Here is a 57,671-nt window from a genome sequence, read left to right as displayed (position 1 = left end):
CAAGATGAGCATACCTTAATTTTATCCTACGTCCATTGACACAAGGGGGTGTATGCTTCGTGCTAATATCTTGAAGCAAGCGAGTTAATCGGGGCGTAGAAAAAGATTGGACAGCTGAAGTATACGCTTCATTTATATCCTTAAATAAACCACCTACCCCACTGCCATGTAAAGCCGATATAAATCTAATTTTTGCAAAATTTGCGAAGTGCAATCTTCTAGATAATTCGCTTTTCACATGTTCTTTATGCTCTTCATCCAAACCATCCCACTTATTCACCGCAATAACTAATGCTTTACCCGATTCAATAATAAAACCGAGCAAATTCATGTCTTGATCAGTAATCCCTTCCTTAGCATCCAGAACTTGCAGACACACATTGGATTTTTGGATGGCCTGTAATGTCTTAATCACAGAGAATTTTTCTATTTTTTCATCAATACGAGATTTTCTCCGTACGCCTGCCGTATCAATCAGGACATAGTTTTGCTCATCTCTAACAAAAGGAATGGAAATACTATCTCTGGTTGTACCTGGCATATCATAAACAACAACCCGCTCTTCACCCAGAATCCGATTTATCAAAGTTGATTTGCCAACATTTGGGCGACCAGCAAAAGCGATTTTAATTGCCTTATCTTCCCCACTCTCATCAATATGAGTTGCAAATGGTGATAAAACTTCTTCAAGTAGGGTTCCAATGCCACTACCATGCGAAGATGAAATTGAATGAACATCCGCAATACCTAAAGAATGGAAATCGGCACAAACAACATCATCATCTAGGCCTTCTGTTTTATTTACAACAAGATGAACTTTTTTATTTAATTTACGTAAATTATTGGCAATTTTTTCATCAATTCCAGTCAATCCAGCTCTTCCATCCACCAAGAAAAGAACGATATCAGCTTCATTTAGCGCGATTTCTGATTGTTTGGACATTAAATTATCAACAGCAATATCGTCAACACCGATACCACCGGTGTCAACAACGATATAGTGTTTATCATCATAAATGGCTTGACCGTACTGTCTGTCACGAGTTAAGCCAGGAAAATCAGCAACTAGGGCATCTTGTGTCTTAGTCAGCCTATTAAATAATGTAGACTTACCAACATTAGGACGTCCAACAAGTGCTATCACAGGGATCATTTATTAACTCACAGATAATTGATTTAACATTCCATTGTCTGTTAATACATATAATTTTTTTCCGATTACGCTTGGGGAAATACTCACACCACTTGAAACTTTTGAGCGGGCTATAATTTCACCCGTTTGGGTATCAATAAAGTGTAAATAACCCGTTTTGTCACCTACTACTAAATCATTTTTGATCAAAGCAGGCTCAGTTAGTACTCTTGCCTTTAATCCAGTTTGTTTCCAATTAACTTGTCCACTACGTTTATCAATAGACCAAACGACATCATGGCTGTCTGTGATAAATAAGGTGTTACCACTTAGAATCATATTCTTGTATACAGAACCGGGTTTTCTCCAAATAAACTGCCCATCAGATAAAGATAATGCACCAATATAACCCTGATAACTGGCAAGATAAACCACATTATTTTCCACAATGGGATCGGCATCAATATCAACTAATCGCTCTACATCGCTGGGTCCTGAAGCGTAAGCAATACTTCGTTGCCACATGACACGCCCTGTTTTCAAATCTAAAGCATCAAGTTTCCCATCAGAAAAACCTATCAATACTAAATTTCCCATAGCAACAGGCGATGAACTTGCCTTGAGGATTAAACTAGGAGAACCATGTTCTGCCATCCATATTTGTTTTCCATCAGCTGCATTAAAGGCATACACTCTACCGTCGATGGTCTTAACAATTACCTTTCCGCCTAAAATAACTGGTGGTGATAGAATTTCACCCGTAACCTTTGATTGCCATAATTTGTTACCATTATTCTCATTTAATACTACTAATGAAGAATTATTAGTACCTACTGCAACATATCCACTGGCTACTGCTGGTCCACTAACCAAACCATGCTTAAGCGCAGTAGACCATTTCATATTACCATTATTCTTGCTAATAGCTTGAACTAATCCACTCGCATCAGCGGTATAAATAATCCCATTTTTAATTACTGGCTTAAGTCTTAAATATTCTTTATTTTTTGATGACTTGCCAGCAGCTACTGTCCAGTTTTGGTCTACTTTAACTTTGTCTTTAATTTGCTTAAGTTCTTTAGGTTTGGGCGTGTTGTCTTTCCCTAACATGTAATCATCAAGTTTTGAACACCCTTGAATTATGGTACAAAGAATTAAAATAAATAATTTCATTTTCATGAAAATTGGACCTCAATTTTTACAAAACAGCTCAATAAAAGCATTCACTAAGTTTTAGCTCAATAGAGAAAATCTCAAAACAGGTGTATTAAGCCTATTAAGCTAATAACAAAGAGGTTATGCAGACTCTATTTTTTTATCTCCAGAAATAACTGAATGAGATTTGCTCGCTATCGCATTAGTTTTCATTTCTAAAAATAAATTCCCCATTCCATTACTTTTTACTTCATCCAAGGCTTGCTTATAAGAGTTCATGGCCTCTTTATATTGGCCGGTGGCTCCATAAATATCACCTTTTAATTCATTAATGACCGGTAAATAAGTATTATCTTCAACATTGCTTAATTCCTTAAGAGCATTTGTGTACGACTTTTCTGCTGCGAAGATACGTGCAATACGAATTTTAGCTATTTGCTTCAGAGTTGACATTTTACTGTTTGCAGCAACGGCCTGTAATTCTTCAGTAGCTTTATCCAATTTATTTTTTGATACATAAATTTTTGCAAGTGTCATATGTGCAGCATCGGCATAAACGGTACGACCGTGCTCGTGAATTAACTGATTAGCATAGGCTCTTACTGCTTTAATATTTTGATTAGAGAGAGCGACCATCATTTGCTCATAGGCAACTGAAGCCTGTTGAGTAAGTTTTTCCTGATGCCAATGCAAATATCGATATCCTGCAATACCAAAGAGCACAAGTGATAATACTATAGTGACAAGATTACCGTATTGTTTCCACCATTTTTTTATCGATTCTAATTGTTCCTCTTCAGTCATATACACTGACATATTATTCTCCTGCACTCACTCTAAATAATCTTTTAAAACATGATTAAGCATATTTTGATCTACTGTAATTTGCTCAGTCTCATTCCGCAAATCTTTAATACTAATTTGCTTGGTTGCTAACTCATCTTCACCTAAAATTAAAGCTAATCGAGCCCCGCTTTTATCTGCTTTTTTGAATTGACTTTTAAAACTACCACCGGCCGTATTTACTGATACTTCAATTTCTGGATATTTAGTACGTATTGATTCAGAAATTACCAGAGCTTTTACCACAGCATCTTCATTGGTAGCAATAATATACAATGCATTCTTTTTATTATCCTGCTTGAGAACACTCAGAGTTTCCATAAGAAGATATATTCTTTCAATACCTAATGCAAAACCTACTGCTGGTGTTGGATTACCACCTAATTGCTCTACCAGTATATCGTATCGACCTCCAGCACAAACTGTAGCTTGACTTCCTAATTTATCGGTTACCCACTCAAATACTGTATGCCCATAATAATCAAGACCTCTGACCAAAACCGGGTTTACTGTATAGGGTACCTTTAATTGGTCTAAACCATCACAAAAAGACTGAAAATGTTCTCGACTTTGTTCATCCAGAACATCAATTAGTTTAGGTGCATTAGACAATAACTCCTGCATTTCAGGGTTTTTACTATCTAAAATACGCAGTGGATTGCGAGTTAACCTGCGTTTACTGTCCTCATCTAACTGTTGTTCATGATCTGTCAAATATTCAACAAGCACTTTTCTATAGCGCTGACGCTCTGTTAACTCACCTAAGGTATTTATTTGCAACTGTACAGAATCTGCAAAGCCTAACTGTTCCCAGAATTTACGACATATGGAAATTAATTCCAATTCAACCATGGCACCAGGCATCCCAAATGCCTCTACACCTAATTGATTGAACTGCCTATATCGTCCTTTCTGTGGCCGTTCATGTCGGAACATGGGACCCATATACCATAATTTTTGCTGTTGATTATGTAGGAGCCCATTTTGCAGACAAGCACGTACACAACCCGCAGTCCCTTCGGGTCTCAAAGTAATGCTATCCCCATTTAAATCATTAAAAGTATACATTTCCTTTTCGACTATATCAGTGACTTCACCTATAGTGCGTTTAAATAACTGAGTGCTTTCAATAAGTGGAAAGCGTATTTCCTGATAGCCATAACTGGATAATACTTTTACAAAAATTTGTTCGATGGAACGCCAAAATGCCGTTGTTTCAGGCAAAATATCATTCATTCCTCGTATTGCTTGGATTCTCTCAGCCACCTATTTTCTCCATAGGAGACATTTCCGGTTTAGGATTTAATAGAGATTGCATTTTTGATATGTCAGTCAGTTTTAATTCGTGGGTCTCTGTTGCTGGTGTTTGGTTTAGAGATAAATCAACAGGAGTACTTTGGGCAGGAAATACCTGTTGAGTATCTCTATTTTTTTGCCACCAAATTCCTACCGCAACCATCACACCTAAAGCAAACAAAATGGTGAACCAACGAATAATATGTTCTGCTTTATGAGACTCACGTTTACTTTGTTGCCATAACAGAGCGCGATCAGATTTTTTCTCAACGACAAACTGCTCATTAAATATCGCCAGATAAGGTTCCGGAGAAGTACCTAATAATTTAGCATAGGCACGCAAATACCCTTTAACAAAAACGGGTTCTGGCAACAAATGAAATTCATTAGTTTCAATTAACTCAATAATACGAGCTCTTAAATGCAATTTATTGGCAACATACTCAATCGTATATCCTTTTTGTTCCCGGATACTTGCAAGTTGTTCGCCTGGATTTTTATGCTCAACTATACTTTCATCCAGTGTGGTTGTTGTATTCATTATTTACTCCACTATTGTCGATATTGGAATTCAAATTATTTATACTTTGCTGATATTCTGCTGCGAGAGTATATTGCCCAACTTTCTCAGAAATCTCCTTGGCCAAAGATAATAGTACTCTGTCATTTAAAATTAAATCAGGGTGCTTTTGTAATAGCGCAAATGCATCTGAGTCTTTTCCGCTTTTAATTTCAAGTTTCAGTAATTCATAAAAAGATGCTTTCCTTGAAGGGTCTTGATTTAATGCTTTTGCAAAATACAGTTTGGCCTTGTCTTCATTAGGAACTGAAAGAGCACAAAGTCCCGCATTTTCATAAGCTCCAGAAGTATGCACATATTTTAAATCATTAGCAGCTTTTAAAAAGTAATTTTCAGCTTTTGTATAATTGCCTTGTCGACATAAAAAGGCTCCATAGTTATTTAGCTGAGCGCCTCCATTTCCCGAAAATGAGATGGCTTTCAAATAGTATTTTTCTGCCTGGTCTAGTTCTTTAGTTTGCTCAAAATAATAAGCCATTGCAGAGTTAACATCGGCTGAAGTAGGTTCTTGCTCTAATGCAGTAAGCATCTTTTTTTTCGCTCTAGGCCTATCCCCTTGTTTTAAATACTCGAGGCCTAGCTGTGCATTATAGGATGCAGCTTTACTGAGATCAGGCTTTTTAAAATTTTGTTTTTCATTTTCTTCATCATGCACACATGCCTGTAAAAACAGCACGGTCATAATAAACAAAAGACAAAACCTTTTTAACACAATATTTCACGCTAAGGTTAGAAATGATTGCGCATTATAACCGCTTATAAATAAATTAAAAATGATTTGTCACAAATAATGATTTTATTGTAGTTTTCAGTGACATAATTAGAGTCGAAGAGTGGTGCCAAACCTGTAAATAAGAGCTATATCTTAACCAGTTTCTCCCCTACGCCAGCTACTCTTCTTGTTCTGCAGTGGATTGCTCTTGATCTTTTTTGGATATAAAGTGTAATTTCTGCCATCTTTGAGAGCGACTTGTTCTATCCTTGACTTCACCAGCTAATTGGCCACATGCTGCATCAATATCATCTCCTCGTGTTTTACGGGTAATCGTATTAATACCATGGGCTATTAATTTATCTCTAAATGCATCAATTGCTTCTTGAGGCGAACGCTCATATTGAGTCATCGGAAAAGGATTAAAGGGAATTAAATTGACTTTTGATGGAATATTGCGCAGTAACTTGATCAACTGATTCGCATGTTCAGGTTGATCATTTACCCCCTTGAGCATGACATACTCAAAAGTTACCTTCCTTCGAGGTTCATTTTTAAAGTAGTTTTTACACAAAGCCATCAGCTGTGCTAAAGGATATTTCTTATTTATAGGAACAAGGACATTTCGCAGTTCATCAGTAGGTGCATGTAAGGAAACAGCTAAGGCCACTGGGCTAACTTCTCTTAAACGTTCCAGATCGGGAAGAACACCCGAGGTACTCAAAGTAACACGACGTTTTGATAATCCATAAGCAAAATCATCCATCATAAGATCCATTGCGGACACGACATTATCAAAATTAAGCAAGGGTTCTCCCATGCCCATCATCACCACATTAGTAACTCTTTTATCGTGTGTTCCATGTTGTTGTGATAACTCTCGTGCAGCCAACCATACTTGCCCAATAATTTCTCCAGTGGATAAATTACGATTAAAACCCTGTTTTGCAGTAGAACAAAAGGAACAATTTAAAGCGCATCCTACTTGGGAGGAAACACATAAAGTGCCTCGATTGGTTTCGGGAATGAATACGGTCTCGATGCAGTTACCGCAGTCCAGCTTTAAAAGCCATTTATGAGTACCATCATTGGATTTTTGGCAAGCGACTATTTCTGGTAATTTAATGCAAGAACGTTGTGCCAATTTTTCTCTCAACGTCTTACTAAGATTGGTCATTTTTGTGAAATCAGTAAAACCTGCCTGATGAATCCACTGGATTAACTGTTGCGCTCTATAAGGTTGCTCGCCCCAGCTATTGAGTAATTCACGCATTTGTTGGTAGTTGTAATCGAGCAGATTTACTTTCTGTACAGTCATTTTTACTCCAAATTTAATGACCTAAAAAACGTATTCGGGAGCCTCTGTATAGCATAGTGAAACCTGGGAATACTAATCTTTCAAGAACCCGGGTTTCGCTGCGCGCTTTACCCAGGCTACATGAGGTCATTAAATATCAAAACCTATCTTATCGTACACAAATTTCATGCGGTTCAAAAAAGAACGCAATTTCACGTGCAGCATTTTCCAGACTATCTGAACCATGAACGGCATTGGCATCGATACTGTCAGCGAAATCAGCACGTATAGTTCCCGGAGCAGCTTCCTTGGGGTTTGTTGCACCCATGATGTCTCGGTTTTTCATTACTGCATTTTCGCCGTGTAATGCCTGAACCATTACTGGACCAGAAATCATAAATTCAACTAAATCCTTAAAGAAAGGACGCGCACGATGAATATCATAAAAACTTTCTGCTTGCTCACGAGAAAGTTGCATCATTTTTGCAGCAACTATGTTTAGACCAGCGTTTTCAAAACGGGTATAGATTTGTCCAATAACAGATTTAGCCACTGCATCAGGTTTAATAATTGACAATGTTGTTTCTTTTGTCATCACGCACTCCATAGGGGGTTAGTTAAAGTGCAATATTATACACGAAATCTAAGCTAGATGGCTAATATAAATTCCTTTTAAAGTCATAGTCATCATTCATCAAGCAAAACTAGATACATACTTTTCATTAACCTTACCCTATTGCACCAATTGTTTTATCAAAATATAAAGGTTCTCTATTAATAGCATCTTGTTCTGGGTCAATTTTATATTCAGGTAATGATTTCATTAAATCAATCACCCGTAGAATCGTTTCATAAAAAAGAGTTCGGTACGAATTAGCAGCTTGTCCTATCTCTTCAGTTTGCGCAAGAAAATCACTGATTTGTTCATCAAAATCCATATCAATGAGCACAACTTCGGACAATATCATTGCCATTTTTCTCTCTAAATCCTCAGTAAGCGGAGTCTTGAGAACTTCATTTATTTTCTCTATAAAAAAATATTGGTTGTTTTGAACATCTAATATATTGCAATAGATTAGCGCATGATTTATTGCCTGCCGTATTTTACTTTTTTTCTCTGAAATACCCATACTTTTAAGTAGGCCTCTCAATGAAGCGATTGCCTTTTCTATTTCAGTATTAAATATTTGAGTTACTCTTATCAACGCTGATTGACTGTTAGCAATCAACCAATCATGTTGTCCCTGCACATTATGAAACTCATCTCCAAGATTAACTAGTTGCTGACGTTCATTTTCTAGTTCCTCACGAGTTGAAGCTCCCTGTGCCTCTTCACCTTTAGAGTTCTCTCCAGATAATAAATAATCAATAAATAATTTTTGTGTATAAACATGATAATCATTCGCTTGTTGTAGGATGATTCCATTCAGTACACTTTTTAGTGGAACACGTAACAACCGATGATAAAAACTATATGGACTTTTAATTGCTTCTACTAATTCACTTTGTGCTAAATTGACTTTGTATGTACCCAATATACGCTCGGCTGTGATTACTCCGTATGTTGAAAACCAGTGACTTAATTCATTATCAGATTCTTCCCCGTTCATTTTTCATCCAATTTAAATTTCAAAATATTAAGCGTATTTACAATTCCCTAGATTAATCTAATTTTTGATTTACACCTCATCAAACCGTAGGATACATGTGCATCGAGCGCAGGTAATCAAAGCTTCAAAGGCCAAAATAGTAGAATTGTAAAAAGGTCCTATGATATAAGACAGTTTATTCGATAAGTATAGTGTATTTCGCAGATGTTAAAACGATTAGATACTGATTTACAATTGTTAAATGACTTTCTTCAAGTAAAAACTCCGCAAATATGGTTAGATTATGCTGCAGACCATATACCTTTGTTATTAATTGACCATGCTCATTGTGAACGGAAGGCAGCTGCCACTGCAATTAATTTTATGAGCAAATACCCAGAGAAAAAAGAACTGGTGGAAATGATGTCTCCATTGGCTCGTGAAGAACTACTCCATTTTGAAAAGGTCATTAATTTAATGTCGAACAAAGGGATTCAATTTTGCCCCCTACAACCATCAGGATATGCAACTCAGATGCATAAGCAGGTTTCAAGCAGAAATGTACTTCAACGTTTATGTGATCAGTTGATTATTGGTGCCATTATCGAAGCCCGTTCTTGTGAACGTTTCCACGCCATTATCCCCTTTCTCGAAGATCAGGATTTGGTGAAGTTTTATGGTACTTTAATTAAATCAGAAGCGCGTCATTTTGAGGATTATCTTCGACTGGCGAAATTATATGGTGGAGACATAGAGCAACGTTTGAAGTTTTTTTTATCTATAGAAAATGATTTTATTTTGGCTTCTGATACGGTATTTCGCTTTCATAGCGGAATACCGCAAATTCAATAATTATGGAGGAGTAGGAGTAGGAGTAGAATGTACTTCTTTTTGCTCTTCATATTTCAAATTAGCATTATCTTTTAAAAATTTAGCTAAACTTGTTTGGGGATTCGCATTCAATCTTTTGAACGTATCTTCATCTAATCTAGCGCCACTGGCATAATGTTCGTATTCATCCGGCTTACCCTGAACCGGAGTATAATCATTTTCTGCTAGCCAAAGAGCTATCATTGACTTAAACGCTGTATTCGCTTCATTTGTTTTGTCAAGAGATATCTTATCAGACCGGGTTAAATCAGCTATCTCAACTTTTCCATCTTTAAAGGTAACTTTATGTTCTAAAGTAGGTAACTGAAGATCACCATCCCCTTTTATTTTATGCACGAGTTTACCTTTGAGAGGAATATAAAGTGACTCTTTCATTTTAAGTGCCTCACCAATAAGTGGTGTATTCTTAGCTAAGTCCCATGCTTCTCCTGCAACTTGATTTGCTGAGATATTGTGTGCTTTATTCATTTTTCCAAATAAATTCAACAAGGACATCATATTGGATCGCCAATCATTATAAGCATTTTGTTCAGAATTAATGACTGAATCAGCGAGTTCATTTAACTCTTCATCATAAGTTGTTTCTTTACCGGTTCTCTCGTTTGTTTTTCTATGTTTATTTCTCAGCTCATCCATCGATTTAGCATATCTCATCTGCTCTTCTTTACGTTTCTCAGCAATATAAGCATCCAAATCTTCCTTATTTTTTTGCTCTCGAAGTTCAGCCATCCCTTTTGAGGAAAGTTCATTGAATTCCTTTAATTTTTCATCCATTTCGTCTTTACTTTTAGCCGCCATAACTGATACTCCAGGAAAATCACAAATGGGCAAAATAGAGCCCTTTTGTATGATCATAACACAATAATTGGGGTTTGTCATCCCAATCACTCAACACGTAACGTACTAGTTTTTGCGAATTTTTTTGATAAGATGAGATGCCTGGTTTATGAGTATGACCATGTATTAATTGTTTCACTTGATAGTAAGACATATGAGCAACCACTACTTCAGCCACTACATCCATTTCCTCTAAAGATTTGTTCTGATTCATTTCACTATGATAGCGTACTTGATTTACTAATTTCTTCCGATAATTCAATGGGAAACTTAAAAATAAGGTAGAAAAGATTTTGTTTCGTGTTATAAAACGAAAACGCTGGTGAGCCTTATCTTTAGTACAATATCGATCACCGTGCACCAAAAGTACTTTGTCTTGGCCTAATTGGATCACGGTAGGCTCAGGTAAAATTGTCCACCCCGCCATTTTGGCAAAGTTTTTTCCTAATAGAAAGTCACGATTGCCATGCATATAGAACACATTAATTTCTTGTTTTTTTAGGGCATATAACTGACTAGCAATCGCTCTGCTCCAATCATCGGCAGTATCATCCCCTGCCCATGCATGAAAAAAATCACCTAGGATATAAATATTTTTGACTGAATCACAAGCCCATTCGAGAAATTGATTAAAACGCTCCTGAATGGCCAGATTTTCAGGATGTAAATGAAGATCCGAAATAAAAACAGCTTCTATCATAAGGGCTCTATATGTATATGCTCATCCAATAAATAAATCTGACAAGGTCCACTGTAAGGTTCGATTGCATCACTTAAACGATAAAAACCAGCAATCGATACTAATTCTGCTTCCAGGGAGTGACAGAAAATCCGGGCCTCTTTATCACCTGAAATTCCAGCTAAAGCTCTTCCTCTTAGAGCTCCATATACATGAATACATCCATCAGCTAATAATTCAGCCCCATGACTTACTGAAGAAGTCACTACAAGATCAGCTCCTTTTGCGACAACTTGCTGCCCAGAACGAACAGGAGTAGTAATTAATTTTGATTTTGTTAATTCATGATGATTATTTTCAATGGGTCGCTCAATAATAGGTTTATCTTGGGTTGAAGAAGCATGTAATACAGCTAATCCATGGCATTGGGCTAGGGTGTTATGTAATATACTCCCTCCTTGAATGGCAACAGGGATCATGCCATGGGAACGAGCAAGCTCCAGTAAAGCCTGTAAATCAAATTCTAATTGTTGTACTGAGGATAAATCAAACACAACAGGTGTATGCTCAAATAATTTAGGAGCTTTGGCGATAGTATCCTCAAGCTGATGCGAAAAAGCCTCAGGATTCGTATTGAGTACTTGTAATACAGTAAATGTATAAAGGCGACCTTTTAATTTAAATGCTTGAGTTTGTGTTGTATTTTCACTCATGAGTATGATATCCATAATGAATATTTTTGTTTATACTAACATGTGAAAACCAATAACAGAAGGATATTAAGGTGGATAAACGGTGGTTTGAACAATATCAGAAAGGAGTTCCCCATGAAATTGACTCAAGTCAATATTCTTCCCTAGTAGATTTGTTTAAAGAATCCTGCACACGTTATGCTAAAAAAACTTCATATAGCAATATGGGAAGTAGTATAACTTTTGGTGAACTGGATGAGTTAAGTCGAGATTTTGCTGCCTATCTTCAACAGCTTAAGCTGGATAAAGGAACTCGAATAGCAATCATGCTTCCTAATGTTCTTCAATACCCAATTGCTCTGTTTGGCATCCTACGCGCAGGTTACGTTGTTGTGAATACAAATCCACTTTACACCACTGACGAGCTTATTCATCAAATGAATGACTCTGGAGCTGAAGTGATCGTTGTACTAGCCAACTTTGCAAAAACTGTAGAAAAGGCATTAAATTCAATTCCTACATTAAAACATGTGATTGTAACTGAAATAGCTGATCTTTTCCCTACCCCAAAACGACTTATTGTTAACTCTATAATTAAATATATAAAAAAAATGGTACCGGCTTATAGTATCCCTCATGCAGTTGCCTTTAACTATGCATTACTTGAAGGAAAACAAGCACCTTTACACCATGTAGAGTTAAATCATGATGATATTGCATTTTTGCAATATACGGGAGGTACGACAGGGGTTGCAAAAGGTGCCATTTTAACTCATGGGAATATGATCTCTAATGTCTTGCAAGCCGATGCATGGATTAAGCCGGTCATAGGTGCAGATGGCAATGATATTATTGTTACAGCGATACCTCTCTATCATGTCTTTTCTCTCACCGCTAATTGTTTGACCTTTTTAAAACAAGGTGCAAAAAATGTACTAATTACGAACCCTCGTGATATGGGACATTTTATTAAAGAAATCAAAAAAGTGGGTTTTACAGCAATTACAGGCGTAAATACCCTATTTAATGGCTTATTAAACCATCCTAAATTTAAGGAGGTTGATTTTAGTAAACTAAAAATCTCACTTGCAGGAGGTATGGCTTTACAAAAAAGTGTGGCCCTAAAATGGCGTGAAGTCACCAAAACACCGGTATTGGAAGCTTATGGATTAACTGAAACCAGTCCTGCTGCCATCATGAATCCAATGAATCTGACCGAATATAGCGGAAGTATTGGCGTACCCATTCCTTCTACTGATGTCATCATTCTTGATGATCAAGAGCATGAAGTACCAATAGGGACCAGTGGAGAAATATGCATTAAAGGACCGCAAGTAACCCCAGGATACTGGAAGCGACCTGATGAGACTGCTCTAGTGTTTACTAAAAATGGCTATTTAAAAACAGGCGACATTGGTAAAATGGATGAAGAAGGATTCATCTATTTAGTTGATCGAAAAAAAGATATGTTACTCGTATCAGGGTTCAATGTTTATCCTAATGAGGTGGAGCAAGTAATAGCAATGCATCCTGGTGTGTTAGAAGTAGGTGTAGTTGGTGTTTCTGATATAGAATCTGGCGAACGAGTTAAAGCATGTGTGGTAAAAAAAGATCCTGAGTTAACCGAAGAACAAGTTATTGCTTATTGCCGAGAACATCTAACTGCTTACAAAGTTCCCAAGATAGTCGAATTCTACGATGAACTCCCCAAAACAAATGTAGGAAAAATTCTTCGTCGAGCACTAAAAGAAAAGAATGCTTCCTCTCCCAGTCATCCCGAGAAAAAACCAGCTGTTGCTATATAAAGAACTGAACGAAGCTTCGTCTTATGACGATATTGCCCTCCCCGCGGCTTGTCCACGGGGTTCAGTGTTATAGTATTTTCTCAAGCTAGTACTTCTATTTTACTAATTGTCTCATTATGAGAGCTGTTGCACCCCACACCCAGTCTTTGTTCGCAGTAAATTCACAAGTAACATAACGACGACCGCCACGTTCAATCCTAAAGTCTCTATAATTTTTAACATCTTGTACTAATGTCATGGGTATCGATATTAAACGAACAACTTCATGAACATTTAATTGGTAGGGTTGAACCGATTCGATGCTCGCAAACCAAGGATGAATAATACTTCCTAATAGAGTTTTTTGGATATTTAACTCCTTGATTAGGGTTATGCGGTCTTGGGTAATACCTAACTCTTCATACAATTCTCTAAGCGCAGTAACGTAATAATTCTCATCTCCTTCTTCCCATGTACCACCTGGAAAACAAATTTCTCCTGGGTGGGTGCGCAATTGATCACTACGTTGCGTCAAAATTAATGAATCGGATAATTGTTCATATAAGACAACTACTGCCGAGTGCACTAGTTTTTTCCCTTCAAAATCATTTAAGTCCATTAATAACCGCTGCTATTTTAATATAGCATTCACGATATTCATCTTCACAGTTTGAGTCAATAACTATTCCACCACCCGCAGCTAAATGCAAAATATTATCTTTAGCCGTCAATGTCCGAATAGCGATATTCGTGTCAAATCGCCCATGCCGTGAAAAATAGCCTATAGACCCGCAATAAATTCCTCGGGAAAAAGACTCCTGTTCATCAATAATTCGCATGGATTCAATTTTGGGTGCCCCGGTAATGGAACCACCCGGAAAACAAGTCAAAAATGCTTCAAATGGCAAAATAGACGACAAACATCGAGCTTCGATTGTACTCACTAAATGATGAACTGAATTATAGCTTTGTACTTCGCATAAAGAAGTAACGTGTACCGATCCAGGTTGTGCAATTTTACCGAGATCATTTCTCAATAGATCAACTATCATTACATTCTCGGCGCGATTTTTTTCACAAGATGTTAATTTATTTTTTAACCACCCATCTTCAACTTCATTTTCGGAGCGTGCGATAGTTCCTTTAATAGGCGATGTAACTAATTTACCTGCGTCATAAAAAAGAAACCGCTCCGGGGAAAAACTTAAAATATCAGCATCAGCAGTTCTCAAAAATGCAGCAAAAGGTACGGGGTTTTTCTTACAGATTTTTTTATAAAAAGCCCAATTATTTCCCTCATAGGCAGCATGAAAGGGTTGAGTAAGATTGACCTGATAACATCTCCCCTCTTTTAAAAATTGATAAATAGAGGAGAACGCATCGACGTAATCTTTTTTGCTCATCAAAGGAGTAAAATCACTTTTAATCTGTGCATCACAAGGGTGTTTGGTAGCCGCATTCCAAAGTTCTAAGATCTCCTCAACTATCCTAGGAGTTGTTTGAAGTGTATTTGCTGCGAATAATGTTATGCTTTTTTGATGGTGGTCGACAATGATTGCCCAATCATATAACCCAAAATTCAATAAGGGCATGTTGTCTAATGTAGGTTGCCTACTAGAATCTATCCCTAATAACTTTGCGCCAAGATCATAAGAAACATAGCCCAGAGCACCACCTTGGAAAGGAAGATTTGCTACAGACGGTATCGGCGATAAGATTCGAGTAATTTTCTTTAGTAAATTTGGTAAATCATGAGGGTTTTGTTCGATTTGAATAAAATCATAAGGATAAGCACTGATAATATCATAACGCCCATGAAAGCGATCGGTACTTTCAAGAAGAACAAAACCAGGTAAATGATGTAATTTTTGATAATACTCATGCAGTGAATCATGATAATCCAATGAATGTAATGAAAATTGATTCAAAATATTCCTCTAAGGTAAATATTATAATAGGTTCTTTTGATGTAGCCTGAATAAAGTAATATGAAGCCTAGGATTTCTTAACGACATCCCGAGTGCAACGATGTAGATTCCTGCATTACAATCGGGATGACTAGGGTTCCGCTTCGCTTCACTTAGGCTATAAGTTTCTTACTTTATTCTCTGGTTTTTGAATTAATTTGTGAGTATGCTATGCAAACGCTTTATTGACAAGGAGCCTCATATGTCAACAGTTGCTCAATTTAATATTACATATACTCAGTTTTTAAATGAACATGGAAAATTGGTTGGTCAATTACCCCCTTTTGCCGATGATCATTCTGCGCTCAAAGAACTTTATAAAATCATGGTCCTTACGCGGACATTTGATAAAAAAGCAATTGCTTTACAACGAACAGGTAAGATGGGAACTTATGCTCCAATTAATGGACAAGAAGCAATTTCAGCAGCTATTGGCCATGCAATGCGTCCTGAAGATGTATTTGTACCTTATTATCGAGATTACGCTGCCCAACTTCAACGCGGTGTAAAAATGTCTGAAATTTTAGCCTTCTGGGGTGGCGATGAGCGTGGTAGTCAGTTTTCATCGAACTCAGAAGACTTACCTATATGTGTGCCCATTGCCTCTCAGTGTTTACATGCAGCAGGCGTAGCATTCGCATTTCAATACAGAAACCAGCCACGGGTTGCCGTGGTATGCCTTGGCGAAGGTGGTACCTCAGAAGGTGATTTCTACGAAGCGATGAATGTTGCAGGTACTTGGAAATTACCTGTTGTTTTTGTAGTGAATAACAACCAATGGGCAATCTCGGTTCCTAGGGATCAACAGACGGGTACACAAACTATAGCTCAGAAAGCCATAGCAGCTGGTTTTACCGGCATACAGATTGATGGAAATGACATTTTAGCAACACGACAGATTATTGGCGATGCGATTGAAAAAGCACGCCGTGGTGAAGGACCGACTTTAATTGAAGCCTTATCTTACCGGTTATCGGATCACACCACTGCTGATGATGCAACTCGGTACCAGCCCTGTCAGGAAGTTGAGAAGGCAAAACCCAAAGAACCTATCTCACGATTTAAAGAGTTTCTTACAGAACAAAAGATCTGGAATGCACAAGATGAAGAAAATCTAGTAATCCATTGTTCTAAAGAGGTTGAAAAAGCCGTTAATGAATATTTAAGTATGGAGCCACAACCGATTAGTAGCATTTTTGATTATCATTATGCTGAACTACCTGATTATTTAGTGGAGCAACGTGCAATAGCTATGGAGGAAGCAACTCATGCCTGATATTACATTGATCGAGGCAGTAACTCAGGCTTTGGCTTACGAGTTAGCTCATGATGAAAATGTTGTGGTTTTTGGAGAAGATGTCGGTAAAAATGGCGGGGTTTTCCGTGCCACAGTAGGATTACAAGAACGATTCGGTGAAAAAAGAGTTTTTGATACTCCGCTAGCAGAATCAATGATTGCTGGATTAGCGATTGGTATGTCAATTCAGGGTCTGAAACCAGTGGCTGAATTCCAATTTATGGGATTTATCTATCCAGCAATGAACCAAATTATTTCTCACGCTGCTCGTATGCGTAATCGAACTCGTGGACGTCTTCACTGCCCACTCGTTTTTCGCGCTCCTTTTGGTGGGGGCATCCGAGCTCCTGAACATCATTCAGAGAGCACCGAAGCATTATTTGCGCACATACCTGGTTTACAAGTAGTGATCCCTTCCTCTCCACGCCGAGCATATGGTTTGCTTTTAGCGGCTTTGCGTAATCCAGATCCAGTTATTTTTCTTGAGCCAAAACGAATTTATCGTTTGGTCAAACAACCTGTTGAAGATAATGGTGAAGCTCTTCCTCTAGGAAAATGTTTTACTTTGCAACAAGGTGAAGATGTCACTTTAGTAAGTTGGGGTGCTAGTATTCACGAAACACAACAAGCAGCAAAACAATTGAGCGACGAAGGAATTTCATGCGAAGTGATTGATGTAGCAACAATTAAACCACTAGATATCGAGACGATTCTAGCCTCAGTAGAAAAAACGGGACGTTGTGTGATCGTTCATGAGGGAGCAAAAACTTGTGGAGTGGGTGCCGAAATTTCAGCACAGATTATGGAAAATTCAATGACTGATTTAATGGCTCCAGTTCAACGGGTCACTGGATATGATACAGTAATGCCGTATTTTCAATTGGAAAAACAATACATACCCAGTATTGCACGTATTAAAAACAGCGTTATGAGCATAATGGAGTAATAATGAATATATTCAATCTACCTGATTTGGGTGAAGGTTTACCGGATGCTGAGATTCATGAATGGTTTGTCAAAGAAGGTGATAAAGTTGTAGCAGATCAACCTTTGGTTTCTATGGAAACTGCAAAAGCTGTAGTTGACGTCCCCTGTCCTCAGTCTGGAACTATTAGCAAATTGTACGGTAAACCTGGAGATGTAATTAAAACAGGTGAACCTTTGGTAGCTTTTGAATCGACAAGTTCCAAAACTGCAGATAAAGGAACAGTTGTCGGTAATTTAGAAGAAAGTAGCGAAGTGTTTGAAGATAACTTTACAATTGGTACCCAACACACTACAAGAAATCGTATTAAGACAACTCCTGCTGTTAAAATACTTGCTAAAAAACTTGGTGTTGATTTATCTTCAGTTAAAGGCTCCGGTGAATTTGGTGTCATTACTCGCGCTGATGTTCAAGCCCAAGCAGATAAGAATTCACAAGTTCCTGCAGGTTTTGAACCTCTCCGAGGGGTCAGACGCGCTATGCTGAATAGTATGGTTCAATCTCACACCGAAGTGGTTCCGGTAAGTATCTTTGATGAGGCCGATATTAGTGCTTGGAAACCTGGTACTGATATTACAGTTCGCCTAGTTCGCGCAATGACTTATGCAGCGAGCAAAGAACCAGCTTTAAACGCATGGTTTGATACTAAGCATAGTGCCCGCCAATGTTTTGAGCAGGTACATCTAGGCTTAGCTATGGATAATGAAGAGGGTTTGTTTGTACCTGTGATTCATGATGCAGCAAAACATTCCGATGCTGAGCTTCGTAATATGATTAATGATTTTAAAAAATCGGTAAGTACTCGAGAAATCACTGCAGATAAATTAAAAGGTGCAACAATAACTCTTTCTAATTTTGGAAAGTTTGCTGGTCGTTTTGCAAGTCCTATTATTGTTCCACCAATGGTGGCCATTTTAGCCGTAGGTAGGCTCTACCAAGGGGCTGTTGTAAACAAAGGTCTTATCGAGTCACATAATATACTTCCACTATCCTTAAGTTTCGACCATAGAGCAGTTACTGGAGGCGAAGCAACACGTTTCCTAGGTGCAGTGATGGAATCGTTACAAAAGGAATAAAATTGAAAATCCTCTCCCTGAAGGGAGAGGATTAATATTACTGTTCCATTTTTTCTTGCATTTTACTTTTAATTTTCTCAGCTATTTTCACTTTACATTGTTGCAATTGTTCTGGACTAAAATTGGTATTTGGTAATTGTTTTTGACCCATAGCTACAGGTAACACACAGTCTTTAACTAATTCTTTACCTGCATTTTCTCCTCCCTTATAGTAACCATTTTGCATACAGGAAATTGCAATGGCTTTACAAGGTCCTGTCCAACCGTATAAAGAAACACTCATCAATAAGCCAAGTATACTAATTTTTGCGAATAATTTATTCATTTTATAATTCCTTTTGTTAAGGATAAAATCCCATTTTTGACAAGCCTCTAAAATATAGCACAGTATTGTTATTTTGTTTTACGAATAATTTATATCTTAAATTCAGTACATTACGGATAAAACCACCTTATTTTGCCACGGAAATAAACACCTATGTCATTCGCTTCCCACTCGTTATTATAGGGGCACCGTGCACTCAGTTGGAATTATCCTTGAGCAATTTTATTAAGTAGTGCTGCAAGTCTACATCCTGCATATGTAACCTGTTTCTGCACTAATAATTGGGCATTTTCCTGATATTTATCGCTAGGAGTTTCATTATAATTCGTCTGATAAACATTTTTTATGGCCAACTTATGTGACATCTTTGCCCATTTAGCAGGTTTTAGTTCTGTACCAATCATCGAGCAGGGCATTTTTTGTTCCAGGTACTGTGCTGTATTTTTTATTTGGGTTTCATTAAATTGCCCAAGAAAAAATCCAGCTCCATTATCCCAGTACTGATGCAAATTACTGCCTACCGGATTTTTTCCTAACAAAAATAAATTGCCGCCTAAATCGCCCTTAGGATGTTGCTCACTGACTCGAGTTATCGCGTGCAGTGGTTGATGAATATCACCTGTTATATGAATTAACATCCGTAATGCTAGTTTTTTATCGGATGGATTTGTTTTTTTAGAGGTAAGTACAAAGGATGCTTGTTTAATTGCCTTAATTGCATTGGTACTTTCAACGGGAGGTAACCGAGTTCCATCACTTGAATAAGGGATATCGATATAATGCATTACATCATACCAATATACTTCCCTCCATCTAATTTCATCCATCCAGGTTGAAGCGCTAACAAAACTTGAATTGGGTGTATTATGAGTGCGCGAACGAAGATATTTATAGCACATGTCTTTCGCTTTCGGTGATAAATTATCGTAGGCAATTTGCGCCACTACCTTGTGGCCTGCCGCATTCCAAGCATAGCTATTTAAAGCCCCAAAACACAAAACAAGTACATAAATAATCCGTGACATAATTAGCCCAAATAGGGAGACCACGCAGGCTCTTGTACATCTCCTTCACGTGCGGGGAGTCTCATTCTTATTCTACCGTCCAGGGAAACGATACCCAATACACCTTTATCTTGATTATGGGTCGCATAAAGAATTAAACGACCATTAGGTGCAACAGATGGGGACTCATCACGGCCAGAAAAAGTTAGGCTGGCAATTGGTCCACCGCTTGCACTTTGTAATCCTATGTTAAATTGCTTGTCGTCACGATGCAACATCACAATATTTTTCATATCTGGGGTATAAGAAGCTCGAGCATTATAGTTGCCTTCAAAGGTTACTCGACTTACTTGGCCATTAGCTAAAGATAAACGATATATTTGTGGCGACCCCCCTCGACCTGAAGTAAACAATAAGCTTTTACCATCGGGAGCATAACGTGGCTCAGTATCAATAGCATCGCCAAAGGTCAATTGCTTCATATTTCCGGTATTGATATCTATACTATACACTTTTGGTGTTCCGCTTTTAGACAATACAACAGCCAATTCCCTTCCATCAGGAGACCACGCGGGTGCCCCGTTAATACCCGGGAAACTGGTAATCAAACGTCGTTGACCTGTCTCAACTGAAACCGTAAATATCTGTGCTCTTTTTTTCTCAAACGAAACATAAGAAATAGTTTTACCATCCGGAGCCCATGCGGGGGACATAATAGGTTCGGATGAAATCAATAAGCTCTGTGGATTATATCCATCCGCATCTGCAACTTCGAGTGAATAACGAGTACTTTTCAGTGTTCTTTGGACCGAAATATAAGCGATACGAGTAGAGAAAATACCCCTCTCTCCTGTTAACTTTTGATATACTTCATCGCTGATATGATGTGCTAAGGGTCTAATTTGATTCGCGCCAATCTGATACGTTTTTGTTAATAGAGTAGCTCCATTAGCCACGGCATCAGTTAAAGTGAAGCTTACTTCATAATGGTTTCCTACTTGATTAACCCGGCCCGTAACAACACTGTCAGCTCCGAGTTGTTTCAACGTGCTTACAGATGATTGTGCGTTTGCACCTTGGGGCCCGGAAACAATTCGAAATTGTCCTGATAAATTTAAATCATTTTCAATAACTTGTCCGATTTCTTGAGCCGTATTATTTGAACCAAAAGAATTGATTGCTATAGGTAAAGCTGAATTAATCCCTTGGGTTAACTCTAAATCAAGAGCAAAAATTTGCTGCGTAAAAAGTATTAAAAAAAGTGTAATAAGTCGGTTAATCACGAGTTTTACCCCCTCACTTGTTCTGGTCGAACGGTTAAACTTATATCGCGAAACAGGTTAAATGTTTCTGCATCTGCGGGCACAGGTAGTGGTGATGCTTTATAAATAGCCGTTTGTGCTGAACGATCAAGCAATGGATCACCGCTACTACGGGTTAAAGTAACTTCCAATACCATTCCATCGGGAGCAAGCCGTATCCTGAATTGACTCGATAAACTGCTGTCAACATTTTCAGGCAATATCCAGTTTCTACCAATGGCATTTACAATAAGTGCTTTATATTTATCAACTTCCCCAGCAATACGTGCCTGTGCCTCGGCATTTTTTGCTGCTTGTGCTTGTTTCGCTGCAGCTGCGGCTTCAGCTTGTTTTTTCCTTTCCATTTCTGCTTTTGCAAGATCTGCTTTTTCTTTTTGAGCTTGTTCTTCTTTTAATTTTTCAGCTTGCTCTTTTTCTGCCATTTTTTTCTTATTCAAATCAGCAAGCTTCTTAGCTTCAAATTTCTGTTGCTTTACCAACTCTTCCTTTTGCTTTTTTAAATCTTCAATGCGCTTTGCTTCCAATGCTTTTTGCTCTTCGAGTTTCTTTAAACGCTTTTTTTCTTCTTCTGCTTGTTTTTTACGTGCAATAGCTATCCTATTCGCTTCTTCTTTAAGTCGAGCAAGTTGTTGTTGCTCTTTTATCCTTTGCTGTTTTGCAACTTCAGCCTGACGTTTGAGTTCATTTTGTCGATTAATTTCGGCCTTTTTTTGTTGCTCCCGTTCCTGTTTCAAGCGATTTACTGTCTCCATAACTTGTTTGTTATCGACACTCACTGCTTTCACTATTTCGGGTTGTGGTGTAACAGCAATTGGTTGCTCTACTCCTGGCGTATTCTTGGTTTCCGCCGTTAAAACAGGTCGTTGGCTTGAACTATCGGTCAAAAGCATCACCACTAAAAAAAGATGCAAGCCAATTGCAGCAAAAAAAGGTTTACGATAACTTGGATTGCTTATCATGCTAGGCCCTCTGATTTTTCTTGCTCGGAATCAGTTAACAAACCTACCTGTTCTGCCCCTGCTTGCTTCAGTAAAGCCATTGCTTGAACCACCTTACCGTATGCGACGCCCTGGTCTCCTTTAACTAAAACATTAAGCTTCTGGCCTGACTGCTTTGCTAATTCCAACTCTGCAGCAACACGAACCACTAAAGCTTGAGACTCTATAGGCTCCGCGGGTGTGCTGCTGATATTAAGAAAATACGCCCCTTGTTGATTTACTGAAACAATAATAGGTTCTCTATCTGTGGGTGATAGGGTCTGGCTTGCTGCTTTAGGTAAGTCTACAGTTACTCCCTGACTCAGCATTGGTGCTGTGATCATAAAAATAACAAGTAAAACCAACATAACATCGATATAGGGTACGACATTAATTTCTGATATGGGACGCTCACGTTTGGTTTTTGGTCTGATCATTTCAAATTTTACCCTCTTACAGTATCACTGTTTTGTTGTTCTATAAGCGATATTAATTCTTCCTGAAATAAGTCAAATCGATTTAATAAATCATTAGCACGAGTAGTATATCGGTTATATGCAATAACTGCCGGTATTGCTGTGAACAAACCTAAAGCTGTTGCTACTAATGCTTCAGAAATACCTGGAGCGACCATAGCAATGGTGGCTTGTTGAGCATGACCCAATGCCTGAAAGGAGGTCATTATACCCCAAACAGTACCAAATAATCCTACATAAGGGGCTATAGAACCCACGGAAGCAAAAAATGGTAAATGTTTTTCCAGCTTTTCAGCTTCCTTAGCATGAGTTATTTGCATGACCCGCTGAATGGGTTCAATAATTACATTACCTAGTTTTCTAGCACGTACAAATTCTTTAAAGCCCGCATGAAAAATAGCAGCCATGCCATCTCGCTCTTCTGAATTACTATCGATATCGGCATAAAGTCTGCTTAAATCACCGCTATCCCAAAATCTCTGATTAAAGGAATCAGTGAGCTGTTTTTTGCGATTGAAAAACCAGGCGCGTTGAAATATTAATGTCCATGAAGTAATGGAAGCAGCAGCGAGTAACATCATGACTGATTTAACAACTAGACCTGCTTGCATAAAGTACATTAATACGTTTGCTTGATTACCCATTTATATTATCTCCAGTACCAAGATCTTATTTCTATGAATCATCATCGATTATATTTTTATTTACAAGCCGATAACGAAAACCATTCTTTATTCATTTTGGAAATCGCTTTGGCTTCAAATTGCTATCGACACATACCACTTGAATTTTAGCTTCACAAACAATTTTACCCTGCTGATTTTGCATACTCTGATCAAATAAAAAACTACAAGCTCCTAATTGTTGAACTTGAGTTTTAACTGTTAGCAAATCATCTAAACGAGCGGGTGCTTTATAACGAATATGTGCATCATATATCGCAAAAAGAATATCCTTCTTCATTAAATCAGAGAGAATTAAATTACTTTGCCTTAACATTTCTGTTCGGGCCCGCTCAAAATAACAAAGATAGTTCGCATGATAAACAATTCCCATATAATCTACGTCTTCAGCGTAAACTCGAAAGGAATGTTGATGCACAATTGTAGCATCCATTTGATCAATCCTGTTCCACTATGTTTAAACCAAAATGCTGGTAAGCTCTTGTTGTGGCTATTCTACCTCTTGGTGTGCGCATAAGGAATCCTTGTTGTATTAAAAATGGCTCCAAAACGTCTTCAATTGTGCCTTTTTCCTCACCGATTGCAGCTGCAATACTATCCACACCTACAGGACCTCCATTAAATTGTTCAATTACGGATAACAGTAATTTTCTATCCATGAGATCGAAACCATGTTTGTCTACATCCAACATTTTTAGAGCTTTTTGTGCAATATCAATGTTAATAATACCGCCACCTTTAACTTCCGCATAATCCCTGACACGTCGTAATAATCGATTTGCAATCCGTGGTGTGCCTCGTGAGCGTAATGCAATTTCTCTCGCTCCTTCGGGTTTAGTTTTTACATTTAGTAATTGTGCTGACCGGGTAACAATTTGTGTTAAAGAATCAACAGAATAATATTCCAGACGCTGTACAATACCAAATCGATCTCGGAGAGGAGAAGTAAGTAATCCTGCTCGCGTCGTTGCTCCGATCAAGGTAAAAGGTGGTAATTCCAGTTTTATAGAACGTGCGGCAGGCCCCTCACCAATCATGATATCTAGTTTATAGTCTTCCATTGCTGGATAGAGTATTTCTTCTATTACAGGACTAAGCCTATGAATTTCATCAATGAAGAGCACATCATTTGCTTGCAGGTTAGTCAGTATTGCCGCAATGTCACCGGCTCGTTCAATCACAGGCCCCGATGTTTGACGTAAATTCACACCCATTTCGTGGGCAATGATATTGGCTAAAGTGGTTTTACCAAGACCAGGAGGACCAAAGATTAACACATGATCCAAAGCATCCTTTCGCTTTCTAGCTGCATCAATAAAAATTTGCATCTGCGAACTTACAGCATCTTGCCCGATATACTCACGAAGACTTAAAGGTCTAATGGCACGATCAATGGCCTCTTCCGAGGCAGTACTTTGAGTACTGATTAAGCGGTCACTTTCCAGCATAAAGTTCTTTTAAGAATTTAATAGAATGTAGCATTTTATCATATGTTTTTTGAATAGCAGCTTATTTGTTGAATATATGCAGATAAAATCTAAAATTCGATTATCCTTGTCGAATCATATCGTATCCGAGTCCCGGATAACACTACCTTTATCCGGGCGGCTTTAGTTAATTAAATACATGATATAAGGTTTCTCTGTTTTGAAGATCATTCGATTCAGATACTTTGGGAGGCAACTCAGAAGTTTGTGGGGACTTAAAAAATGAAATTATATTTTTTTCTCGTTTTAATTCGTCTTCAACAGGACTGTATGATTTAAAATCATCAATACAATTAAAAAAGTTAACTGCACAATAGATTGCAGCCATGCAAGAAATGGATATTACCGCTAAAGCAAAAAAAGGATTAACTGCTACCAATGGCGGCGCCATAAGAACACAATAAGAAAAAAATGAACCTGCTAGCAAAGCCCAACAAAGTAATTCTAATGAGGTGAGAATATTTTCTAAAACAATGTTTGACTTTCTTAAGGAAGTTATTTCATCCAGTTCTTTTAACACGGAATCAGGCTTCAACTTTCCATTTTTTATTCCTTCAAGACCAGCGGCCAGAAGCTCATACATTTCAATATGTTCTTTTTCAGTTTCTTCATCAATCGCGTCAAGATATAATTTGTGATAATAACTCTTAATTGCTTTTAATTGTCTTTCAATTTCTTCATTGAGTGTTACTCCATTAAATAGGTCATCAATTTGTTTATCGCAATCATTTAAACGTTTTCCCAATGAACCAGTCATAATTCATCCCTTAAGTTAATGAAGAAAAATAAAATCGGCTTGATTAGTAAATAATCAGAACGCTTTATATCATAATTAAAACGACTATTAAAGATGATGCAACTAATTGAAAATACAATTAAAGCTGAGATCCGCTTCCTCGAAAAACTAGCCAAATTTTAGATCTAAATTTAGAGTTAATTGCATATTTGAACTGATTAGGTTTGTTTCCTGTAAGGAAGAAACAGCGGGTTTAAAAAATGATACCAAACTTCGCTCCCGTTCATCCTCTTCAAGTAATCGAGTATATGATTTGAAATCGTTAGCACATTCAAAAAAATTATTTATTGATTTTATGATTAGCCCAGTTAAAATGATGGTTAAACATAATCCACAGATAGGGTTGGATACATTGACCGAAGTGGCTCCCAGTAAAAAAACGGGGGTGGAAATAGCCCAAAAAGTCATTTCCAATGCCTTGGCAATATTATAAAAGGCAATACCTAGCTTTCTATTAAATGTGATCTCTTGAATTTTGTGGAATGCTTGTTCTGAAGAAAGTTCACCGTTTTTTACTTTAGAGAGATGATCAACAAATAACTCATAACTTTCTACAATTGCTTTAGAACGCATAGTTGCTTTATCGAATGAAGCTTTATAATACGCATCAACCTCTTTTAATTGTTGAAGAATCCTTGCTTCATGTTCATCCTCTACATAAAACCGTAAAAGTTTATCTCGACAGTTCGCCAAACGTGTTTCCAGAGGATTAGGCATGAAGTTACTCTTTATAGTATTTAGAAAATAACTGATTATGAAACGATTCAAAAAGTGGGTTATATCATATTTGTGGAACGAAAAAAATGTTTATAAAACAAATTGATCCATTGATTCCATGATCAATTTTCGAGCTCTAAAAATACGAGATCGTACGGTTCCGATAGGACAATCCATTCTCTTCGCAATGTCTTCATAAGATTTGCCATCAAGGATATACATCCCATAACAAAGCCGTAGCTCTTCGGATAAAGTAGAAAGAATCAATTCCAATCGCTCCCCGAACTCAATATTCATTAACAAATATTCGGGAGAGAGCTCTACCCCTGGATAACAACTATCAGCATATTCTGCTTCAAGATCCAAGCGTAGATTGGTAGTTCTATAGTGATTTTTAATTGTATTTTGAGTAATTCGGTACAGCCACGTAGAAAACTGGCTTTTTTCTTTAAAATAATGTAAGTAGCGATAAACTTTAATTAATACTTCTTGTGCCAGATCACTAACATTTGCTCGATCTTGAATATGTAACTGAATAATTTGTTGTATTTTATTGTTATACCGCGATAACAACAGATTATAAGCTTCCATGTCTCCCTGTCTCGCCAAATTAATCAAGTCCTCATCACTATAAGAAGTTTCTTTACTCATCACTTCCTCATAATTCCATTATTTAAATGATTGGCCTTTATTTATACCATATGTACAATTATATACTATTTTGACTTATTTTGAGATGTAGGAAACGTAATTGATGATTTGTAATTTGATCAAGAAATAGAACGATCCGTTGTTTGTCTCTTGAATTTACAAATTCAATAAGCTGAAAAAATGGATTATGGATTAGGACTACGGCTTGAGTATATGATTGTTTATTACCCTGACGCATTTCCAAAATCCACTTATTTCCAATAAATTGAATTTTTTTAATAGATGAACACGGATTTTGATTTAGCAAATCAATGTTTATCAGAATTAAAATAAAACCAACCAAAATCAGTTTAATCAATACATATAGGGATGAAAAGAAAATTAAAAGAACTGTAATGAAATAAATTACTAAAACTAACCGTAAATAAATCTTTGACTTTCCTGGTTCAATTGTTATTTCGGATAAGGGTGACAATTTCGTTTAACTCTTTATCTTGTGGATCGTTATGCCCCATCAACCAAGCAAATAACTCAGGATCGGTACAACTTAATAATGAACTAAAAGCAGCAAGTTCTTGTATCGATAAATGATCCACTTGTTGCTCAAGAAACCGTTGTAAAATAAGGTCTAACTCCAGCATTCCTCGGCGGCAGTGCCATGCGAGTTTTGCTTTTTCCTTCACATCCAACATGGTTAATCTCTTTGTGATCTTATAACGGACAAATGATACACTACTGTCTATATAAACGGAAATCCTTAAGTTTCTCTTTAAAACCATATTATGGGGAGTTTAAAAATCAGATAAACTCTACAAAATTTACTCCAACAGTTACTTGAACAATAACTGTTTTTATTTAGGTTAGAACGATGAGCACGACTTTTACCCATTTAATTAATAATAGAATCTTAAACACCTTTAAACCCTTAGAAGATGAGTTAGAGCTATCACCTGAAAAAAATTATTTATTTGATTTATCTTATTTATGTGCCATTGATGTTGAAGGGAGTAAAGCCATTGATTTTCTTCAAGGCCAATTAACCAGCGATATAGGCTCCGTATCCGATATACAAATGATTCAAAGCGCCCAGTGTAATCTTAAAGGGCGAATTCTCGCCTTAATGGATATTATTAACTGGCACGGCATTAAGTTAATACTTCCTAAAGATTTACAAGAAGCGACGCTTCATTCATTGAATAAATATGCTCTTTTATCTCGTGTTAATCTTAAATCAAACACCCAATTTAAGATTTTTGGATTTTATTTACAAAATCAAGAAGATATTATCCCTGATACAAAATTTTTTCCTAACGCACTTTATGCACAATCTTACACTGCACACTCATGCTTTTATCACCTAGGAAATGGATTTTATATTTTTTTAGTACTTAATGAGAATGCATTGGAGATTCAAGATCGTTTTTTAAAAAAAGACCAGTATCTTGGCTCATTAACCTGGCATACTTTAAGGCTATCTCAGCAGCAAGTAGAGATTTATCCCGAATCTCGAGGTTTGTTTTTACCACATAGGCTCGATTTACAAAAAACCCCGTACATTAATTTCAATAAAGGCTGTTATAAAGGCCAAGAAATTATTGCGCGTATGCATTATAAAGCGACCTTAAAACATCAAATGAGCGTCCATGAAATTAAAACGCATCATAGTCTCTATGCTGGTCAAAAACTCTTGGAACAACCTCAGGGAACAGAAATGGGGGAGTTGGTTGATTTTTCTATACTGGGGTCTGGGCATTATATAATTGCAGTCAGTATATTGAAAGAATCCGGTCAAATTGTATTTCTTGATGGGCATAATCAACCTATAGAGTTGACCGAGGTCTCTATCAAATTATCCAACCCATTAATTTATAAATGAACTCTGAAGATATGCTGTTATTAAACCCATGATACGCCAGATCAATCTGAGCTCGTTTCAGGAAACCCAGGCTGCTGCTGGCAATCAATAAAATCTAATAATGTTGCCCGAGCTGGCTACTGCCAGCTCTTAAGCTAGGCCTCCTGCTCAGCTAACTCGTAGGATTGAAAAGTACTTTGAGTCAGATCGAGTAGCTCTCTAATTGCAACGAAGAACATCGTATAGTTTAGAACTGAGCTTGCTTTCAGATCCGCTAAAATAAAGCGCCAACGTTGAATTAGTGTCCGATGCGACTCTCCCCATGAAGCAAGACGAGCCTGCAGATCTGGGTTACCACCATCATAGTTAATCAGTCCCGCAGTGAGTTGACGTTGTTGCCAATCCAAATCATCTCTTAATGCTTCTCGAGACAATGACTCCCAGTGATTTTCACTTGGATGCATAATAATTTGCTTTCTTATCCAAGCAAGATCCAAGAATTCACCGACTCCCAAATAAATTTCAGCAACCTGGGCTACTTTCATATCTCTCTTATCAGCGATATCTATGATGTCTGTTGCAGCAAATAAACCGCGAGTGACGGTTAAATCATGCGCGAGAGTTGGTGGAATACCTTCCTCAATAAGCGCTTGATAATCTTCATTGTATTTGACTCTTCGCTCTTCACTTAAGATTGCTGGTATGGACCTCTTCAATTCGACAATCCCATGTGCATAGAGTTTTACAACTTCAGAAATATCCAAAGACCTACGCTGACTACGCAAGAACCAACGTGTAATGCGACGGGCCAATCTAGCATAAAGCATCATCATTTCTATTTGTTTTTGAGCACTGATCTGCGTACCCAACTCCTCTATTTGTTTCCAAACAGATTCAAGATTAAGCACAGAGCGAGTAATGACATAAGCTCTTACGATTGCTGAAACAGGAGCACCCGTTTCATCTTGTAATCTGTACATGTAAGTAAAGCCCATCTCATTTACGATAATATTGCTTAACTTAGTAGCTATAATCTCTCTTCTTAAGGGATGCGATTGCATTTGTTTGCTAAATCGCTCTTGTAAAGGCTTGGGAAAGGAACTAATTAAAAATTGCGTCATATATGCTTCTTCAGGAACACCGGAGGCCAGAATTTGTTCCTTAAGAATCATTTTACTGTAACACATTAATACGGCAATACATGGACGCATCAGCCCTTTGCCCATCAATTTGCGTTCCATAATAATCTTATCGTCGGGCAAGTATTCCAGATTACGATCGATTTTTCCGGTTCGTTCCAGTTCACTGATGTAACGACTTTGGAGATCCAATGCCTGAAGAGGTTGTGAAGCAGATAAACTAATGGCACGGGTTTGCAAAAAGTTGTCACGAAGTACTAGTTTACTTACTTCATCAGTCATTTCCATTAACAACTCATTACGTTGTTTTGGAGTTAAATCACCGACTGCAACAATACTATTGAGCAAAATCTTAATATTAACTTCTTTGTCAGAACAATTAACACCACCAGAATTATCAATGAAGTCGGTATAAACCATACCCCCATTGAGTGAGTATTCAACGCGTGCCAATTGGGTTAATCCTAAGTTGCCGCCCTCACCCACAACTTTACAACGTAATTGTTTGGCATTAATCCGGGTTGTATCGTTGGTTCGATCCCCAACATTTGAATTTGACTCCGTACTCGCTTTAACATAAGTACCAATTCCAGCACTCCAAAGTAAATCAACCTTGGCTCTTAAAATTGCTTTAATTAACTCATTTGGTTCAATTTCAGTTTGTTTAATTCCGAAAACAGCTTGCATTTCCTTACTAACAGGTATGGATTTGGCATTACGATTGAATACCCCGCCTCCCTTGGAAATAAGCTTTTTATCATAGTCTGTCCAATTTGAACGTGGTAAATGGAATAGGCGTTCACGCTCTTTGAAACTGGCCTCTGCGTCAGGATCCGGATCAACAAAAATGTGAATATGATTGAATGCACCTACTAACTTAATATGTTTGGATAACAACATACCGTTACCAAAAACATCTCCAGCCATATCGCCAATACCAACCACAGTAAAATCGTTATTTTCAATATCTATATTCAATTCATAGAAATGCCGTTTCACTGACTCCCATGCACCTTTAGCCGTAATTCCCATTTTCTTATGGTCGTAACCTATTGAGCCACCTGATGCAAAAGCATCACCCAACCAAAAGCCGTACTCTAAAGAAATAGCATTAGCTAGGTCAGAGAAAGTTGCTGTACCTTTATCTGCAGCAACCACCAGGTAAGGATCATCTTCATCATAGCAGACGACATTCGCAGGTTTAACTACCTTTCCTTCAACGTAATTATCTGTAATATCGAGAAGACCACGAATAAATAATTGATAGCAACCGATTCCTTCGGCCATTATTTCTTCACGAGTGCCGTTTACAGGTAAAAACTTAGGAACGAACCCACCTTTGGCACCACTAGGCACAATTACTGAGTTTTTCACTTGCTGCGCTTTCATCAAGCCAAGTATTTCCGTACGAAAATCTTCTCTTCGATCAGACCAACGTAAGCCTCCGCGAGCAACTTTGCCCCCTCGCAAATGTACCCCTTCAAAACGTGGAGAATAAACAAAGATTTCAAACATAGGATGTGGTTTTGGAACACCAGGAATGATCTTACTGTTTAGTTTTAGCGAAATATAAGGTTTATGGTGTCCATCTTGATTTAATTGATAAAAATTAGTACGTAATGTAGCACTAATCGCATGAATATACTGTCTGATTATTTTATCTTCATCAAGATTCGATACCGTATCCAGATCATTTAATATTTCAATGGACAAATCAGCAAAACGGTCTTCTCTATTTGGATCATCGGCAGGATTGCAACGAATTTCAAATAATTTTACTAACTTTTTAGCGATGGCGACATTATTATTTAATGCCATTTCCATATAGTCTTGACTAAAAGTAATACCAATTTGTTTGAAATATTTGGCATAGGTACGTAGTACTGCTACTTCGCGCCAATTTAGCCCTGCCGCTAAAACTAACTGATTAAAACCGTCATTATCCGCTTGACCAAACCACACTTTGGCAAAAGCATTCTGGAACAATTCCTTTATCTCATCCAGATCAAACTCAATCGGTTTATTATATTGCATGGCAAAATCATTAATCCAAGCTACTTTTCCATCCTCAAACTTCAATGGGTAAGGACGCTCACTTATTGCGCGTAAACCTAGTTTTTCTAATATGGGTAAAACATCAGATAAAGGGATCGTAGTATCATGTTGATACACTTTTAATCTAAAACTATTTTCTGTCTCATCCAATGGTTTGTAAAAATTAATGCCCAAGGGTTGTTCAGGTGTAAGTAATTCAATATGTTTAATATCATAAACTGCGGTTCTAGCAGGAAACGTATCCGTATAAGCAAGAGGAAATGCGGTTTTATAACGCCCAAAAAGGCTATTTGCTTGTTCCTCTCCATATGCCTCATATAAATGGGTTTGTAAATCGTCAGTCCATGAACGCCCTGCTTCAATTAATTTTCTTTCAATATCTTTTAAATCATATTCAAGGGGTATATCCGGATTAATTTTAATAATAAAATGTACCCGTGCTAAAACAGACTCGGTAAATTGAGTTGAATAGGTAGTCTCAACAGAATTAAAACTTTCATCAAGAATTTTTTTCATTGCCATTCTTAATTCGGTATTAATCCTATCTTTAGGAACATAGACCAGACAAGAAACAAAACGACGATAAACGTCCACTCGCGCGAATAATCGAATACGTTTTCTGTCTTGCATGTAAAAGATACCCATTGCAATTTCTAGAAGTTCTTCTTCTGTTCCCTGAATCAAATCATCCCGGGGTAACGTTTCTAGAATATTCAATAATATTTTACCCGCATGACTGCGTGGGTTTAATTTGGAATTTTCCATAATGAGCGCAACCTTACGTCTCAAGAATGGAATTTGTTTGGGGTTAGTATGATAGGCAGCAGAAGTATAAAGACCAATAATTCTTCTTTCTCCAATCACATTTCCTTGGGCGTTAAATCGTTTTATTCCTATATAATCAGTATAAGCATCACGGTGAACACTGGCTAACGTATTTGTTTTCGAAGTAACTAATATGCGTGGGGATAAGGTAAATTCGCGTGCTTCAGGTGTCATTGCGGAAATACTACGTGTCATCGATTTAGAAACATTTTCACGCAAAAGGCCTAATCCTGTATTAGGTACTGCTTGTAAAATGGTTTCTTTACCTTTTTGTGCTAACTCGTAATCTCTCATTCCTAAAAAAGTAAAATGATGATCTTCTATCCAGTGTAAAAATGCTTTTGTTTCTTCCACCTCATCTAAATCGAGTACAGAAGATACTTTATCGATCTCGGAAATTGCTTCTCGAACTGCAGCACGCATTTTTTCCCAATCTTCAAAAACAACTCGGTTGTCTTCAAGAGCGCGTTCGCATCCCTTGTGCAACTCTTCAAGCATCTTGGGGTCAGTTTGGCGATCTATTTCGAGAAATATTGGCGCTTCATGGATTATGCCTTTCTCGTCTAATATTTGAGTACGAGGTAAGATTTCACAAACTCGATTCTTTTTATCTCTTTTAACCCGAATACCACCCATATGAATGGTTAAATGAGAGGACAATCCCATTCTATGAATTACCAAACGAATAGAGTCAACTAAAAATGGCATGTCATCACAAATAACTTCAATTACAGTATGGGTAGTTTGCCATCCATGACGTTCATAATCAGGATTATAGATTCTAATTTTCGTTTCATGTGGGGCACGTTCACTAATTAAAGACCAAAAATTTACTACAGCGCCATAAAGATCATCAATTGTCCATGAACTCAGGTCTTCCATTGCTACAGTACCATACAACTGCTTAGCAAATTCGGCGCAAAACTCGGTTTGATCACCTACCATAGAGTTTCTAATTTTATCTACAATGGCTTCAATTAATACATCTTTACCCTCTTCAAATTTATAAGACATTGTTGTTTTACCTCGTCGATTTTGCCTCAGCCCTACAGCGAGAATTATTGTTTAAATAAAAATAACCAGCCACTCACACGGAGCCAATAAATCAATCGGCTCAATGAGAGTGGCCAAAAAATCATACTGTAGCCAACACTTTTAAGTAATGGCTGCAAACTTAATGTTATGAATCACTAATGGCTATGGTTTTTGTGTTAACAAACTCTAATATACCTTCTCTTGATAACTCACGGCCAAAGCCTGATTCTTTTATTCCACCAAATGGTAATCTAGGATCAGAAGCCACAAAAGCATTAACGAAACAAGCGCCAGCTTCTATTTCATAAGTAGCTATGTGCTCTCCCCTTTCTAAATTGCGAGTAAACACTGCAGCACCTAAACCATATTGGCTTTGATTGGCGTATTCAATGGCTTCTTTTTCATTATTGACTGTTATAATAGCAATAACAGGTCCAAATAACTCCTCATCAAAAGCTGGCATGCCAGGTGTCACATTAGTCAACAAAGTTGGTGGATAATAAAAACCTTTTCCTTCCGGAATTATACCACCTAGCAATAATTTAGCACCTTGTTTTACTGATTTTTCTACTTGAATATGCAAGTTTTCGCGCAAGTCTGAACGCGCTAATGGCCCAAGCTTGGTTTCAGAATTGAGTGGATCCCCCATTTTAAATGTTGAAATGTGCTCAATTATTTTCTGTACCAACTCTTCTTCGACAGATTTTAAAACAATGATCCGCTTAGCAGCAATACAAACTTGACCTGAATTGCTAAGTCTTGAATTAACAATACAACGGGCAGCCAGATCTAGATCAGCATCTTCAAGAACAATATAAGGATCGCTTCCACCAAGCTCTAACACGGCTTTTTTTAAAAATTTTCCTGCGTGACTTGCAACCGCACTTCCCGCACGCCCACTTCCTGTTAGCGTAACAGCAATAACTGCAGGATGTTCTATAATTTTAGCGGCTCCATCATTATCGACAATTAAATGTTGAAAAACATATTCAGGAAATCCAGCTTCCAGAAAGAGCTCCTCTATTTTATTCCCAGTTCCTGACGAGATAGGAGCATGCTTCAATACTGCAACATTACCAGCCATAAGTGTTGGTACAGCAAAGCGAAACACCTGCCAAAATGGGAAGTTCCAAGGCATAATGGCAAAAACCACCCCAAGTGGTAAATGACATACTTTTGATTTTTTCATATCCGTTTGGACCACTTTCTCAGCAAGGTATTCTTCAGCATGTTCAGCATAATGCTCACATAACCAAGCGCACTTATTAATTTCAGCGATTCCAGCGGTTATTGGTTTACCCATTTCAACTGACATTAAATGTGCCAACTCTTCTGTTTTAGATTTTAACAATTGCGCGAGCCGCAGCATTAAAGCTTTTCTTTTAGAAAACGATGTTTTTTTCCACTCCAGATACGCCTCATGTGCTTTGTTAAGTTTTTCGGTAACTTCCTGCTCACTTAAGCAGTTATAGCTTTGTAGTGTTTGTTCAGTTGCGGGATTTACTGTTTGAATTATCATGATGTCTCCATACAAATAAAGTATATTTCATTAAAGTTATCAACTCTCCTTGCGTACTACTTTTGATTATTGATACTATTTTTATATTTCTAGCTTTTCAAAAAAGCAACAGTAGTTTAAAGCAATATATTAATACAATTAATAAATATTTTAGAAATCCATAATTAAACCCGCTTTAAGCAATGGTTTTCTATTAACACTAGGATAATTAATGAACTTAAGCAAACAGCAATTCCATCCCTTACAGTACGTAGCGGCTTGGTCAGTGCATATCTTTACTGCAAGTGCAGCCTGTATTGGTGTCTTTTCATTAGTAAAGATGTATCAGCATGAATATATTTTTGCTTTATGGCTAATGCTTATCACGGTGGTTATCGATGCAGTTGATGGAAGTCTTGCTCGGTTAGTTAATATTAAAGAAATTTTACCTAAAATTGATGGTGCATTACTGGATAATATTGTTGATTATCTAAATTATGTTATTACTCCCTGCTTTTTCTTGCTCGTCAAGCCCGGGATGCTTCCATCTAGTTATTCGGTTTTCATAATCGCAGCGGTATCCATTACTTCGGCTTATCAATTTTGTCAATCTGATGCAAAAACTCCAGATCATTTTTTTAAAGGATTTCCTTGTTACTGGAATATTACTATTTTATACATGTTTATTTTTAATACCTCCGCCCTCACAAATGCAATTATATTGACTATACTTTCTATTCTTATTTTTGTACCTGTAAAATACGTATACCCTTCAAGACTGGACTATTTAACAGACTCCAAAATATTAAAAGTACTTATGCATGTGTGTTCTATTACTTATGCGATTAGTTCAATTTGTTTGCTCATTAGTTACCCTAATACTAATGTGATTTGCCTTACACTTTCCCTAGCTTATGTTGGAATGTATGTATTTTTAAGTTTTTACAGAACTTACTATCCTATGATTAAGGCAAAAATTGCGGCACAAAAAGAATAGATTCTTTTATACGGGATAGACTTTGTATTTTTTATGATTAAAATAACCCACAAAGTTTACTTACTGAGGTATTTTATGTCTGTGTTTCATCAAATTAACAAATCGATTATTTTATCTGCTGTTCTAATTAGCGCAGCACAAGCTCAAGTTGCAAGTCCATTCCCAAGAGGATGTGAAGTTACAGGTTTCGGTTATAGTCAAAATTATTTGATTTTAAATGAAACAGGAAACCAGTCTTATTATCTAATACAAAATCACTCTGATTCCAAAATTGAAATGGAGCGCGTAAATAGTGAAGAAGCATTTATGAGTCCTCCTTTACATGCTACATTAGATCCAATGAATTGGGGCGCCTTTGCTTCTGATGTCAGAAACCTAAATTTCAAATGTTATAAACGCGTTGAGGAACAAACTACACTTGTTGACTGTCGTAATGTATTAGAAGTATGTCAGTATCCAAGAGTTAAGTTCGCTCTAAGTAACATGGGAAATTATTGGATTTCATATAACAAATCCCAAGGTGCAATTATTCAAGAATCGGTGGCTAAAGGGATTTACTTAAAATGGTGATACGTGGCTAAAGAAATATTTCTTTTTTTGGGATGCATTGGCTCACTTATTATATTGAGTGGACTTTTGAAGTTTTTTGGAACAACTACCCCTCAACTTCATTCTCAACTTTATTATTTCATTGGCGGTGTTGCTTTACTTTTAACCGCCATTTATTTTAGATTGCTTTTTTTTATAGCTCTGCAATTAATACTTATTGCTGGGCACGCTGCAATTTTATTAGGTAGTGGGCCTTATACTCAGTTTTTCTTACCAATATTAATGTGCTGTCAGCTCCTCACGTTCTATTTAATGTTTGGTAAGGAAAATAGTGTATTTTTAATACTTGGAGTTTTTGGCATAGCGTTGCTGTCTATGGGATTTGCATACAATGATAAATGGATATTTTTTTCAGGAAGTACATTTATTGCTATCTATGCTTACTATAGCGGGTATAAGGGATTATATCCTTCTTATGTGTGGGCAGTTTTAAATACAATAATTGCCTTGCTTGCTCTTTATCGAATACTTTTAGTATAAATTAGAACGGCTTAGGATAGCCTGGGGTGCGCAATAGCTCCCCAGGATGCACAGGACTTACTTAGCAGGGACGATCTCAACATGCAATTTAGCAATAACATCGCTGTGAACATGTACTTCAACAACAAAATTACCAATTGAGTGTAAAGGCCCTTCTGGCATAACAATTTCACGTTTAACTATATCGATACCTTTTTCTACTAAAGCATCTTTAATTTCATTTACACCCACGGACCCGTACAATTTTCCTTCGTCGCTCGCCATAGCGTTAATAACGACTGTTGTATCATTCAACTTAGCAGCACGTTGTTCGGCAACTGCCAAAGATTGTTGGGCTTTTTTCTCGAGCTCAACACGACGCTGTTCGAATAACTCAATATTTTTTGGTGTAGCAAAAACTGCTTTATTTTGTGGAATTAAGAAATTACGGCCATAACCAGATTTTACATTTACTTTATCACCCAGGTTACCTAAATTTCTCACTTTTTCTAATAAGATAACTTCCATCTTAATAACCCCTTAAATTGACTCGCCAACCCTTGTAGGGAAATACGATCTAAAATTAACTAAACTATCTAATAAACCAATAATGACGTAAGTGCATAATACCAAAGTTGGCTTCACTAATATGAACAACATTAATAAAATGAATATCTTTACTTGTCTCTTTTGAGAAAATATAAAATAAACCAATCCAAATCCCGAAGCCAAGAAATAGCAAAGCACAATGGGAAGCACATTCATAGCCAAAGGAATCTCATAAAAAGTTGCCAAAGAAACTCCCAATAAAACTAAAAATGAAAGTCTACCACTACGAAATACCATTAACTCATTCCTGAAACCACCAGGCAAAAATAATTTTGCTTGCATTGCTCGCGCAAACATCAAGGAAATTGTTGCGGATACAACCACACTAAGTATCTGAATTCCGAAGAATAATTGCGCCAAAATTACTGAGTTTATGCCATTAAGTGTTGAGTCAACTAGTTCCTGATATTGTGACAAATTTATTGTAAACACCTTAAACTGTTCGACAATAAAACCAGGCGCTAAGAGTTGAATAAGTAAACATCCCAAAAATGCCAGGATAAAAAACACTCCCGCAGTCACCTGCCATTTTTCAGTATTTCGCAAACCCAAGGCTGCGAAATAACATGGAAGATAAGCGATAAGAGTATTAATTAGTGCTCCGGACAACGGTATTAACATCATCAATGGAACAGAATGGATAACAAGTGCAGGCAATAACACATCAAAACCAGATCGCGCACCTTTTCTTAAGGTCACTAAACATACTAAAGCGACGGAAAGCCAAGATGCAAAAGGTAATACCGAAAAAATAGCAGCAAATATAATTGCTTGCTTCTTACTTTCAAGCATTAGCTTACAATGTTTTTCTATAAAATTGCCCGCACGCATCATTATTATTTATCTGTGACTATCACAATATGGCAACAGTCCAAGGAATCTGGCTTGCATAATTGCTCTAGCTAATTGTCTTTGAAAACGGGTTTGAGTACCGGTTATCCGACTTGGTACAATTTTACCAGTTTCAGAAATATAATTTTTCAGTAAATTGATATCTTTATAATCAATTTCATTACCGCCTTCGGCGCTGAAACGACACATTTTTTTTCTACGAAAATAAGCTGACATAATTAAGACTCCCCTTAAGCAGATCTGGTTTCTTTTTCTTTCTTCATCAAAACAGATTCAGTAGTGATCGCTTGTTTTTGACGAGTAATTAAATTTCTAATAATTGCATCATTAAATTTGAATGCATTTTTAATTTCTTCCAGAGCTTCAAGGCTACACTCAATATTCATAAGAATGTAATGCGCTTTATGAACATCACAAATTGGATAAGCTAACTGGCGACGACCCAAGTCTTCTTTACGATGGATGACCCCATTGTGCTTGCTTATGATCCCTTCATAGCGCTCTACCATTGCTGGTACTTGTTCGCTTTGATCCGGGTGCACAAGAAACATAATTTCATAATGTCTCATGATTTCTCCTTATGGATGAAAGCCTCCTGTTATTTAAAACAACAGTAAGGCAAGGTTTAAAAAAAGCTGCTAATTATAACCATATTAAGCGCATCATACAATTCTTAATCAATTAAAAATTATTAAATTAGGATGTTATACAGATAAAACGCTCTGTTTAAGAATTTTTTATGAATTTTATATTAATTTTTAGTGACAACTCTCTATGAATTGGGTTACCGTGCATACAATGTAAATGTCATTGATTAATAATCAACTTATTTGAAAGTAGAGGTTTTTAATGGATATAATTTCTCTTCAATTTGAAGAACCTTTAATGATTCATATTGGTGATACAGCAATTAAAATATTAGCTTTTAAAACACAAGAACATGGAAATATTAAATTTGGTGTTGATGCCCCCAGATCAGTTAATGTTCATAGAGAAGAAATTTTTCAGGCCATTAAACAAAAACAACTTTTAGAAACAGTTGACTAATTTTAACATGAGTCAAGTTTCATCTCGTTTAATTATTTTTCTGTCTGGCCTAGTCCTGGTTTTATCTTCTATTGTTTTTTTAATAAATCATTTTTTCTATAAATATCCGGGTAATAATTTTTTCCCAGAGGGAATTCCCTTCCTCGCTCTCTTACTAATTCTTTTAAATCTTGGGCTTATTCTCTGTTTCCCCAAGGACAATAAAATTCGACAAGTGGGACGAGAACTAATCTATTTTTTTTCAGTAATGTGTTTTATTGCCATCGCAACAAATGCAGTACAATTAACTCCATTTCCAATTATTGATCCCTTTATTAATACACTCGAAGAACATATGAATATCCATATGGAAGCGATATTAGCCTGGACTCACAACCATCCTCAGTTTAAATACGTACTCGGTGTAATTTATGACAGTCTCACCTATCAAATGAGTATTTTACCTTTACTGATCATTGCCACTTGTCGCTTTCATTTAATAAGAGAGTATTATTTCTATTTGTTAAGTACGGTGTTAATCGGTTTTGGATTTTATTATTTTTTTCCTACCACTGCTCCCGCGAGTATTATAAACAGTCCCTATTTTTCACCTGAGCAAATTGATACTGGACTTAAGTTCCGACAAATTCATCATTATATTAATCCGACTACAAATGAAGGAGGACTAATTGCACTTCCATCTTTTCACGCAATTTGGGCAATATTATGTGTGAATCTTCTCAGAGAATGGCCAATTCCTTGTTTCCTTTTATTTATAACTAATTTATTTCTTATTGCATCTTGTGTTTTGTTAGGATGGCATTATTTAATCGACATAATAGGTGGCTTTATTGTCTTGCTTTTATGCTACTTCCTTTTGAAATACTATACCGTTTTCAACAAAAGCGCCCCCAAGCTCCGATGAAGAATTGTATTAATTAAATTACACTCAGTGGCTTACGTAAAAATTATCTCGTAATTTATATTTTGCGGACAATTCCTGTTGGATAATGAAGCTCATTTTGAAGTACTTTACTGCGGCTCAAATTAAAAATATTACGATCTTTTAATTGCTCTTCAACTATAGATTGGAGGGTCCTACCCTGATGTTCACTTAAAAGGGGATGGACTTGAATTACCCATTCCCCATTCTGTTTACCAATTTTAACGGGTTCGTTAATAACTCTCACTGGAGTTCCTACTGGAACCATTCGGAATAAATATTCAATATCCTCAGGAAACATCCGCAGACAACCTGCGCTGACCCGGGACCCAATTCCACTAAATTTATTAGTACCATGGATAAGGAACGTTGGCCATCCTAAGCGCAAAGCATGCTGACCTAAAGGATTATAAGGTCCGGAAGGGAATTCATCAGGAAGAAAATCCCCACTCTTCTCTGCCTCTTCACGCAGTCGTTCTGTTGGTCTCCACTTGGGATTAGCTACCTTTGCTATAATTTTTGTTTCTCCCAAGGGTGTACTCCAACCTTTGCGCCCAATACCCACTGGAAAAGTAATTACTACATTCTCATTTTCAGGAAAATAATATAATCTGTATTCTGCTAAATTAATTACGATTCCTTTTCTAGGAACATTAGGCAAAATATATTGTGCAGGAATAATAAGTCGAGAATTGGCGATTAAAAATTGTCTTGCATCAATTTGAGGGTTTGCTCGTACAAGCTCATAATATCCCAGATCAAAACGCCTTCCTACCTCATCAATGGTCTCATTTACCTCAGCTACCCCATATTGAATCTCTCCAACAACATTACCTGTTGTTGGTAAAACCAAAGTGGTCGCAGCACAGAACGATGTGCAAAATTGCAGAAACATCAAAAAAAATAAACTTTGCTTGTTTAAGATCATTTGCAATGAATATCCCTAGACGTATATTAGGAGCTTAATTCATAGATTCGATGAAAGCACTTCAATTATGAAAAGATCTAGTTCCCGCGGAAGCGGGAACCTTTCTAACGTGGTATAGTGCTACTGTAAGAATGAATTCCCGCCTTCGCGGGAATGCCAAAGTATTAGCTTAAAGATAGCGCTCTACCTAAACTACCATCCTGCTTATTAAAGTAGAATCAATAATTACAAACTTTCATCTACCTTAAAACGTTCACCATACTTAGATTCAAGGGTCTTAAATAAATTTTCCAAATTATTTGTTCCGAAATCTTTTGCATAGTTCATTGGACCACCCCGGAATGGAGCAAACCCAGTGGCAAAAATCATTCCTGCATCAAGCAGATCCGAGTCGGATACAACTCCCTCGCGCAAACAAGCTGCTGACTCATTTACCATTCTTAGAATTAATCGATCAGTAATATGAGGGTCAATAGGTGTGCTGGGTTGTTTTTTAACTGGCTTACCATTTTTGTATTGATAAAATCCTTGACCCGTTTTCCGACCGAGTTTACCTGCTTTAACCATATCACGAAGTTTTTGTGGCACAGTTCCACCAAAATGAGCTGTTAAATTTTCAGCAACCGCCAAACCAACATCTAATCCTACAGTATCTGCAAGTTCCACAGGCCCCATAAACATACCAAATGATAATGCAGCCTCATCAATTGTTTCTGCACTGTATCCTTCATCCAGTAATTGCACACATTCCATCAAATAAGGCATTAATACTCGATTAACTAAGAATCCAGGGCTGGATTTAACAGGCAAAGGAAGTTTACCAATTTGATTCACAAAAGCACAGGAATCAAGCTCAACGGTCTTGGAGGTTTTTACACTACTCACTACCTCAACTAAGTCCATTTTAGCAACTGGATTAAAGAAGTGAATGCCAACGAGTCGATTCGGATTACTCATGACACTGCTCATTTCATCTAACGGAATACTGGATGTATTCGTAGCAATGATGGCATCTTTTTTGGCTTGCTTTTCGACTTTTTGCATAATTTCTTGTTTTACAGCAAGATTTTCGAAAACAGCTTCAATAATTACATCGGCACGTGCAATACCATGGCCTTCAGGATCAGGGATTAAATTATCCATTGCCGCTTGTATAAGACGTGGCTTACGTAATTTCTTTTTGTATAAAGAATGAGCACGGCCAATTGCTGGGGCAATTTGCGCATACGATTGATCTTGCAAAGTTACCCGCAGACCACGCAAAGCACACCATGCAGCAATATCGCCTCCCATAACACCGGCCCCTATCACATGAACATGGGTTGCTTTAAAGTCACTACCTTTTGCAAAACCTTTTAAACGTTCACGCAAGGAAAAAGCACGGATTAAATTTTTTGAAGTAATTCCTGTAGATACCAGATGTTCCACGGAGTCTATTTCCTTCAAGTATGCTCTATCACCCATACCTCCTTCTTTTTCCCACAAATCAATAATGGCATAAGGCGCTGGGTAATGCTCTTTTCGTACCCGTTTCGCAACGTTACGACGCATTAAAGCAGCTAGAGGTTTCCTTATCCATGCACTGTTTGTTAATCCTTGTATGAATGAGGGTTTATGCTTTGGTGGCTTGTTCTTAATGAAATAAACTGCAGCTCGTTTTAACTGGCGTACGGGAACTACATCATCAACCATGCCTAGGCTTTTAGCTTTTACAGCATGTACAGCACTTCCAGTCAAAATGATTTGTGATAAGGCATTAAATCCACCAATTAATTGAGGTAATCGTACAGAACCTCCCCAACCAGGATGTATACCTAACATTACTTCAGGCAAACCGATACGAGTATCTTTTTCGTCACTAGCAATACGGTAGGTGCAAGCTAAAGCCAATTCATAGCCTCCTCCCATACAAAAGCCATCTATCATCGCGACGCTAGGAATGATTAGCGCTTGTAGTCGAGCAAATACCGCTTGTCCTTTTCTTAAAAAATCCACCGCTTGAGCTGGCGTTTCAAATTTTGAAAATGCATTTACATCAGCACCGGCGATAAATCCTTTTTCTTTAGCTGAATAAACAATCAAACCTATAGCCTTTTTATCTTGTGCTATTTCATGCAGAAGACTGTTGAGTTCGTCTAATACTTCTTCATTGATGCTATTTACAGACGTATCTTTTCTATCCAATCCCAACCACAGAATGTTATCACTATCTCGTTTCAAGTCCCAATGTTTGTAATTATTCATGTCCTTTCACCTCAGTCACTCGTTCAAGATACATAGCCCCGCCCTGTCCCCCACCAATACAGATAGAAGCCATACCTCGCGACTCATTTCTTTGTTCTAATGATTTTAAAACGTGTAATACAATACGTGCACCACTTGCACCTATGGGATGTCCTGCTGCAATTGCTCCGCCATCCCGATTAAGTTTTTCCAGCGAAGGGCCACCCAATGCTTTTTCCAAACCTAACTGAGTCCGGCAATAATCCTCATCATTCCAAGCTGCAACACAGCCTAAAACTTGCGCAGCAAATGCCTCATTAATTTCCCAACAATCAATGTCTTCAGATTTTAATTTCTGTCTTTGCAAAATAGGAGTTACCGCATGCACAGGACCAAGTCCCATTTGTGATGGATCTAGTGCTGACCATTGTGAGTCCACTATTCTACCAATAACTTGTAAACCATATTTTTTCACTGCATCGGCACTAGCGAGTAATAACAAACACGCACCATCCGTTATTTGCGAGCTATTTCCAGCCGTTACCATTCCGTATTTTTTATCAAAAAAGGGCTTCAATTTAGCTAATTTCTCAACTGTTGAATCTGCGCGTAGTCCATCATCTTGTGTATAAACCCGTCCCTTATAATCTATGATCGGTGAGACTTCAGTCATTCTCTTTTCGTTATAAGCTTTTGCCAGCTTTAAATGACTTTGGGTCGCAAACTCATCCATTTGCTCACGAGTTAGGTTGAAGCGATAAGCAACTTTTTCTGCTGTTTGTCCCATGTTCATACCCACAATAGGATCAGTGAGACCACGCAACAAAGCAATTACAGGAGCAAGATATGCTGGTCTAAATTGCGTGATTAGACCTAATTTTTGACTAAAACTTTTAGAACCATACCAACTAGCCAACCACGAGGCCATTTTTTGGTTGAATAATAAAGGAGCATGACTCATAGAATCGGTACCACCTGCAAGCACCAAGTCACTACGACCGCTTGCAATTTGGATTGCAGCATTATCCAGAGCTTGCATTCCCGATGCACAATTTCTCATTACTGTAAACGCGGGCACTTTATCGCCGCATCCCAAACGCAGGGAAATCACTCGAGCAATATTTGCCTCATCTGGACTAGGCATAGCACATCCAATAATCACTTCATTCAACTCAGTTGGAGCAAAAGGTTGTCGATTTAATAATGTCGTCCCTGCCGCTACTGCCAAATCAGATCCAGTAAAGGGACCTATGCCTTTGGCTTTGAGAAATGGTGTTCGATTTCCATCAACTATATACACGTCTCGACCATGTAAATTTGACTTCTGTTTCATCGATCCTCCTTATTTTAAAATTGAGTCGCAGCCTTTTGTTAAAAGAAACTTACTCGAAAAACTCCATACATCTGTAGTTCTTTGAGAAGTAGATTATATTCTCTTTTGCAAGTTACAAAAAATACCAAAATCTTTTAACTACACGCCCTGACTCCTAACTGAGATTGGCTGTAATTTTATGAATGATAAGAGTAGCAGTAATCATGTAATTTTGGAAATTTTATAAAGCATTATATTTCAAAATACTAAACTAACTTCTTGAAAAATTGGGTAGTATGCGAAGAAGTAAGTAACTCACACTTTACTGACCAATTATAGATCATAATGGAGCTTATAGAGACCAAACTCTATATTAAGATTTAATTTATAAGTAATGGATATTGACGACATCAAAATACCTGATATACTCCGCAACCATTGATTGGAGAGATGGCCGAGTGGTCGAAGGCGCTCCCCTGCTAAGGGAGTATGGGAGAAATCCCATCGAGGGTTCGAATCCCTCTCTCTCCGCCAGTCAACGCGCCCGTAGCTCAGTTGGATAGAGTATCTGGCTACGAACCAGGGGGTCGGAGGTTCGAATCCTTCCGGGCGCGCCATTCCCAAATAATAAAACCAAAATAAGAATCACTCCGAAATAGTAGCCAAGGCATCCCATGTCATTGGCCCGGAAGTGTTTGAACTGAAAGAGGTTCGACAAAATGCAAAGCGAAGAGCACGAAGTGCGGCGAAGCATTTTGGACGCGCTTCAGCGCGCCGCAAAGCGGTGAGGAGCGAACAAAGTAAGCGACGAATCTATCCTTCCTTTGAGTCTTGGGCTTATTTCAATTTAAAACTTAAATCTAATCACTATTGATAGCCTTCCGGGCGCGCCATTTTTACATAGTAAAATCAATGGCTTAACCCTTTTAATTGTGACATAAAACCAACCTACTGTGGCAAAAACGTGTCATAAATCCGTTCTGCAGCAATTTTTAAATGATCACTTGAAAGGTGAGCGTAACGCAATACCGTTTAATAGTTAGACCATCCTCCAAGATCTTGTAACTCGTGTAAGGCTGTTCCATTTTGTACATGCCAACTAGCCCATGTATGTCTTAAATCATGCCATCGGAAATCATCAATATTCGCTCTTATTAGAGCCTTCCTCCATGCATGATTATTACATCGAGTTACAGGCTTACCCTTGTATGTAAATACATAAGCAGGATGTTTGCCCTTTTGGGATTGAATAAGTGAAATAGCTTGTTTATTCAAAGGAACAGGAATTGCTCTTTTAGTTTTTGACTCATCAGGATGAATAAGAGCATGTCCTTTATCCAAATAAATCTCACTCCATTTTATTAATTACAAAATAGTTCAATTAATTGCCGGCACAATAATTATGTTTCAAAAATTACCAAACGAGCTTAAATTACAGATTTACAGTTTCTTTAATGCACAAATACTTAATAAAGTTTCCCTGGTTTCAAAAGAGGCTAGAAATTTGATTAGTATGAACAATTAAGGCTAAGACTACTAGGTTTAAAAAAACAGACTTACCTAGGAATTGGTCTGCAAAAGAAACTTATAAACTCTATCATTCCTTGTTTGCCCATAATGGGGAATTATCGGTAGATTACGTAAATACCGATGCTTCTACAAGCCCGCCAGTACTACTATGCCCTCTTTCTTTTCAATTACATGGTGAAAAAAAATTTAGTTCTCTATGGTGGATAAAGGAACAGCTGAAAGAAATGGAAAAGATTACGAATCGTTAATAAAACTATTAGATCATTAATCATCATTTAACACCAATCATTTGTTCGTTCTTTTTATGTGCTTTTTTTGCGCCTTTTTGACTGATCACATTTTGCGCAGATCACTTAGGTCCCGGACCGTCCCCGTGTAGTGCCTGTCAAACCACTTCTTATCTGGATTAGGTATCCTGTACCGGCAAATTAGATTGAGAACTTCCTCGACAAATCATATTCTGGTCATTAGGTATTGATACTAGAGGTTTGAAAAGGTTTGGCATTTTAACAACTGTCCCTGGGATGCCTTTTTTTTCAAGCACTTCATTACAAGCTGCGATTAATTTGAGATCATAGCGACCATTATTAAATATTAGCGTTTTACGCACAAACTCTTTTATGTGCTCAGCATATTTAGATAATTTTCCAATACTATCCATATAATCAATAATAACTAAAGCATGATCTTTTTTATTCTTTTTTAATGCATAGAAAAATGGGTCAAGCTGATTTTTTTTATGACGTTGGAAATTAGTAATAGAAGGTTTAATTTTCTGCAGTAGATGCCTTAAATAATTGGGGGAATCATTATCAATCAATGTAAAAATAGGCGTTCTATGATTCCTATCTTTGAAATCTAAGCCCGGTTTTTCTATGAGCAGATCTAAAGCTGCTAATCGATTTTTTATATCTCGAGGTGTTCTATCTAAGGAGGTACCCAAGCAAGCAAGATGTAATGCGGTACGGCCCGACATTGCTTGCTGAATCGTTGTATCCATTTTAGGGTTCTGGAGTAATTTCTTCAATACAGTTACGTTTCCCAGAAAAGCGGCCATCAAAAGTAAAGTGATACGCTCCTGCTGCCACAGCGGCACGAATTGCCCATCTTTTACTTTTAAAATTGGTAATGGCAAATGAGAAATAGAATCATATTTTCTGATATTTCTATTTTGTAGCATTTCGTAAACAGGTTTAGGTAGAAAAGCAGTATCTTCTTTGGTAATACCTAAGGGGCTAAGATCATATGTACAGTTTGCAAAATTGTAAGGAACAGGATGATAGTTATCCTGATACTCTTCAAAAATTTCCTGAGCACATCTAAAATTATCCGAAGGGTGTAAAAAGAAAGGTTTAAAGCAAAAATAATAATCTTTGCCATAATCAACTAATAATTGCTCATCTTCATAAATATCTCTGGCGGCAATGACCAACATTCTCTTTTTCTTTTCTATAAATTCGACATTTTCCTGAATGGTTGAAGCATTAATAAAACGAGAAACATTTCCCTGGTATTTTGCATCAAGTATTTTGTTCCTATTTTTCAAAAACATAAAATAATCTCTGTCTTTCTTTTCATCCTGATTTTCCTCATCGGAAACTTTTTCACCAGTGTACTCGAATAAAACAGTGCCCTTTTTGATGAAACGCCTGGCGTAAACACCATAGTGAATTTGCTGTGATGAAATGAGATTCAGAGGAGCAATGTAAACCAGATCGGGTTTGTCCTTTTTGCCACTTTTGTATTGAAAGTTAACCTGGGAACCATTGACTGATAAGTGAATTGAATTCTCTAACTCTTGAATGGATTTATTATCATCAAGATAGAATATTGGTCTGTGACTTTGTGCAGGAGTAGTCGTAGGAAAACGGTTGTCGTCTATCACCAACTCTTTCTCTCTTCCCTTGCCTTCATCATCAATAGTAAGGATCTGTACCTCTTCATTATTCGCCTCCACTGTTTGAGTCATAACCTCTTTTTGTTGTGGCTCATTAAGTGGGGAAAATATGGATGAATATAAATTAGGATTCAGTGGTTGGAGTGTTAAAACTTCCGGTTGAGAAAACATCAATTTTAGTAGCTCTTCCATGATTGTAGGGGGTAGCAATTCATTAGAGCTGTTATCAGTGATATCTTTTTGCTTTTTAGGCGCTTTTTGCTGATAGAATTCTTCTTCCCCTATTTCCATTATCCCATCTACCTCTAGGCTTTTCGGTCCATCTAATTGGTCTTGTTCTATTGCGCTTGCTTTTCTTTTGAGAGAAATATTTTCATCTTTAGATTTCATGGTGGTCTATTATACGTCAGTAAAGAACAAAATTTTAACATCTATTTATTAAAGGAGAAGCTTAAGAATTGATTTATTACGAATTCTGAGCTTTGCAGAGGACAATTTTTCATGAGTTAGGCATCGACAGTGTATTAAAATTAAATATTTTTGTTTATTTTGGCTATGAGCAATCATTCCAGAGTGTGTCAGGGGAAATGAGACAAATAAACAGATTACTCGACTGTCTAAATTTTCCCAGATACTCCCAATAATTTTCTATCCCAAACGAACATTCACCCAACTGATCTAAAAAATAAAAATCTGCCCACGCTGAGTACACCCATCTGTGGGCACACAATGGGATCAGCAAAAGAATCGTAGAGATGGAGAAAGCAATTTTTAAAAGTTTCAATGGGGTATCCTCAATTTTTTCAATAACTTGGTATTATTATAATTAAGGAATATTTCCTTGCCTTTAAAATTATAAATTAATGCCCTCATTTAGAATAGGACGCACCATCCCGAATTTATCGTGCATTCCTCCTTATAATCCCAATTATCAATCAATTCCTTAATGCTTGCATTAGATGCACATTCAGCCGCTGTTTTTCCAAACATATTAGTTATAGTTTTATCAGCTTGGTGTTCAAGAAGTAGCCTAACAAGTTTTATATGACCTCGACTTGCAGCTCTACTTAAACATGTATTATCAAGATAAAACTGCTTATTAATGTCTTTAATAATTAAAAGAAGCGCTTTAATTCTGTCCATATTTTGAGCATCCCAGCATAACTCAAACAACTCCTTTTCCGGTAAAATTTCTTTGGTCTGTTGCTTAGAGGGTAAATCCGCACGTGTTTGAAAAAAACTATTTGATATGGTTGGTTTATCTACCACAAGTTTTGTTAAATTCCACCCTATTTTTTTAGCTTCTTTGATTGCTTTTGGATCATCAAAATTGATACCTATATTTATTAATATTTTAATGGCTTTAATTCTGGATTGGTAATCATTAAGGTTTATAAAATATTGAAGCAAAGAAGAAATAAATTCATTTACAACCTGTAAGTCACCATTAGATTTAAATACGCGATCTATAATTTTTGATTGCAATTTATCTATAGCCGCTACAAAAACTTCAGGTTCCTCGATTAATTTGGCACCTGCTTCAATAAGCAGTTGAATAGCCACTTCATTTTCAGTATAGACAGTCGTTGCAAGCATTGGCTTATTAAATATATCTTTTGCATTAACATCAGCTCCATATTTAATTAGGAGCTTAATAATTTGTTTTTCTGCTTCACCTAACTCTTTTTTATTAATAGCATATTCTAACAGCTTACGACCCTCGAAGGTAATATTTACATCAGAGTAAAATGTTATAATTTGTTCTACGAGCTCTAATTGTCCTTTTTTTACTGCCCAACATAAAAATTGATCACTTTTATGCTCAATTCCTGAATTTATATATTGTCCATATTGTTCAATATTAAGTAGAACTTTTTCAGGCGATTCAGAATCAGCCATAATCTTGTCTAATAATTGATTCCAATCTTTAACAAGGTTTATTTTAAATCTAGCTTCTGTTTGACTAATGCTGGGGGGAAGATAAAGGTATAGATCCTCAAGATTAGTTAGATTATTGATAACGTATAAATCACACCACTCCAAGAAGGCTGCTATGCTTAGTTGCTGAGTTTCAAATACTGAATTTAATGGAATCAAAGAAGGGTTAAATTGACTATGCGTTTTATAAAGTAAGGGCTGCAACTCTTTATGCGCAATTAAGCGTTGCCTATGAGAATCAGAATAACCTGTATAATCGATTGGATTAGATCTAGCCCACCGCCTTAGACCTAACTGCGGAGGCGTTTCACCACCCGCTCCTACTAATACAGCTGGGATCCCGGCTTTAAGTAGGTGGCTAGCTAGAACCATATAAAAATCCATTATTAGTTGGGTATGCTTTCTAAAATCTAATTGGCTTTCAATGGAATCTAGAACCAGGTTTTCATCCTCTGCTAACCATGCCCAAGATTGAGAAACAATACTATCATGAGGGTCGGGCTCTTTTCCTCGTTGCTTACATAGCACATAAAATCCTGATCTCTCACTGGTAATTCCATAAATGACACAGCTTTTTCCGTTTTCATCAATTGATTGACAACAGCCAGTCATATGTCCAAGCAGGGCAGCGCGTGGATCGCTTGAAGGTAATTTTTTTAAATAATAGCCTTTATAGTCGGCAGAGATACTTTCACCGGAAATAAATAAGTCGGGAATATAATTTGCATTATCTTGAGGTATTAAATCTAGATATTGCTCAAACACATTTTCTGGCATGCCATACTGCAAAAAAAGTTCTGCCGCTTCTAAGTTTTCATTAGCCCTTGTATAAGCTTTATATTTTGCATATGAAAAAAGAACAGAAATCGGTGTGCGCGGTGATAATAAGCGGCTTTTCACCGTAGCTTCTATTTCTTTTTTATTTTCTTTCATTTTTGCTTCGATGTAATCTTCAAGGCTTATAAGCGTAGGTGTAGATTTAGCATCATTTTTCTTTTTTAGTTTTATTTGATATTTATCTTCTATTAAATTCTTAATTTCTTCCTTTTTATCGCTTAACTCCATTCTTTTTTTTTCAAATTGTTGTTGCTGCACTGCATTTAGTTGTCCTATTAATGGGTAACTAAGTAGCTGTCTTATATAAACATCAAATTTTTTATTTGTTTCTTTTGCAATTTTCTTAGTAGGCAATTGCATGTCTCTTAGTTTAAATAATGACTCGTAGTCTCTAACGAAACGTTGTTTACATTTTTGAGAAACATCTTCTTGAATGGTCCTTTCTAAGTGTACTGTATTTTCTTTAACATATTTTTCTATGCGAGTAGCTAAAGGTAACAATCTAAAAATAGGAGAGTTAGCATGCGTTGGGAAATTATGCTTGATAATTCCACGCCATAAATTAAGGTTACAAGTGACCGGTAGGAATCCAAATAAACAAGCATCATGAATTTTATTCTGCACTTGAGGGAATTGTTTTTCAAAATTTTCTAAATATTTCAGCGCTGCGCCTACTGTACCAAATGCTATTACTAGCTTTTGTGCTCGTATTCTGGCTGATTTAATCCGTTCAATTTGTGGTTGATAGTATTCTTCAGTTTCTGCTGCTCTAAGAGTTAGCCTTAATAATTCTAAATAAGCATCTTGGCTAAAACCTTTATAATCGGATATAACCTTAGGCAATGCTGCTAACTCCCTAGCTTGCTCTTCGCTACTAAAGAGATTTGCTGTATTTAAAATTTCTCTTATTAACATTATAAAATATTTACCTTACTTCTAATTATTGATTTAAACCTTTTGATTCACAGTATCTAAGCTTTAGCAATTTGCTATCCCGGATCACTTAGCTAAAAATTACCAGGATGAATGCATTAGCTAGTAAAAGATGGCGATGTGGGTGTATCTTCGTTTTGTAGCATAAAGCGTCGGACAGCTTCAGACTTAAAATGACTGTGAACGAGTGCTGCTCTTTTAGCCTTCTCTTCTGGTGTCTCTCTCTGGAGATACTCTCTTAAGGTTTCTTCTCCCCACCACCATTGATTTGCTTTGTCCGAGTCAACTAAAAGCTTGGGCGTGGTCAAGCGTTGCGCTAAATCATCGCAATATTGATAAAAGTCTCATCGAGCATCAATTATTTTAGTTTCGGATTCGGACAAAGCTTGAACTGTTTCTAAAAAGGCAACTCGCGATTCAGGAGACTTCATGTATGCACCTATATTACTTGTATATAAGGTATCTATTTCAACTGCATTTTCCTGAAGCAATTTTTTTAGTCTAATAAAGGTTTCAGTTGCAAGAATATCTTCAGTTAACAGTACAATCTTATCGTTGTGAGCTAGAAACTTTATAAACTGAAACCGTTCCTCATTGGCTAACCAACCCGTTTTTACCTGTAAATGGTCTCTAATTTCATCAGAGGGGTCTGAGCATCGGGCATCTGATCGAAAATTTGGAGAAAATTTTATAGCATTATCCAAATTACTTTCGGTTTTTTTGCTAAGACGGTGAAAATCATGAGTATTAACGAAGCGAGTCATTTTTTCAATAAATTGTTCTCTATTGTTTGACTTAAGCAAGTTGTTTAATGTAACACTTAAAAAGTAAGCATTTTCAGGATTGTGGTCACAAATTACACCATAGCTCGATCTTCTTAAAGCCATAATATCTAAGTTATGCCAACCAGAAAATCCAATATGGCATCCCCCTCCAGTGTTAGGCTTTTCGGCTAAAAGTTCTGCTATGACATCGGAGCGTTCTTCATTTGTTGTGATATAAACTCCCTCAGAATATTTGGGAGCATGCGTAATGGAAGTATTGTCCAATTTACGGAGTCGTTTCGATAAAGGGTTTTCTTTAACTATTTCAAGAGATAACCTGGGAACTGCTGGCCTTGTTGGCTCCGTTTTTCGTGCCTCAGGGGTTTTTACAGTAGTTCCGGTCGACGCTTCAAAAAAACAATTTTTAAACATAATATTCCAAAAGTGCGTAAACGGCGCAAAATATATCAATTTTATGCTTTTGTAGAATACTCTCTTTTGGAAACTAACTTTTTCTAAGAGGGACATTTGTATGAATAAAACTTTTCGCGACAGTACCAAAATGGTTGCTCATTTCGTTCAGCAATCCAATCTAATATAACTATTGTGTCATAAATTGTGGCATAACTGTGACAGTACTCCGCTGTTTTTGGCAGTTTTACACTGTTATTCTATACTTATGATGCATCACAAGGTATTGATTATTAGAGGTTTTTATTACCAAGCGCGCCATTTAATCAAGTACTTACGTGTGTTTTTCGAAAATTGAAAAAAGGGATATCAAATTTGTAACACTTTTTTAAATTCTTTCAAAAAACTAGTGCCAAAACGTTACGTGAAGCCCACTAATTCTATTTGCAGCATCTCGTAAATGATCCCTAGAAAGATGGGCATAACGTAACACCATTTCAAAAATTGACCATACCCCTAATTGTTGCAGCTCTTGGAGTGATGTTCTCTTTCTCTTAATGAGATCTACCTCATTCCACCGTACTCCAGTAACGTATCGAAGCACGCAATCCAGTAGATAAGGTAAAGTCAGCCATATCTTTTAAATGTGAAGGCAATTCATTGAGTAAACGATTTGCTTCCTCTAAAACTTAAAGAGCATCTAAATATAAATTTCAACAGCATGCAGTAACGCAACTAACTACTTTGAAGAGAAATAAATAAAAAAAAAGATGTTCCTCCTCCTCTCTTGCCTTCTTTTTAAGCTCTATATCCTTATTTTGCTCAATTGCCTCCTGTTTAGAGGCTTTATAAGACAGCTCGGGTTCCATTGTTATAAAAATGGAAAATTTTTCCTATTTACTTAGCGTAGGTATTTATTAGCATCTGATTAACTATCTTGTTGAGCGGGGCTTAATTAAACTTATAGTTTGATATTGTTATTCCATTTTGTACATTATAAGAATATATTCTGAGCCAATTAAGCAAAAGAAAATAAGGTTTTATTGTGTTAAGTAAGTCAGATAGAAACGAGCATTTAATTAAAGAGTATTTTAGAAAAATTAGTTGTAATTTTTTACAAGTAAATGATTTATCTAAAGAAATTAAACTTGATTATTTGCAAAAAGTTTATAACTGTCATATGCAAAGCTATCCATTTCATAATTTTGAATTGAGAGTTGCAAGCCAATCACACCCATTATTTCGTCAGTCCCTAACCCTTTTTAATTTGGGTGAATTTATTGACGGATATAATGGTGGCTTTTGTTTTCAATCTTCTGAAATTTTGTATAGGGCATTAAGTAAATCGGGTTTTGAGGTTTATCGTTCTATTGCAAAAGTTCTTAATGGATTATCACCAGACTCCCTTGAGGCAAAAAAGATTCCAGCTACTCATTTAATCTTAATTGTTACTATAGAAAATGAAAAATATTTAGTCGATCCTACAATGGGAATGAATGGTTCTTGCTCACCATTTTTAATTCCAGAAAATGAACATGTTTATCAACAAAATAATCAACATTATAAAATCGAAAAAGTAAAGGAGGAGTATCATTTTTACCGAAAGATAAAGGAAAACTGGTCGATCAGTTTTTGCTCTTCTTTTTTACCTGCAAATCAAACTACCATTTCTACTCAATTAACAAAACTTGGTTGTTATCCCCTAACTTTGGGAATCCGTGATCTTATCGGCTTAGTTGGGATTGCTACACCAACGGGAGGTAAGAGTTTGTTATGGAATCCAAAAACCAGGTTATTTATTTTTAAAACAATTTGTTATATAGAAGGTGATAAAGAACAATCCTTTAATGATCTAGGTGTTGCGTATGAACTTATTTGTAATCAATTTAAAATAGATCATATTAGCAAAAAGAAATTTAAACAATTTTGTGAAAAAAATAAGTGGCCACAACTCAAAAGCTCATTTTTTGTAGATTTTCCTATTGATAAAAATGAAATAGAGAAAATGAAAGAAAATTTCTCGAATTGCGAAAACAAATATATATAATTATTTTCTTTATGAGGTATGTCGCCTTTTCGTGAATCTAGTAAGTCGGCTTTACGGGCTCGTATTCTGGCATAACCATGGTCATAAACATCCATCAATCGAGACCAACCAATGGGAAAGAAATTTATAACAATCCGGAGCATCCCGAATATGATCATCAGATAGATGCGCACTTTCAAAAACAGCAATTTAGCCTTGGATCTGTTTATACAAAGGATCATTAATTGCACTATATACTAATTTCGAAATTATTACTTTCCAAATGAGTATATTCTCTAAAAATTCATTCCGTGTAAAATAATTAGTCAATTAGCAGAACCTTTGTCACGGAGTATTTTCTATGAAGTCCCTCCAAAGCATCCCACCGGTCTTTCATTATGTTTGGGTAGGGGGCGAGATTAAACCTCATTACCTGCAATCCATAAAAGATTTATCGGGGGTTGCCTATCGAAATCGTTTTAATAAAACGATCATTTGGACAGATAATGAAAAAATTATCAACAAGCCATTGAGCCAAGCAGCTTCAATTAAGTACAGTTCTGGCAAATTGAAAAACCACCCTGGATCTTCTCATCCTAAAGGTAAAATTTCACAAGAACCATCCCCCGCTGAAGTTTTAGATGTTCCTATTACTGCAGAAAATTATCATATAGAAATCAGAAATATAAATGAATTGGTATCTCGTCTGAAAAACGATCCAATTTTTTCAGACAAAGAAACTAATGCATTATTATTACATATATTAACTGAATCTATAGGAAACAAGAATTTAGCAGCGGTAAGCGATTTAATTAGGTATTGTAGTTTATATTACTTTGGCGGCTACTATCTGGACACCGATTTATTAGCACTAGTGAATAAGTCGACAACACTTGCACCAGATAAACCTAAATTTGGGATAATCGGTCACTTTAGGCGATTTGAACACCCGGAGGAAAAGCGTTATTTAGCCAGACTTTTGGGCATTGAGTTGCCTCTGGAAATTGAGGGAAATAATGATGCCTTTGGCGTTGTGCCTCGCCATCCTATTTTGCGAGTAGCAATCAAAAAAATGTTGGAAAAATATGCTCAATTAGAAATAGAGCCCGTGATTTTTAAAAACGGCTTTACAGATATTGCCGATAAATTAAAGCAACCTTTAGGCACCTTTAAACACGAATTTTTATCTAAATTAACTCGTGATAAAAATGCTCAAAATAATTTTATGACTGAGCTTTTGAACAAGTCATTTGAACTGCGTTTATTAAATAACGTCGATTTTGATGAAATAGATTTAAATAACTTGCCCAAAAGGACACGACAATCTGTTGATAATGATAAAGCTAAGGTATGGGAAGCGATTGATGACTTAATTAATGAGTATGCAACCCTGTTAAAGGTTAAAATGAATTCTAAAGAAAGTACACGGGAGTTAGCTATAGAATTGATCCGTGTTGTCCAATCAGAAATTAAAAATCATAAGGCACAATATTCGATGGGTTATGAGTTTGCAACAGAGAAGGATGCAAAACGATTTCCTTTTGTTCAAGGAACCTCAACAAAAACTAATAAAAGAAGATCGAACACTTGTCTGGTAATCCCCCCATTTTTAACTGACACTAAAAGTAGAAACCTAGGCTGCTAGAGCCAATTTTCTTTTGGGTGGTATACCTCCAATAGCCGAGTTAGGACGTTCATTGTTATAAGACCAAAGCCACTT

Annotated in this window: 53 protein-coding genes, 2 tRNA genes and 2 pseudogenes (1 of these 57 running past the window's edge); 15 read left to right on the top strand and 42 right to left on the bottom strand. The window is 36.8% G+C overall.

Features of this window, described 5'->3' with window-relative positions; all coding sequences use genetic code 11:
• The 9 genes from der to ACWTE2_RS00305 all read right to left on the bottom strand — a co-directional run.
• A protein-coding gene (gene der / locus ACWTE2_RS00345) for a ribosome biogenesis GTPase Der (protein WP_454783671.1) crosses the window boundary here: on the bottom strand, positions 1 to 1,153 show its 5' portion. The gene continues 251 nt to the left of window position 1, outside the view; 1,153 of the gene's 1,404 nt are visible here — the first part of the coding sequence; its start codon is at positions 1,151 to 1,153; the stop codon falls past the left edge of the window.
• Between the two features lie 3 nt (positions 1,154 to 1,156).
• Complete coding sequence (gene bamB, locus ACWTE2_RS00340) at positions 1,157 to 2,311, bottom strand: outer membrane protein assembly factor BamB (protein ID WP_454783670.1); 1,155 nt, start codon at positions 2,309 to 2,311, stop codon at positions 1,157 to 1,159.
• A 117-nt stretch (positions 2,312 to 2,428) separates the two neighbouring features.
• Positions 2,429 to 3,103, bottom strand: coding sequence for a YfgM family protein (locus tag ACWTE2_RS00335; RefSeq protein WP_454783669.1), 675 nt, complete (start codon positions 3,101 to 3,103; stop codon positions 2,429 to 2,431).
• Positions 3,104 to 3,118: 15 nt separating this feature from the next.
• The gene (gene hisS, locus ACWTE2_RS00330) at positions 3,119 to 4,396 is read right to left on the bottom strand and encodes a histidine--tRNA ligase (protein ID WP_454783668.1); all 1,278 of its coding nucleotides are present in this window, start codon (positions 4,394 to 4,396) and stop codon (positions 3,119 to 3,121) included.
• Complete coding sequence (locus ACWTE2_RS00325; RefSeq protein ID WP_182393553.1) at positions 4,389 to 4,967, bottom strand: helix-turn-helix domain-containing protein; 579 nt, start codon at positions 4,965 to 4,967, stop codon at positions 4,389 to 4,391. The genes hisS and ACWTE2_RS00325 overlap by 8 nt, the downstream gene beginning before the upstream one ends.
• Complete coding sequence (gene pilW / locus ACWTE2_RS00320; protein ID WP_454784417.1) at positions 4,942 to 5,688, bottom strand: type IV pilus biogenesis/stability protein PilW; 747 nt, start codon at positions 5,686 to 5,688, stop codon at positions 4,942 to 4,944. Before pilW ends, ACWTE2_RS00325 begins: the two co-directional genes overlap by 26 nt.
• Before the next feature lie 208 nt (positions 5,689 to 5,896).
• On the bottom strand, positions 5,897 to 7,036 hold the full coding sequence (gene rlmN / locus ACWTE2_RS00315; protein WP_454783667.1) for a dual-specificity RNA methyltransferase RlmN: 1,140 nt from the start codon (positions 7,034 to 7,036) through the stop codon (positions 5,897 to 5,899).
• Positions 7,037 to 7,184: 148 nt separating this feature from the next.
• Positions 7,185 to 7,610, bottom strand: a complete 426-nt coding sequence (gene ndk, locus ACWTE2_RS00310) for a nucleoside-diphosphate kinase (protein ID WP_182393551.1) — start codon at positions 7,608 to 7,610, stop codon at positions 7,185 to 7,187.
• Positions 7,611 to 7,743: 133 nt separating this feature from the next.
• Entirely contained in the window at positions 7,744 to 8,625 is an 882-nt protein-coding gene (locus tag ACWTE2_RS00305) for a hypothetical protein (RefSeq protein ID WP_454783666.1), read from the bottom strand.
• Positions 8,626 to 8,829: 204 nt separating this feature from the next.
• Here ACWTE2_RS00305 and ACWTE2_RS00300 point away from each other — a divergent pair, with 204 nt between their 5' ends.
• Positions 8,830 to 9,456, top strand: coding sequence for a MiaE family protein (locus ACWTE2_RS00300; protein WP_454783665.1), 627 nt, complete (start codon positions 8,830 to 8,832; stop codon positions 9,454 to 9,456).
• Here ACWTE2_RS00300 and ACWTE2_RS00295 read toward each other — a convergent pair whose 3' ends face one another.
• Genes ACWTE2_RS00295 through minC form a run of 3 tightly spaced genes read right to left on the bottom strand, consistent with a single transcriptional unit; the run spans position 9,457 to position 11,724 of the window.
• The gene (locus tag ACWTE2_RS00295; RefSeq protein WP_454783664.1) at positions 9,457 to 10,269 is read right to left on the bottom strand and encodes a hypothetical protein; all 813 of its coding nucleotides are present in this window, start codon (positions 10,267 to 10,269) and stop codon (positions 9,457 to 9,459) included.
• Between the two features lie 43 nt (positions 10,270 to 10,312).
• Positions 10,313 to 11,032 carry a UDP-2,3-diacylglucosamine diphosphatase gene (locus tag ACWTE2_RS00290; protein ID WP_454783663.1) on the bottom strand — a complete coding sequence of 240 codons (720 nt, stop codon included), beginning with the start codon at positions 11,030 to 11,032 and terminating at the stop codon, positions 10,313 to 10,315.
• Positions 11,029 to 11,724, bottom strand: a complete 696-nt coding sequence (gene minC / locus ACWTE2_RS00285) for a septum site-determining protein MinC (protein WP_182393546.1) — start codon at positions 11,722 to 11,724, stop codon at positions 11,029 to 11,031. The genes ACWTE2_RS00290 and minC overlap by 4 nt, the downstream gene beginning before the upstream one ends.
• Positions 11,725 to 11,795: 71 nt before the next feature.
• Between minC and ACWTE2_RS00280 the strand changes: the two genes are divergently transcribed.
• On the top strand, positions 11,796 to 13,508 hold the full coding sequence (locus tag ACWTE2_RS00280; protein ID WP_182393545.1) for an AMP-binding protein: 1,713 nt from the start codon (positions 11,796 to 11,798) through the stop codon (positions 13,506 to 13,508).
• 94 nt (positions 13,509 to 13,602) lie between these two features.
• On the opposite strand, the gene ACWTE2_RS00275 is transcribed toward ACWTE2_RS00280, so the two are convergent.
• Both ACWTE2_RS00275 and pabB read right to left on the bottom strand, forming a co-directional pair.
• Positions 13,603 to 14,106: an NUDIX hydrolase gene (locus ACWTE2_RS00275; protein WP_182393544.1), complete on the bottom strand. Its 504-nt coding sequence runs from the start codon at positions 14,104 to 14,106 to the stop codon at positions 13,603 to 13,605.
• Positions 14,093 to 15,415: an aminodeoxychorismate synthase component I gene (gene pabB, locus ACWTE2_RS00270; protein WP_454783662.1), complete on the bottom strand. Its 1,323-nt coding sequence runs from the start codon at positions 15,413 to 15,415 to the stop codon at positions 14,093 to 14,095. The genes ACWTE2_RS00275 and pabB overlap by 14 nt, the downstream gene beginning before the upstream one ends.
• Before the next feature lie 241 nt (positions 15,416 to 15,656).
• On the opposite strand from pabB, the gene pdhA reads away from it, so the two are divergent.
• From pdhA to ACWTE2_RS00255, 3 genes are read left to right on the top strand one after another with little or no spacing between them, the layout of a single operon-like run.
• Positions 15,657 to 16,730 (top strand): pyruvate dehydrogenase (acetyl-transferring) E1 component subunit alpha, encoded by a 1,074-nt coding sequence (gene pdhA, locus ACWTE2_RS00265; RefSeq protein WP_454783661.1) that lies wholly within the window; start codon positions 15,657 to 15,659, stop codon positions 16,728 to 16,730.
• On the top strand, positions 16,723 to 17,697 hold the full coding sequence (locus ACWTE2_RS00260; protein ID WP_182393541.1) for an alpha-ketoacid dehydrogenase subunit beta: 975 nt from the start codon (positions 16,723 to 16,725) through the stop codon (positions 17,695 to 17,697). Before pdhA ends, ACWTE2_RS00260 begins: the two co-directional genes overlap by 8 nt.
• A gap of 2 nt (positions 17,698 to 17,699) precedes the next feature.
• Positions 17,700 to 18,812, top strand: a complete 1,113-nt coding sequence (locus tag ACWTE2_RS00255) for a dihydrolipoamide acetyltransferase family protein (RefSeq protein WP_454783660.1) — start codon at positions 17,700 to 17,702, stop codon at positions 18,810 to 18,812.
• Positions 18,813 to 18,849: 37 nt separating this feature from the next.
• On the opposite strand, the gene ACWTE2_RS00250 is transcribed toward ACWTE2_RS00255, so the two are convergent.
• The 13 genes from ACWTE2_RS00250 to ACWTE2_RS00190 all read right to left on the bottom strand — a co-directional run bounded on the left by ACWTE2_RS00250 (position 18,850) and on the right by ACWTE2_RS00190 (position 27,942).
• The gene (locus tag ACWTE2_RS00250; RefSeq protein ID WP_454783659.1) at positions 18,850 to 19,137 is read right to left on the bottom strand and encodes a hypothetical protein; all 288 of its coding nucleotides are present in this window, start codon (positions 19,135 to 19,137) and stop codon (positions 18,850 to 18,852) included.
• Positions 19,138 to 19,343: 206 nt separating this feature from the next.
• Positions 19,344 to 20,162, bottom strand: coding sequence for a S1/P1 nuclease (locus tag ACWTE2_RS00245; RefSeq protein WP_454783658.1), 819 nt, complete (start codon positions 20,160 to 20,162; stop codon positions 19,344 to 19,346).
• 2 nt (positions 20,163 to 20,164) lie between these two features.
• Positions 20,165 to 21,424, bottom strand: coding sequence for a Tol-Pal system beta propeller repeat protein TolB (gene tolB, locus ACWTE2_RS00240; protein WP_454783657.1), 1,260 nt, complete (start codon positions 21,422 to 21,424; stop codon positions 20,165 to 20,167).
• A 5-nt stretch (positions 21,425 to 21,429) separates the two neighbouring features.
• Entirely contained in the window at positions 21,430 to 22,422 is a 993-nt protein-coding gene (gene tolA / locus ACWTE2_RS00235) for a cell envelope integrity protein TolA (RefSeq protein WP_454783656.1), read from the bottom strand.
• Complete coding sequence (gene tolR, locus ACWTE2_RS00230; RefSeq protein ID WP_182393534.1) at positions 22,419 to 22,877, bottom strand: protein TolR; 459 nt, start codon at positions 22,875 to 22,877, stop codon at positions 22,419 to 22,421. Before tolR ends, tolA begins: the two co-directional genes overlap by 4 nt.
• A gap of 8 nt (positions 22,878 to 22,885) precedes the next feature.
• Positions 22,886 to 23,560 (bottom strand): protein TolQ, encoded by a 675-nt coding sequence (tolQ, locus tag ACWTE2_RS00225; RefSeq protein WP_182393533.1) that lies wholly within the window; start codon positions 23,558 to 23,560, stop codon positions 22,886 to 22,888.
• Positions 23,561 to 23,651: 91 nt separating this feature from the next.
• On the bottom strand, positions 23,652 to 24,032 hold the full coding sequence (locus ACWTE2_RS00220) for a YbgC/FadM family acyl-CoA thioesterase (protein WP_454783655.1): 381 nt from the start codon (positions 24,030 to 24,032) through the stop codon (positions 23,652 to 23,654).
• A gap of 4 nt (positions 24,033 to 24,036) precedes the next feature.
• The gene (gene ruvB, locus ACWTE2_RS00215; protein WP_182393531.1) at positions 24,037 to 25,047 is read right to left on the bottom strand and encodes a Holliday junction branch migration DNA helicase RuvB; all 1,011 of its coding nucleotides are present in this window, start codon (positions 25,045 to 25,047) and stop codon (positions 24,037 to 24,039) included.
• 166 nt (positions 25,048 to 25,213) lie between these two features.
• Positions 25,214 to 25,843, bottom strand: coding sequence for a DUF5638 domain-containing protein (locus ACWTE2_RS00210; RefSeq protein ID WP_454783654.1), 630 nt, complete (start codon positions 25,841 to 25,843; stop codon positions 25,214 to 25,216).
• Positions 25,844 to 25,990: 147 nt separating this feature from the next.
• On the bottom strand, positions 25,991 to 26,599 hold the full coding sequence (locus tag ACWTE2_RS00205) for a DUF5638 domain-containing protein (RefSeq protein WP_454783653.1): 609 nt from the start codon (positions 26,597 to 26,599) through the stop codon (positions 25,991 to 25,993).
• A gap of 90 nt (positions 26,600 to 26,689) precedes the next feature.
• Entirely contained in the window at positions 26,690 to 27,250 is a 561-nt protein-coding gene (locus ACWTE2_RS00200; RefSeq protein ID WP_454783652.1) for a sigma-70 family RNA polymerase sigma factor, read from the bottom strand.
• A 58-nt stretch (positions 27,251 to 27,308) separates the two neighbouring features.
• A complete protein-coding gene (locus tag ACWTE2_RS00195; protein WP_454783651.1) occupies positions 27,309 to 27,488 on the bottom strand; it encodes a hypothetical protein in 180 nt (59 codons plus the stop codon).
• A gap of 208 nt (positions 27,489 to 27,696) precedes the next feature.
• Positions 27,697 to 27,942 (bottom strand): FAD assembly factor SdhE, encoded by a 246-nt coding sequence (locus ACWTE2_RS00190; RefSeq protein ID WP_454783650.1) that lies wholly within the window; start codon positions 27,940 to 27,942, stop codon positions 27,697 to 27,699.
• A 176-nt stretch (positions 27,943 to 28,118) separates the two neighbouring features.
• Here ACWTE2_RS00190 and ygfZ point away from each other — a divergent pair, with 176 nt between their 5' ends.
• Positions 28,119 to 29,126 (top strand): CAF17-like 4Fe-4S cluster assembly/insertion protein YgfZ, encoded by a 1,008-nt coding sequence (gene ygfZ, locus ACWTE2_RS00185; RefSeq protein ID WP_454783649.1) that lies wholly within the window; start codon positions 28,119 to 28,121, stop codon positions 29,124 to 29,126.
• Positions 29,127 to 29,260: 134 nt separating this feature from the next.
• Here the strand turns inward: ygfZ and ACWTE2_RS00180 are convergent, their stop codons facing one another.
• Both ACWTE2_RS00180 and ACWTE2_RS00175 read right to left on the bottom strand, forming a co-directional pair.
• Positions 29,261 to 34,138 (bottom strand): NAD-glutamate dehydrogenase, encoded by a 4,878-nt coding sequence (locus ACWTE2_RS00180; protein ID WP_454783648.1) that lies wholly within the window; start codon positions 34,136 to 34,138, stop codon positions 29,261 to 29,263.
• Positions 34,139 to 34,304: 166 nt separating this feature from the next.
• Positions 34,305 to 35,678: an NAD-dependent succinate-semialdehyde dehydrogenase gene (locus ACWTE2_RS00175; protein WP_454783647.1), complete on the bottom strand. Its 1,374-nt coding sequence runs from the start codon at positions 35,676 to 35,678 to the stop codon at positions 34,305 to 34,307.
• Positions 35,679 to 35,889: 211 nt separating this feature from the next.
• Here ACWTE2_RS00175 and pcsA point away from each other — a divergent pair, with 211 nt between their 5' ends.
• From pcsA to ACWTE2_RS00160, 3 genes are all read left to right on the top strand, one after another.
• Positions 35,890 to 36,654 (top strand): phosphatidylcholine synthase, encoded by a 765-nt coding sequence (gene pcsA, locus ACWTE2_RS00170; protein WP_454783646.1) that lies wholly within the window; start codon positions 35,890 to 35,892, stop codon positions 36,652 to 36,654.
• A gap of 75 nt (positions 36,655 to 36,729) precedes the next feature.
• Positions 36,730 to 37,224, top strand: coding sequence for an enhanced entry protein EnhB (locus ACWTE2_RS00165; RefSeq protein ID WP_454783645.1), 495 nt, complete (start codon positions 36,730 to 36,732; stop codon positions 37,222 to 37,224).
• 3 nt (positions 37,225 to 37,227) lie between these two features.
• Positions 37,228 to 37,743 carry a hypothetical protein gene (locus tag ACWTE2_RS00160; RefSeq protein ID WP_182393521.1) on the top strand — a complete coding sequence of 172 codons (516 nt, stop codon included), beginning with the start codon at positions 37,228 to 37,230 and terminating at the stop codon, positions 37,741 to 37,743.
• A gap of 57 nt (positions 37,744 to 37,800) precedes the next feature.
• Here the strand turns inward: ACWTE2_RS00160 and rplI are convergent, their stop codons facing one another.
• The 4 genes from rplI to rpsF are packed head-to-tail and all read right to left on the bottom strand — an operon-like array spanning position 37,801 to position 39,752.
• A complete protein-coding gene (gene rplI, locus ACWTE2_RS00155) occupies positions 37,801 to 38,250 on the bottom strand; it encodes a 50S ribosomal protein L9 (RefSeq protein WP_182393520.1) in 450 nt (149 codons plus the stop codon).
• Positions 38,251 to 38,262: 12 nt separating this feature from the next.
• Positions 38,263 to 39,165: a hypothetical protein gene (locus tag ACWTE2_RS00150; protein ID WP_182393519.1), complete on the bottom strand. Its 903-nt coding sequence runs from the start codon at positions 39,163 to 39,165 to the stop codon at positions 38,263 to 38,265.
• Positions 39,166 to 39,171: 6 nt separating this feature from the next.
• Complete coding sequence (gene rpsR / locus ACWTE2_RS00145; RefSeq protein WP_058469456.1) at positions 39,172 to 39,399, bottom strand: 30S ribosomal protein S18; 228 nt, start codon at positions 39,397 to 39,399, stop codon at positions 39,172 to 39,174.
• 14 nt (positions 39,400 to 39,413) lie between these two features.
• Positions 39,414 to 39,752, bottom strand: a complete 339-nt coding sequence (gene rpsF / locus ACWTE2_RS00140) for a 30S ribosomal protein S6 (RefSeq protein ID WP_058469455.1) — start codon at positions 39,750 to 39,752, stop codon at positions 39,414 to 39,416.
• A gap of 280 nt (positions 39,753 to 40,032) precedes the next feature.
• Between rpsF and ACWTE2_RS00135 the strand changes: the two genes are divergently transcribed.
• Positions 40,033 to 40,230 (top strand): carbon storage regulator, encoded by a 198-nt coding sequence (locus tag ACWTE2_RS00135; protein WP_182393518.1) that lies wholly within the window; start codon positions 40,033 to 40,035, stop codon positions 40,228 to 40,230.
• 7 nt (positions 40,231 to 40,237) lie between these two features.
• Positions 40,238 to 41,134 carry a phosphatase PAP2 family protein gene (locus ACWTE2_RS00130; RefSeq protein ID WP_454783644.1) on the top strand — a complete coding sequence of 299 codons (897 nt, stop codon included), beginning with the start codon at positions 40,238 to 40,240 and terminating at the stop codon, positions 41,132 to 41,134.
• 55 nt (positions 41,135 to 41,189) lie between these two features.
• Here ACWTE2_RS00130 and ACWTE2_RS00125 read toward each other — a convergent pair whose 3' ends face one another.
• The 3 genes from ACWTE2_RS00125 to ACWTE2_RS00115 form a co-directional block, all read right to left on the bottom strand.
• Entirely contained in the window at positions 41,190 to 42,080 is an 891-nt protein-coding gene (locus tag ACWTE2_RS00125) for a L,D-transpeptidase family protein (RefSeq protein WP_454783643.1), read from the bottom strand.
• A 225-nt stretch (positions 42,081 to 42,305) separates the two neighbouring features.
• Positions 42,306 to 44,324, bottom strand: a complete 2,019-nt coding sequence (locus tag ACWTE2_RS00120; RefSeq protein WP_454783642.1) for a 3-hydroxyacyl-CoA dehydrogenase NAD-binding domain-containing protein — start codon at positions 44,322 to 44,324, stop codon at positions 42,306 to 42,308.
• Positions 44,317 to 45,636 carry an acetyl-CoA C-acetyltransferase gene (locus tag ACWTE2_RS00115; RefSeq protein ID WP_182393514.1) on the bottom strand — a complete coding sequence of 440 codons (1,320 nt, stop codon included), beginning with the start codon at positions 45,634 to 45,636 and terminating at the stop codon, positions 44,317 to 44,319. Before ACWTE2_RS00115 ends, ACWTE2_RS00120 begins: the two co-directional genes overlap by 8 nt.
• Before the next feature lie 423 nt (positions 45,637 to 46,059).
• Between ACWTE2_RS00115 and ACWTE2_RS00110 the strand changes: the two genes are divergently transcribed.
• Positions 46,060 to 46,149: transfer RNA gene (locus tag ACWTE2_RS00110), tRNA-Ser, on the top strand.
• A gap of 6 nt (positions 46,150 to 46,155) precedes the next feature.
• A tRNA-Arg gene (locus ACWTE2_RS00105) sits at positions 46,156 to 46,232 on the top strand.
• A 331-nt stretch (positions 46,233 to 46,563) separates the two neighbouring features.
• On the opposite strand, the pseudogene ACWTE2_RS00100 reads toward ACWTE2_RS00105, so the two are convergent.
• The 6 genes and pseudogenes from ACWTE2_RS00100 to ACWTE2_RS00075 form a co-directional block, all read right to left on the bottom strand.
• A pseudogene (locus ACWTE2_RS00100) lies at positions 46,564 to 46,977 on the bottom strand (tyrosine-type recombinase/integrase); the annotation flags it as partial.
• 574 nt (positions 46,978 to 47,551) lie between these two features.
• Positions 47,552 to 49,432, bottom strand: coding sequence for an SET domain-containing protein-lysine N-methyltransferase (locus ACWTE2_RS00095; protein ID WP_454783641.1), 1,881 nt, complete (start codon positions 49,430 to 49,432; stop codon positions 47,552 to 47,554).
• A 483-nt stretch (positions 49,433 to 49,915) separates the two neighbouring features.
• Positions 49,916 to 52,732 (bottom strand): ankyrin repeat domain-containing protein, encoded by a 2,817-nt coding sequence (locus ACWTE2_RS00090; protein WP_454783640.1) that lies wholly within the window; start codon positions 52,730 to 52,732, stop codon positions 49,916 to 49,918.
• A gap of 116 nt (positions 52,733 to 52,848) precedes the next feature.
• The gene (locus ACWTE2_RS00085; RefSeq protein ID WP_454783639.1) at positions 52,849 to 53,058 is read right to left on the bottom strand and encodes a hypothetical protein; all 210 of its coding nucleotides are present in this window, start codon (positions 53,056 to 53,058) and stop codon (positions 52,849 to 52,851) included.
• 36 nt (positions 53,059 to 53,094) lie between these two features.
• Positions 53,095 to 53,946: an LIC_10091 family protein gene (locus tag ACWTE2_RS00080; RefSeq protein WP_454783638.1), complete on the bottom strand. Its 852-nt coding sequence runs from the start codon at positions 53,944 to 53,946 to the stop codon at positions 53,095 to 53,097.
• Between the two features lie 415 nt (positions 53,947 to 54,361).
• A pseudogene (locus tag ACWTE2_RS00075) lies at positions 54,362 to 54,484 on the bottom strand (hypothetical protein); the annotation flags it as partial.
• Between the two features lie 486 nt (positions 54,485 to 54,970).
• On the opposite strand from ACWTE2_RS00075, the gene ACWTE2_RS00070 reads away from it, so the two are divergent.
• Together ACWTE2_RS00070 and ACWTE2_RS00065 are read left to right on the top strand one after the other, a co-directional pair.
• Complete coding sequence (locus ACWTE2_RS00070; RefSeq protein WP_454783637.1) at positions 54,971 to 55,972, top strand: arylamine N-acetyltransferase; 1,002 nt, start codon at positions 54,971 to 54,973, stop codon at positions 55,970 to 55,972.
• Positions 55,973 to 56,480: 508 nt separating this feature from the next.
• Positions 56,481 to 57,596: a glycosyltransferase gene (locus ACWTE2_RS00065; RefSeq protein ID WP_454783636.1), complete on the top strand. Its 1,116-nt coding sequence runs from the start codon at positions 56,481 to 56,483 to the stop codon at positions 57,594 to 57,596.
• Positions 57,597 to 57,671: the final 75 nt, after the last annotated feature.

This window comes from Legionella nigrisilvae, assembly GCF_977063395.2.
This window is presented reverse-complemented; position numbering and strand designations above follow the sequence as displayed.

Bases quoted from the DNA above. Each gene is read 5' to 3' on its own strand.
- bamB (WP_454783670.1), bottom strand. From the start codon at position 2,311: ATGAAAATGAAATTATTTATTTTAATTCTTTGTACCATAATTCAAGGG.
- ACWTE2_RS00335 (WP_454783669.1), bottom strand. From the start codon at position 3,103: ATGTCAGTGTATATGACTGAAGAGGAACAATTAGAATCGATAAAAAAA.
- ACWTE2_RS00325 (WP_182393553.1), bottom strand. From the start codon at position 4,967: ATGAATACAACAACCACACTGGATGAAAGTATAGTTGAGCATAAAAAT.
- pilW (WP_454784417.1), bottom strand. From the start codon at position 5,688: ATGACCGTGCTGTTTTTACAGGCATGTGTGCATGATGAAGAAAATGAA.
- rlmN (WP_454783667.1), bottom strand. From the start codon at position 7,036: ATGACTGTACAGAAAGTAAATCTGCTCGATTACAACTACCAACAAATG.
- ndk (WP_182393551.1), bottom strand. From the start codon at position 7,610: ATGACAAAAGAAACAACATTGTCAATTATTAAACCTGATGCAGTGGCT.
- ACWTE2_RS00305 (WP_454783666.1), bottom strand. From the start codon at position 8,625: ATGAACGGGGAAGAATCTGATAATGAATTAAGTCACTGGTTTTCAACA.
- ACWTE2_RS00300 (WP_454783665.1), top strand. From the start codon at position 8,830: ATGTTAAAACGATTAGATACTGATTTACAATTGTTAAATGACTTTCTT.
- ACWTE2_RS00295 (WP_454783664.1), bottom strand. From the start codon at position 10,269: ATGGATGAAAAATTAAAGGAATTCAATGAACTTTCCTCAAAAGGGATG.
- ACWTE2_RS00290 (WP_454783663.1), bottom strand. From the start codon at position 11,032: ATGATAGAAGCTGTTTTTATTTCGGATCTTCATTTACATCCTGAAAAT.
- minC (WP_182393546.1), bottom strand. From the start codon at position 11,724: ATGAGTGAAAATACAACACAAACTCAAGCATTTAAATTAAAAGGTCGC.
- ACWTE2_RS00275 (WP_182393544.1), bottom strand. From the start codon at position 14,106: ATGGACTTAAATGATTTTGAAGGGAAAAAACTAGTGCACTCGGCAGTA.
- pdhA (WP_454783661.1), top strand. From the start codon at position 15,657: ATGTCAACAGTTGCTCAATTTAATATTACATATACTCAGTTTTTAAAT.
- ACWTE2_RS00260 (WP_182393541.1), top strand. From the start codon at position 16,723: ATGCCTGATATTACATTGATCGAGGCAGTAACTCAGGCTTTGGCTTAC.
- ACWTE2_RS00255 (WP_454783660.1), top strand. From the start codon at position 17,700: ATGAATATATTCAATCTACCTGATTTGGGTGAAGGTTTACCGGATGCT.
- ACWTE2_RS00250 (WP_454783659.1), bottom strand. From the start codon at position 19,137: ATGAATAAATTATTCGCAAAAATTAGTATACTTGGCTTATTGATGAGT.
- ACWTE2_RS00245 (WP_454783658.1), bottom strand. From the start codon at position 20,162: ATGTCACGGATTATTTATGTACTTGTTTTGTGTTTTGGGGCTTTAAAT.
- tolA (WP_454783656.1), bottom strand. From the start codon at position 22,422: ATGATAAGCAATCCAAGTTATCGTAAACCTTTTTTTGCTGCAATTGGC.
- tolR (WP_182393534.1), bottom strand. From the start codon at position 22,877: ATGATCAGACCAAAAACCAAACGTGAGCGTCCCATATCAGAAATTAAT.
- tolQ (WP_182393533.1), bottom strand. From the start codon at position 23,560: ATGGGTAATCAAGCAAACGTATTAATGTACTTTATGCAAGCAGGTCTA.
- ACWTE2_RS00220 (WP_454783655.1), bottom strand. From the start codon at position 24,032: ATGGATGCTACAATTGTGCATCAACATTCCTTTCGAGTTTACGCTGAA.
- ruvB (WP_182393531.1), bottom strand. From the start codon at position 25,047: ATGCTGGAAAGTGACCGCTTAATCAGTACTCAAAGTACTGCCTCGGAA.
- ACWTE2_RS00210 (WP_454783654.1), bottom strand. From the start codon at position 25,843: ATGACTGGTTCATTGGGAAAACGTTTAAATGATTGCGATAAACAAATT.
- ACWTE2_RS00205 (WP_454783653.1), bottom strand. From the start codon at position 26,599: ATGCCTAATCCTCTGGAAACACGTTTGGCGAACTGTCGAGATAAACTT.
- ACWTE2_RS00200 (WP_454783652.1), bottom strand. From the start codon at position 27,250: ATGAGTAAAGAAACTTCTTATAGTGATGAGGACTTGATTAATTTGGCG.
- ACWTE2_RS00195 (WP_454783651.1), bottom strand. From the start codon at position 27,488: ATGCGTCAGGGTAATAAACAATCATATACTCAAGCCGTAGTCCTAATC.
- ACWTE2_RS00190 (WP_454783650.1), bottom strand. From the start codon at position 27,942: ATGTTGGATGTGAAGGAAAAAGCAAAACTCGCATGGCACTGCCGCCGA.
- ygfZ (WP_454783649.1), top strand. From the start codon at position 28,119: ATGAGCACGACTTTTACCCATTTAATTAATAATAGAATCTTAAACACC.
- ACWTE2_RS00180 (WP_454783648.1), bottom strand. From the start codon at position 34,138: ATGTCTTATAAATTTGAAGAGGGTAAAGATGTATTAATTGAAGCCATT.
- ACWTE2_RS00175 (WP_454783647.1), bottom strand. From the start codon at position 35,678: ATGATAATTCAAACAGTAAATCCCGCAACTGAACAAACACTACAAAGC.
- pcsA (WP_454783646.1), top strand. From the start codon at position 35,890: ATGAACTTAAGCAAACAGCAATTCCATCCCTTACAGTACGTAGCGGCT.
- ACWTE2_RS00165 (WP_454783645.1), top strand. From the start codon at position 36,730: ATGTCTGTGTTTCATCAAATTAACAAATCGATTATTTTATCTGCTGTT.
- rplI (WP_182393520.1), bottom strand. From the start codon at position 38,250: ATGGAAGTTATCTTATTAGAAAAAGTGAGAAATTTAGGTAACCTGGGT.
- ACWTE2_RS00150 (WP_182393519.1), bottom strand. From the start codon at position 39,165: ATGATGCGTGCGGGCAATTTTATAGAAAAACATTGTAAGCTAATGCTT.
- rpsR (WP_058469456.1), bottom strand. From the start codon at position 39,399: ATGTCAGCTTATTTTCGTAGAAAAAAAATGTGTCGTTTCAGCGCCGAA.
- rpsF (WP_058469455.1), bottom strand. From the start codon at position 39,752: ATGAGACATTATGAAATTATGTTTCTTGTGCACCCGGATCAAAGCGAA.
- ACWTE2_RS00135 (WP_182393518.1), top strand. From the start codon at position 40,033: ATGGATATAATTTCTCTTCAATTTGAAGAACCTTTAATGATTCATATT.
- ACWTE2_RS00130 (WP_454783644.1), top strand. From the start codon at position 40,238: ATGAGTCAAGTTTCATCTCGTTTAATTATTTTTCTGTCTGGCCTAGTC.
- ACWTE2_RS00125 (WP_454783643.1), bottom strand. From the start codon at position 42,080: ATGATCTTAAACAAGCAAAGTTTATTTTTTTTGATGTTTCTGCAATTT.
- ACWTE2_RS00120 (WP_454783642.1), bottom strand. From the start codon at position 44,324: ATGAATAATTACAAACATTGGGACTTGAAACGAGATAGTGATAACATT.
- ACWTE2_RS00115 (WP_182393514.1), bottom strand. From the start codon at position 45,636: ATGAAACAGAAGTCAAATTTACATGGTCGAGACGTGTATATAGTTGAT.
- ACWTE2_RS00095 (WP_454783641.1), bottom strand. From the start codon at position 49,432: ATGAAATCTAAAGATGAAAATATTTCTCTCAAAAGAAAAGCAAGCGCA.
- ACWTE2_RS00090 (WP_454783640.1), bottom strand. From the start codon at position 52,732: ATGTTAATAAGAGAAATTTTAAATACAGCAAATCTCTTTAGTAGCGAA.
- ACWTE2_RS00080 (WP_454783638.1), bottom strand. From the start codon at position 53,946: ATGTTTAAAAATTGTTTTTTTGAAGCGTCGACCGGAACTACTGTAAAA.